Annotated in this window: 44 protein-coding genes and 2 pseudogenes (2 of these 46 only partly in view); 32 read left to right on the top strand and 14 right to left on the bottom strand. The window is 60.0% G+C overall.

Going from position 1 to position 57,671, the window contains the following annotated elements:
• The 5 genes from AC1L34_RS11175 to AC1L34_RS11155 form a co-directional block, all read right to left on the bottom strand.
• Nucleotides 1-2,211: the 5' portion of an LCP family protein gene (locus AC1L34_RS11175; protein ID WP_424321855.1), read on the bottom strand. It extends 3 nt beyond the left edge of the window; only the first 2,211 of its 2,214 coding nucleotides appear in the window; its start codon is at nucleotides 2,209-2,211; the stop codon falls past the left edge of the window.
• Nucleotides 2,212-2,352: 141 nt separating this feature from the next.
• Nucleotides 2,353-3,438: a tRNA dihydrouridine synthase DusB gene (gene dusB, locus AC1L34_RS11170; protein ID WP_424293605.1), complete on the bottom strand. Its 1,086-nt coding sequence runs from the start codon at nucleotides 3,436-3,438 to the stop codon at nucleotides 2,353-2,355.
• Nucleotides 3,439-3,569: 131 nt separating this feature from the next.
• Complete coding sequence (locus AC1L34_RS11165; RefSeq protein WP_424324264.1) at nucleotides 3,570-4,562, bottom strand: acyl-ACP desaturase; 993 nt, start codon at nucleotides 4,560-4,562, stop codon at nucleotides 3,570-3,572.
• A 367-nt stretch (nucleotides 4,563-4,929) separates the two neighbouring features.
• Nucleotides 4,930-6,672, bottom strand: a complete 1,743-nt coding sequence (locus AC1L34_RS11160) for an FAD-binding dehydrogenase (RefSeq protein WP_480035331.1) — start codon at nucleotides 6,670-6,672, stop codon at nucleotides 4,930-4,932.
• A gap of 225 nt (nucleotides 6,673-6,897) precedes the next feature.
• Nucleotides 6,898-7,413 carry a nuclear transport factor 2 family protein gene (locus AC1L34_RS11155; protein WP_424323306.1) on the bottom strand — a complete coding sequence of 172 codons (516 nt, stop codon included), beginning with the start codon at nucleotides 7,411-7,413 and terminating at the stop codon, nucleotides 6,898-6,900.
• A gap of 175 nt (nucleotides 7,414-7,588) precedes the next feature.
• Here AC1L34_RS11155 and AC1L34_RS11150 point away from each other — a divergent pair, with 175 nt between their 5' ends.
• The 4 genes from AC1L34_RS11150 (at nucleotide 7,589) to AC1L34_RS11135 (ending at nucleotide 12,836) form a co-directional block, all read left to right on the top strand.
• Nucleotides 7,589-9,328 (top strand): serine/threonine-protein kinase, encoded by a 1,740-nt coding sequence (locus AC1L34_RS11150; protein WP_480034788.1) that lies wholly within the window; start codon nucleotides 7,589-7,591, stop codon nucleotides 9,326-9,328.
• Nucleotides 9,328-10,143: a hypothetical protein gene (locus AC1L34_RS11145; RefSeq protein WP_480034787.1), complete on the top strand. Its 816-nt coding sequence runs from the start codon at nucleotides 9,328-9,330 to the stop codon at nucleotides 10,141-10,143. The genes AC1L34_RS11150 and AC1L34_RS11145 overlap by 1 nt, the downstream gene beginning before the upstream one ends.
• Nucleotides 10,144-10,254: 111 nt before the next feature.
• Nucleotides 10,255-12,036, top strand: a complete 1,782-nt coding sequence (locus tag AC1L34_RS11140; RefSeq protein WP_480035330.1) for a serine/threonine-protein kinase — start codon at nucleotides 10,255-10,257, stop codon at nucleotides 12,034-12,036.
• 20 nt (nucleotides 12,037-12,056) lie between these two features.
• Nucleotides 12,057-12,836 (top strand): hypothetical protein, encoded by a 780-nt coding sequence (locus AC1L34_RS11135; RefSeq protein ID WP_424294787.1) that lies wholly within the window; start codon nucleotides 12,057-12,059, stop codon nucleotides 12,834-12,836.
• Nucleotides 12,837-12,870: 34 nt separating this feature from the next.
• On the opposite strand, the gene AC1L34_RS11130 is transcribed toward AC1L34_RS11135, so the two are convergent.
• On the bottom strand, nucleotides 12,871-13,764 hold the full coding sequence (locus AC1L34_RS11130) for a MinD/ParA family ATP-binding protein (RefSeq protein ID WP_424294784.1): 894 nt from the start codon (nucleotides 13,762-13,764) through the stop codon (nucleotides 12,871-12,873).
• Between the two features lie 478 nt (nucleotides 13,765-14,242).
• On the opposite strand from AC1L34_RS11130, the gene AC1L34_RS11125 reads away from it, so the two are divergent.
• The 10 genes from AC1L34_RS11125 (at nucleotide 14,243) to AC1L34_RS11080 (ending at nucleotide 30,265) form a co-directional block, all read left to right on the top strand.
• Nucleotides 14,243-14,923, top strand: a complete 681-nt coding sequence (locus AC1L34_RS11125) for a lysozyme family protein (RefSeq protein ID WP_424321928.1) — start codon at nucleotides 14,243-14,245, stop codon at nucleotides 14,921-14,923.
• Nucleotides 14,924-14,996: 73 nt separating this feature from the next.
• Entirely contained in the window at nucleotides 14,997-16,646 is a 1,650-nt protein-coding gene (locus tag AC1L34_RS11120; protein ID WP_480034786.1) for a DUF4185 domain-containing protein, read from the top strand.
• A 66-nt stretch (nucleotides 16,647-16,712) separates the two neighbouring features.
• Entirely contained in the window at nucleotides 16,713-17,414 is a 702-nt protein-coding gene (locus tag AC1L34_RS11115; RefSeq protein ID WP_480034785.1) for a hypothetical protein, read from the top strand.
• Nucleotides 17,347-18,987: a TPR repeat domain-containing protein gene (locus AC1L34_RS11110; RefSeq protein WP_480034784.1), complete on the top strand. Its 1,641-nt coding sequence runs from the start codon at nucleotides 17,347-17,349 to the stop codon at nucleotides 18,985-18,987. The genes AC1L34_RS11115 and AC1L34_RS11110 overlap by 68 nt, the downstream gene beginning before the upstream one ends.
• Nucleotides 18,988-19,479: 492 nt before the next feature.
• Complete coding sequence (locus AC1L34_RS11105; protein ID WP_424294899.1) at nucleotides 19,480-19,872, top strand: hypothetical protein; 393 nt, start codon at nucleotides 19,480-19,482, stop codon at nucleotides 19,870-19,872.
• Nucleotides 19,873-20,112: 240 nt separating this feature from the next.
• Nucleotides 20,113-22,215, top strand: coding sequence for a TPR repeat domain-containing protein (locus AC1L34_RS11100; protein WP_480034783.1), 2,103 nt, complete (start codon nucleotides 20,113-20,115; stop codon nucleotides 22,213-22,215).
• 2,005 nt (nucleotides 22,216-24,220) lie between these two features.
• Nucleotides 24,221-25,708, top strand: a complete 1,488-nt coding sequence (locus AC1L34_RS11095; RefSeq protein WP_480034782.1) for a DUF4185 domain-containing protein — start codon at nucleotides 24,221-24,223, stop codon at nucleotides 25,706-25,708.
• Between the two features lie 810 nt (nucleotides 25,709-26,518).
• Nucleotides 26,519-27,832 (top strand): ISL3 family transposase, encoded by a 1,314-nt coding sequence (locus AC1L34_RS11090; RefSeq protein WP_480034709.1) that lies wholly within the window; start codon nucleotides 26,519-26,521, stop codon nucleotides 27,830-27,832.
• A 400-nt stretch (nucleotides 27,833-28,232) separates the two neighbouring features.
• On the top strand, nucleotides 28,233-29,705 hold the full coding sequence (locus AC1L34_RS11085; RefSeq protein ID WP_424322579.1) for an alpha/beta hydrolase: 1,473 nt from the start codon (nucleotides 28,233-28,235) through the stop codon (nucleotides 29,703-29,705).
• Nucleotides 29,706-29,803: 98 nt separating this feature from the next.
• Complete coding sequence (locus tag AC1L34_RS11080; RefSeq protein ID WP_480034781.1) at nucleotides 29,804-30,265, top strand: LppA family lipoprotein; 462 nt, start codon at nucleotides 29,804-29,806, stop codon at nucleotides 30,263-30,265.
• Here the strand turns inward: AC1L34_RS11080 and AC1L34_RS11075 are convergent.
• Nucleotides 30,262-31,077: a hypothetical protein gene (locus AC1L34_RS11075; protein ID WP_480034780.1), complete on the bottom strand. Its 816-nt coding sequence runs from the start codon at nucleotides 31,075-31,077 to the stop codon at nucleotides 30,262-30,264. The two genes, AC1L34_RS11080 and AC1L34_RS11075, sit on opposite strands and share 4 nt — an antisense overlap.
• A 21-nt stretch (nucleotides 31,078-31,098) precedes the next feature.
• On the opposite strand from AC1L34_RS11075, the gene AC1L34_RS11070 reads away from it, so the two are divergent.
• The 13 genes and pseudogenes from AC1L34_RS11070 to AC1L34_RS11010 all read left to right on the top strand — a co-directional run bounded on the left by AC1L34_RS11070 (nucleotide 31,099) and on the right by AC1L34_RS11010 (nucleotide 46,080).
• Nucleotides 31,099-31,314, top strand: coding sequence for a hypothetical protein (locus AC1L34_RS11070; RefSeq protein WP_480034779.1), 216 nt, complete (start codon nucleotides 31,099-31,101; stop codon nucleotides 31,312-31,314).
• A 76-nt stretch (nucleotides 31,315-31,390) separates the two neighbouring features.
• A complete protein-coding gene (locus AC1L34_RS11065) occupies nucleotides 31,391-31,738 on the top strand; it encodes a hypothetical protein (protein ID WP_480034778.1) in 348 nt (115 codons plus the stop codon).
• Nucleotides 31,738-32,937, top strand: a complete 1,200-nt coding sequence (locus AC1L34_RS11060; protein ID WP_480034777.1) for a hypothetical protein — start codon at nucleotides 31,738-31,740, stop codon at nucleotides 32,935-32,937. Before AC1L34_RS11065 ends, AC1L34_RS11060 begins: the two co-directional genes overlap by 1 nt.
• Before the next feature lie 60 nt (nucleotides 32,938-32,997).
• On the top strand, nucleotides 32,998-34,326 hold the full coding sequence (gene eccD, locus AC1L34_RS11055; protein ID WP_424293535.1) for a type VII secretion integral membrane protein EccD: 1,329 nt from the start codon (nucleotides 32,998-33,000) through the stop codon (nucleotides 34,324-34,326).
• A gap of 114 nt (nucleotides 34,327-34,440) precedes the next feature.
• Nucleotides 34,441-34,767, top strand: a complete 327-nt coding sequence (locus AC1L34_RS11050; protein ID WP_424293536.1) for a hypothetical protein — start codon at nucleotides 34,441-34,443, stop codon at nucleotides 34,765-34,767.
• 56 nt (nucleotides 34,768-34,823) lie between these two features.
• Nucleotides 34,824-35,117, top strand: a complete 294-nt coding sequence (locus tag AC1L34_RS11045; RefSeq protein ID WP_424293537.1) for a WXG100 family type VII secretion target — start codon at nucleotides 34,824-34,826, stop codon at nucleotides 35,115-35,117.
• 254 nt (nucleotides 35,118-35,371) lie between these two features.
• A complete protein-coding gene (gene eccCa / locus AC1L34_RS11040) occupies nucleotides 35,372-39,292 on the top strand; it encodes a type VII secretion protein EccCa (protein ID WP_480034776.1) in 3,921 nt (1,306 codons plus the stop codon).
• Entirely contained in the window at nucleotides 39,292-40,143 is an 852-nt protein-coding gene (locus AC1L34_RS11035) for a TPR repeat domain-containing protein (RefSeq protein WP_480034775.1), read from the top strand. The genes eccCa and AC1L34_RS11035 overlap by 1 nt, the downstream gene beginning before the upstream one ends.
• A 56-nt stretch (nucleotides 40,144-40,199) precedes the next feature.
• Nucleotides 40,200-40,835 carry a hypothetical protein gene (locus AC1L34_RS11030; RefSeq protein ID WP_424322576.1) on the top strand — a complete coding sequence of 212 codons (636 nt, stop codon included), beginning with the start codon at nucleotides 40,200-40,202 and terminating at the stop codon, nucleotides 40,833-40,835.
• A 283-nt stretch (nucleotides 40,836-41,118) separates the two neighbouring features.
• The gene (locus tag AC1L34_RS11025; protein ID WP_424322575.1) at nucleotides 41,119-41,640 is read left to right on the top strand and encodes a hypothetical protein; all 522 of its coding nucleotides are present in this window, start codon (nucleotides 41,119-41,121) and stop codon (nucleotides 41,638-41,640) included.
• A gap of 572 nt (nucleotides 41,641-42,212) precedes the next feature.
• Nucleotides 42,213-43,238 (top strand): annotated as a pseudogene (locus tag AC1L34_RS11020) (IS630 family transposase); the annotation flags it as partial.
• The gene (locus AC1L34_RS11015) at nucleotides 43,215-43,682 is read left to right on the top strand and encodes a hypothetical protein (protein ID WP_424324217.1); all 468 of its coding nucleotides are present in this window, start codon (nucleotides 43,215-43,217) and stop codon (nucleotides 43,680-43,682) included. The pseudogene AC1L34_RS11020 and the gene AC1L34_RS11015, both read left to right, overlap by 24 nt.
• 124 nt (nucleotides 43,683-43,806) lie before the next feature.
• Nucleotides 43,807-46,080: a TPR repeat domain-containing protein gene (locus AC1L34_RS11010; RefSeq protein WP_424322574.1), complete on the top strand. Its 2,274-nt coding sequence runs from the start codon at nucleotides 43,807-43,809 to the stop codon at nucleotides 46,078-46,080.
• A gap of 4 nt (nucleotides 46,081-46,084) precedes the next feature.
• Here AC1L34_RS11010 and AC1L34_RS11005 read toward each other — a convergent pair whose 3' ends face one another.
• On the bottom strand, nucleotides 46,085-46,366 hold the full coding sequence (locus AC1L34_RS11005) for a hypothetical protein (protein ID WP_424294703.1): 282 nt from the start codon (nucleotides 46,364-46,366) through the stop codon (nucleotides 46,085-46,087).
• 46 nt (nucleotides 46,367-46,412) lie between these two features.
• Here AC1L34_RS11005 and AC1L34_RS11000 point away from each other — a divergent pair, with 46 nt between their 5' ends.
• The 4 genes from AC1L34_RS11000 (at nucleotide 46,413) to AC1L34_RS10985 (ending at nucleotide 50,187) form a co-directional block, all read left to right on the top strand.
• The gene (locus AC1L34_RS11000) at nucleotides 46,413-46,883 is read left to right on the top strand and encodes a hypothetical protein (RefSeq protein WP_480034774.1); all 471 of its coding nucleotides are present in this window, start codon (nucleotides 46,413-46,415) and stop codon (nucleotides 46,881-46,883) included.
• Between the two features lie 434 nt (nucleotides 46,884-47,317).
• Entirely contained in the window at nucleotides 47,318-48,709 is a 1,392-nt protein-coding gene (locus tag AC1L34_RS10995) for an IS1380 family transposase (protein ID WP_480034773.1), read from the top strand.
• A 382-nt stretch (nucleotides 48,710-49,091) separates the two neighbouring features.
• Entirely contained in the window at nucleotides 49,092-49,409 is a 318-nt protein-coding gene (locus AC1L34_RS10990; protein ID WP_424324214.1) for a hypothetical protein, read from the top strand.
• Between the two features lie 214 nt (nucleotides 49,410-49,623).
• Nucleotides 49,624-50,187: a hypothetical protein gene (locus tag AC1L34_RS10985; protein WP_480034772.1), complete on the top strand. Its 564-nt coding sequence runs from the start codon at nucleotides 49,624-49,626 to the stop codon at nucleotides 50,185-50,187.
• A gap of 62 nt (nucleotides 50,188-50,249) precedes the next feature.
• On the opposite strand, the gene AC1L34_RS10980 is transcribed toward AC1L34_RS10985, so the two are convergent.
• The 5 genes and pseudogenes from AC1L34_RS10980 to AC1L34_RS10960 all read right to left on the bottom strand — a co-directional run.
• The gene (locus AC1L34_RS10980) at nucleotides 50,250-50,999 is read right to left on the bottom strand and encodes a hypothetical protein (protein ID WP_424293812.1); all 750 of its coding nucleotides are present in this window, start codon (nucleotides 50,997-50,999) and stop codon (nucleotides 50,250-50,252) included.
• 14 nt (nucleotides 51,000-51,013) lie between these two features.
• Nucleotides 51,014-52,237 carry a hypothetical protein gene (locus AC1L34_RS10975; protein WP_424322572.1) on the bottom strand — a complete coding sequence of 408 codons (1,224 nt, stop codon included), beginning with the start codon at nucleotides 52,235-52,237 and terminating at the stop codon, nucleotides 51,014-51,016.
• 134 nt (nucleotides 52,238-52,371) lie between these two features.
• The gene (locus AC1L34_RS10970) at nucleotides 52,372-53,061 is read right to left on the bottom strand and encodes a DUF8176 domain-containing protein (protein ID WP_424322571.1); all 690 of its coding nucleotides are present in this window, start codon (nucleotides 53,059-53,061) and stop codon (nucleotides 52,372-52,374) included.
• Between the two features lie 194 nt (nucleotides 53,062-53,255).
• Entirely contained in the window at nucleotides 53,256-54,662 is a 1,407-nt protein-coding gene (locus AC1L34_RS10965) for a MinD/ParA family ATP-binding protein (protein ID WP_424324944.1), read from the bottom strand.
• Nucleotides 54,663-54,782: 120 nt separating this feature from the next.
• Nucleotides 54,783-55,796: pseudogene (locus AC1L34_RS10960) on the bottom strand (MinD/ParA family ATP-binding protein); the annotation flags it as partial.
• An 879-nt stretch (nucleotides 55,797-56,675) separates the two neighbouring features.
• On the opposite strand from AC1L34_RS10960, the gene AC1L34_RS10955 reads away from it, so the two are divergent.
• On the top strand, nucleotides 56,676-57,329 hold the full coding sequence (locus AC1L34_RS10955; protein ID WP_424324945.1) for a hypothetical protein: 654 nt from the start codon (nucleotides 56,676-56,678) through the stop codon (nucleotides 57,327-57,329).
• A gap of 27 nt (nucleotides 57,330-57,356) precedes the next feature.
• On the opposite strand, the gene AC1L34_RS10950 is transcribed toward AC1L34_RS10955, so the two are convergent.
• A protein-coding gene (locus AC1L34_RS10950; protein WP_424296068.1) for a hypothetical protein crosses the window boundary here: on the bottom strand, nucleotides 57,357-57,671 show its 3' portion. 207 nt of this gene lie beyond the right edge of the window; 315 of the gene's 522 nt are visible here — the last part of the coding sequence; the start codon falls outside the window, past its right edge; the stop codon is at nucleotides 57,357-57,359.

Raw genomic sequence — 57,671 nt, 5'->3', positions numbered from 1 at the left:
CGTGCAGGTGGTATCGCCAGCGTTGGTGACCGACAAGTCGTTCGGAAGGTCGCTGTTGCCGACGTGGGCAGGCAGTTCACTGACAGTCAAGGTGGATCCGACCGCAGGTGCGGACGCTATCGATTCAATTCCGGCGAAGTCCGCTCCAAGGATCACTTCGACGCCCGCCTTCACGGAACTGTCGGCCTGGATCTTTGCGCCCGGGAACATCTTTGCGATAGTCGCGGCCGAATCCTTCGCTCCCGTGCCATACCGCACGACAGTCGACGTCTGCTTCTCCGACGAATCGGCGACACCACCCACATTGACGCCCTGGCGAAGGAGTTCTTCCATCACATTGGTCGCGAGGCCCGACTGGTCGGTGCCGTTGAGGACGCGGACGCTGACATTGGACGTGTCTTGTGCGGTCAGTTCCTTCTTGACCGGTGCCTGCGGCGAGGGTGCCTTCGTGGTGCTCTCCGGCTTGGACTTCTTCTCGCCGGGCAGGGGCTTGTCGTCGATGATGGCGTTGAAGATCGCGTCGATATCTTCCATGCGCGGAATCTCGTTGTTCTCACCGTCGGTCGTGGTGCCAGCCGTCGGAACGGTGAGGAACGTGACGCGTCCGGCTTCCATGCCCTGCATCGATTCGGCGAGCTGAATGAGCGAGTCGGTATCAACATTGTCGACGTAGCTGTTCTTGATGAACGTCTGGACGATCTTGTTCAGCTTCGACGGATTCGACAGCACGTCGCTCGACAGCGACGACCGCAGCAGCGACGACATGAACAACTGTTGGCGTTTGATACGACCGTAGTCGCCGTTGCCTTCGGCCGAGATATGGCGTGCACGAACGTACTTGAGAGCCTGTCCCGCGGTCAGCTTCTTGGTGCCTGCCTTGCGGAGGATGGTGCCGAGTTCGTAGTCGTAAAGGGGAACGGTGGAGCAGACAGTGACACCGCCGAGGGTGCGGACCACTTGCTCAAAGCCGGAGAAGTCCATGGCGATGAAGTGGTTGATGTTGAGGCCACTGATCTGTGTCAGCGTCTTCACCAGGCAGTTGGGGCCACCGTCGGCGTACACGCCGTTCAGCTTCACTCCGCTCGCAGCCTCGAGTGTGCCGGAGTACGACGCTGTGGTGTTGTCCCAGCTTTGGCATTCGGGCCGGTCGACGGCCAGGTCACGCGGCCAAGAAACGGCAACGACGCGACTGCGGTCGGCCGGGATATTCACCAGGAGGACGGTGTCGGAGCGGGCGCCCTCCACGGACGACGCGTCACCGGCACCAACCTTGGAGTTCTTGCCTGCACGGGAATCGGTGCCGACGATGAGGTACGTCTCGTCGCCGTTCTGATCCTGCGGTTTACGGATATTGGAACTGTTGGGGTCGAGGGCGTTGACGACGTTCCAGCCGCCATTCCACCCGCGCTTCAAGTTCCAGACGTAGCCGGTACCGACGAGCGACAGCAGGCACGCCAAGCCCAACAAAATACGACCACCGTTTGTGGCCGCCTTCCGGGTGCGCTGCTTGGCGGTCAGGCTGCGTCGACCGCCGCCGATCTTCTCGAACGCGGCGGTGAGGTCGGGCGTGGGTTCCAGGGGACGCCGACGTTTGCGTGGTTCGTCGACGGCCTCGGGTTCGGCGTCCTCGTCCATCGCCGCGGGACTGCGCGTCACCCGTGTTTCCGGTGCCGGGGCCTGACGTTGTCCGCGCGATTCCTCAGACAGTCGGGCTGCGGTCGCCGTGTCGGACAGGTCGACTGCGGGATCGTCGGTCACTGCCGGAATCATCTGCGTTACTTCGGCAGACGCTGGCGGCTGCACTGGCGGCACGGGCGGCGGTGTGGGTCGACGCCGCGGCGGTTGCGGGCGGGACCCGGCGCGCTGGCTCGGTGCCGCGTAGCGGTCCGCCGATTCGGGGGTGGCGGTGTCGTCGACGCCCATCTGCTCCATGAGCTGACGGACCGTCAGCCGTCCGCGGGGGCGCACATAGCCTTCGCGGGCGGCTGGTTCACGCAAGCCTTCGGCACGCTGGCCTGGTCCGCCGGGAGCGGGGACATTGCGGCGAGGGTCGGTCGGTCCGGCGCTCCGGGGCGCGGGCGGGGTGCTGCCGGGAGTGCCGAAGCGGGTGCGGAAGTCGTACGTCCCGGACTCCCGTGCACGACGAGGTCGCCGGGGCTGGGCCGGCTGGTCGTCGGGCGACTCGGGAGAGTCGGGGCGGTCAGAACTCACAGCACTACTTTCTCTTCTGGCATCGGGGAGCGCCGGTCGCCGCAGCGACCATTAGCAACAGTGTCCTGGGAACAACGGCGTTTGGCACATATTAATCGGCGTGCCTGAGAACTTCCTACGCCTCGGGACACGATGGCGCGGTTAGCCGCCCGCTGCCAAGGTCTCGGAGTCTTCGGGTACCACGTCCTCTTCGGGGTCGTCCAACCATCCCTCGGGCAGTGCCACCGCCGCTGGCGAGCCCTGCCGTCCGCGGGGACCGTGCCCATCGGCGGGGAACGGCGTGTCCTTCGGTAGGGCGTCGACAAGTTCGTGCAGGTCGTCGAGCGTTTTGACCAGCGCGAGCGACGATCGCAAGTCCGACCCCGCAGGGAACCCGCGCAGATACCACGCGACGTGCTTGCGGATTTCGCGCATGCCCTTCATTTCGCCGTGGTGGGCGGCGAGGAGTTCGCCGTGACGAATCATGATCTGGGCAACTTCACCGAGGTTCGGGGGTGTGGGGCATTCCACTCCGCGCAGGCGGGCCGACAGCTCGGCGAACAGCCACGGGCGCCCGAGGCAGCCGCGGCCGATGACGACCCCGTCGCACCCGGTCTGCTCCATCATGCGGACGGCGTCGTCGGCTTCAAAAATGTCACCGTTGCCGAGGACCGGGACGGACGTGACGTGTTCTTTGAGCCGGGCGATCTCGTCCCATACGGCAGTTCCGGAGTACCGCTGCGACGCGGTTCGCGCATGCAGGGCCACCGCCTGGGCGCCCTCTTCGGCGGCAATACGACCGGCGTCAAGGTGCGTGTGGTGGTCGTCGTCGATCCCGATGCGGAACTTCACGGTCACCGGAATATCGGTGCCCTCGGTGGCGCGCACGGCGGCGGCGACGATGTTGCGGAACAGGCGACGCTTATAGGGGATCGCCGAGCCGCCGCCCTTTTTCGTGACCTTGGGGACTGGGCAACCGAAGTTGATGTCGATGTGGTCGGCGAGGTTCTCGTCGACGATCATCTTGGCTGCTTGATAGGTGTATTCGGGGTCGACGGTGTAGAGCTGCATGGACCGCGGCGTCTCTGTCGGATCGAACGTTGTCATGTGCATCGTCACCGGATGCCGTTCGACGAGGGCCCGCGCCGTCACCATTTCGCACACGTACAGGCCGGAGACGGTGCCGGTGCGCGCCAGTTCGAGTTCGCGGCACAGCACGCGGAAAGCGACGTTGGTGACGCCAGCCATCGGTGCCAATACGACGGGGCTACCGAGTTCGATCTTGCCGATCCGCAGTGGTTTGCGATCAGCGAGTTCAGACACGACTCCGGCGCCTTCGGTGGTGATTGAAGGCGCCGGGGCGGTTGGTGTTGAGGTGGTCAGGACGCTTGCTTCTCTCGCTTAGCTGCCTCGCGGGCGAGCGCACGATCGCGCATTTCCTCGAAGCGCGTCGCGTCCTTGTCGAGCTGCTCGAGGAACGCAGCCAGCTCGTCGCGAGTGCGTTCACCGTCCGAACCAAAGTCGTTGCGTTCGAAGACGTTCCACTTACGCAGGACGGGCGCGATGACCTCGTCGAGGTGCTGGCGGAGGTCGTAGATGCCGTGCTTGGCCATCAGCACACCGTGGCGACGGAAGTTCGGCATGCCCGCGCCCGGCATCTGGAAGTTCGTCACGATGTCAGTCACTGCGCGCAGCGTCTGGTCGGGCGAAATGTCCATGCCCGCACCGCAGATGTTGCGGTAGAAGATCATGTGAAGGTTCTCGTCGGCGGCGATGCGCTGCAGCATGCGGTCGGCGACCGGGTCGTTGCACGCCTTGCCGGTGTTGCGGTGGCTCACGCGCGTCGCGAGTTCCTGGAAGGTCACGTACGCGACCGAATGCAGGAGACCGATCTCTTCGCCGCTGGCGCGCATCTCGTCGGCGCGGTCGGCGGCGGCGAGGATGGGGTCGTAGCCGTTGGTCATGTGGATCATGCGGGCTTCTTCAAGCGCCACGGGATCGACGCCGCGGGTGACGACCAGGTAGTCGCGCATGGCGATACCGTGACGGTCTTCCTCAGCGGTCCAACGACCAACCCAGTGGCCCCAAGCGGAGTCCATCGAGAAGTTCTCGGCGATCACCCGGTGGTACGAGGGCAGGTTGTCCTCGGTCAGCAGGTTGGTGATCATCGCGGCCTTGGCGACCTCGTCAAGGGGCGACTGCTCGGGGTCGTAGTCGGTGCCACCGAGTGCTGCGTAGTTTTTGCCTTCGTCCCACGGAACGTAGTCGTGGGGGTTCCAATCGCGGGCCGTCTTGAGGTGACGATTGACGTTGGCCTCAGCGGTCGGCTCCAACTCTGTGAGGAGTTCGAGTTGTGTGAGTTGACGTGCCATCGGGGTTCCTCTGGTCGGGGGTGATTCGTTTCGGGCGGCGGTCGTGCCTTCTCGGCGACACACCCGACATGCGTACTTAGGTTCCAGGCTACGTCACGTAGGCAATGGTCCCAAGTTAGTTGTCCCACGTTTCATCGCCCAGAAACGACGTTTCGTTACCCGCTGCACGTCCGATATTACGGTCCCGTAGGTTTCCGTCACGTATTTCACGGGCGCCGTCGTCGTTCATGAAAGTCGTGCCGCCCCACCCCGTACGCCCCCTGTGCGGGCCCTGCCCTTCGTTCTCGCATGATGCGTCGATTCCCGCACTATGTCAGACATAGTGCGGGAATCGACGCATCATGCGAGAACGGCCAGGGGGCGGGGGTTAGACCAGTCGGCGGGCGGCGCGGCCGGCTTGGCGGCCGCTGAAGAGGCAGCCGCCGAGGAAGGTGCCCTCCAGGGCACGGTAGCCGTGGACGCCGCCGCCGCCGAAGCCCGAGGCCTCGCCGACCGCCATCAGTCCGTTAATCGGCTTGCCGTTCTCGTCCAAGACGCGGCCCGACAGGTCGGTCTGCAAACCGCCCAGCGATTTACGGGTCAGGATGTTCATCTTGATCGCGACCAGCGGTCCCGCCGCGGGATCCAAGATGCGGTGCATCGGCTGGGTCCGGACCAGATTGTCGCCGATGTAGGCCAACGACCGACGGATCGCCTTGATGCCGTCGTCCGTCGAGCGGGGGTTCATCGACTCAGCATCGCGATGCTTGATCTGACGCTTCAGTGCAGCCGCATCGAGATGATTGGTGCCGACGAGCTTGTTCATTTTGGCCGTCAACTCTTCGACGCTGTTCGCCGTCACAAAGTCGGGGCCGCGGTCGAGGAATGCCTGCACCGGCTTCGGCACGTCGTCGATCACGCGGTTGGCCAGATATGCCGCCAAGTTCTTGCTCGTCAGCTCCGGATTTTGCTCGGAGCCCGACAGAATGAATTCCTTCTCGATGATTCGCTTGTTCAGCACAAACCACGAGTACTCAAACCCCGACTTCTGAATCAGCTCCAACGTGCCGAGGGTGTCCATGCTGGGAATGCCAGGGGTGGGGAAGCGACGACCGGCGCCGTCGAACCACATCGACGACGGTGCCGCCAACACGCGGATGCCGTGACCGGGCCAGATCGGCGAGTGGTTGCGGAGGCCTTCGGTGTAATGCCACATGCGGTCGCGGTTCACATGGCGGGCACCTGCGGCTTCGGCGATCCCCAGCATCCGACCGTCGACGTGCGCGGGCACACCGGTCACCATGTGCTCCGGCGGATTGCCGAGACGGGCGGGCCAGTTGCGTCGAACAAGTTCGTGGTTGCCGCCGATGCCGCCCGATGCCACGATCACCAGCGGTGCGTGGAACTCGAAGTCGCCGACCACGGTGCGCGACGACGCCTTACCGCGCGGCTGCGAGGTCGCGGCGAGAACGCTGCCGCGGATCCCGACCACGTCGTCGCCGGAGGTGAGGAGTTCGTCTACGCGGTGCCGGAACTCAAAGCGCACCAGGCCTGCGCGCTGGGCGGCCTTAATACGTCGGACAAATGGCTCGACGACACCGGGGCCGGTGCCGAGGGTGGTGTGGAAACGGGGCACGGAGTTGCCCACACCGCCGGGGGTGCCGTCGCCACGCTCGGCCCAGCCGACCACCGGAACCCACAGCATGCCCATTCCTGCGAGCCATGAGCGCTTTTCCCGGTGTGCAAAATCGAGGTAGTGCTCGGCCCACTGTCGGGCCCAATAGTCTTCGCCACCAACGCTATTGGGATTACGGTCGAATCCCGCGGTGGCGAACCAGTCGCGGCGAGCGCGTTCGGGACTGTCGTGGATGCCAGCCAGCCGTTGCTCGGGGCTGTCGATAAAGAACAGCCCGCCGAGACTCCAATGCGCCTGCCCACCGAGGTTGGCACCGGACTCCTGATCAACGATCAGGACTTTCTTCTTCCGGTCGGTCAACTCGCATGCCGCAACCAAGCCGGAAAGGCCGTGCCCAACGATGATGACGTCGGCATCTTGTTTGGGCCCTGCTGACGCGATTCCGCTTCCGGGCGCGACGAGGGTGGTCGCCAGCGCTGCACCGCCTGCGGCCATCACCTGTCGGCGCGTGAGGGACGGATTCAGCGAGGGATGCACGGGTGGCCTTCCGGATTGGCGTCAAACACTTCGGGATCGCGCGATGACCCTATGCGAGAGGGTCGAGTCTCAACGGGATTTGGCCAATCACGGCACGATTACGGGCTTGCACACCCTCATTCCGGCGCAGCGCGTTGAATTTGCTACCTATAGGGTCGCAAAATCAACGCGCTGCGACTGCTCCTACGACTTCCGCGCGAACATGGCGCCGAAAGTGTCCATCCACTTCTTGGCGGGTTCGTCGAGGGTGCCGTGTTCGGCGGCGCGTTCGCACCAGCGACGGGTCATCAGGCCGAACTCCATCGGGTTGTAGACGTCTTCCTCGCAACTCCAGAGGCCGTCGCCCGCGTAGGTGAGGATGGTGATGTTGGTGGCGGTAAAGACGGAGCCATCACCGGGGTCGCGCATGGGGTTGTCGACTTCGCAGATCACGCGGCCGGTCTCGGGGTCGACGACGTGCCACAGCGACGGGTACTCCACCATGTGGCTGCCGGGGAACGCGTTCATCGTCTTGTTGATCCAGGCGCGAATCTCCTCCCGCCCGCTGAACTGTCCGTAGGCGTGCTCAATGTAGGTGGCGTCAACGGTGAATTGGTCGGCCCAGCGATCCCAATCCTTACTGATGGCGATTTCGGCAACCGTCTTCTGGAACTGGGCAAATGCGTCATTGAGTTCGGCGGCGGAGAACTTTGGGGTCATGGATGCCGATGGTAAGGGGGATTCGGACAAGTCGGAGGCAATCGGGCCGCGACGGCACGCCTTGGTCGACGACGTGGTGTCATTCGAAAAGGCTAGTGCGGTGCGTCCCAACTCGGCTACTCCTGGGTAGCATTCGACTCCGAACTAAGCAGCTATCTGGGTGAATGGTGAGGGCATGTTCCAAATCGGGGACGACATCGCGGGTTACCGCGTCGAGCGAGTGCTCGGGGCTGGCGGCATGGGCGAGGTCTATCAGGCCGCCCATCCGCGCTTGCCGCGCAGCGACGCCATCAAGGTGCTGCGCTCGGCGCATGCCGAGGACCCGGTTGTTCGGCAGCGTTTTGAACGCGAAGCCGACCTCCTTGCGCCGATTGTCCACCCCAACCTGGTCCGCATCTACGACCGCGGAGCGTTCGACGACATCCTGTGGATCGCGATGGAACTGGTCGCCGGTACTGACGCGGCCAAGATGTCGCAGTCGTCGGCCGGTGGTATGGATCCGCGCCTCGTCGTGAACATCGTCAACGGTGTTGCCGCCGGCCTCGACGTGGCCCACCGGCACGGCGTCCTGCACCGCGATGTGAAGCCCGCGAACATTTTGGTGACGCCCGGATCGGATCCGATCGTTCCGGATGCGATCAAGGTGACCGATTTCGGGATCGCGCGGACCCTCGGCGAGGCGGGAGCCGACCTCACCAGCACCGGGACCGCCGTTGGGACGCTGCGCTATTCGGCACCCGAGCAGATTGAAGGACGCGAGGTGGACGGTCGAACCGACATCTATGCGTTGGCGGCCACCACTTTTGAGCTCCTCACGGGTACCGCGCCCTACGAGTCGGACACCTTGCAAGGGCTGATGAGCGCGCACCTCTTCTCCGAACCGCCGCGTGCTTCCGAGCGCGAGCGGCGTCTGCCACCGGCCGTCGACGCGGTATTGGCTGCGGGGCTGTCGAAAGATCCTGCGGCGCGACCCCAGACGGCGACGGCGTTCGCCTATTCCCTGTATTCGGCGTTCACCAGCGGTGCGCCGATGCTGCCTGCCGCGCAAACCTTTGCGAATACCCCCGGCGCTCCCGTGTCTCATCCAGTACACCCTGCGCCGGTACCGGCACACCGCTGGTATCAGAAACTGCCCGCGCTCGTGTCAATCGCCACGGTTGCCGGGCTCGCGCTCGGCGTAGGTGGCGGTTACCTGTGGTCGTCGTCGATGGGGCTCGATGCCCCGTCCGGCGTCCAGGCCACCGCGACGCCGCAGGGTGTTGACCTGACTTGGGACGCGGTGCCCGGTGCCACGAACTACGTCCTTAAGCAAGACGATGAGGTGGTCCAAACGGTCGACGACACGTCGCTGACTTTGACAGAGATCTTCCCCGGGGAGCACACGTTCTCGGTCGCCGCGCAAAACCTGGCAGATAGGCAGTCCGATTTCAGCGACGCGGTGTCGGTGACCGCCGTGCAGAACTGGGGTTTGATGCGGGACGTCGCGAAGGCTTTTCCCGATTTGCTGCCCTCCACACCGGTTAGCACCGACGGGTTCGACGGCTTGACGTGCACCGCCCAGGGGCCAGTCCCGGACGCCGGTTACCCTGCGGCGATCATCAACTGCAAGAAGAAGACCAGCGCAGATTCATCGGAATACGAGGTCCGCATTTTGCGGTATGCGAGTCCGGCCGCTGCGAGTAGCGACACCTACCACCGGGTCAATAACCGCACCTCGAAAAAGGACGACAAGGTGAGGTCGGCCCAAGGTAGCGAGGGGGCGATAACGACCGGTGTCGCTGACAACGGGACAGCGCGGTCGCTGTGGGAGTTCAAGTTCACCGATCCGCGTGCCGCCATCCTGGTCGAGGTGGTGTACCCGGATTCGCGGGACACCAAGAAGGCCCGCGACCTAATCGGAAAGTTGCCATTCTGATGACCTATACGCAACAAGCGACGACATCCGGCACGCCCAGGCAGCGTCGCACTTACTTCATCGCGGGTGCGGTTGCCCTCGCCGTCCTATTGGCATCGATGCTGATCATCAGGTTTGGTGTGGAAGGTACCCGCCCCGTCGACCGCCCGTCGGGGCTCACGTCCACGGTCGAGGGCACGAAGGTCCAGTTGTCATGGAACGGGGTCAGCGGTGCCGATTGGTATCAGGTGATCCGAGATAAGGGCACCGTCGTCTACGTTGGTTCCGCCACTACCGCCACCGATTCGACTGCACCGCAAGGCAAGCGCAGCTACGTAATTCGAGCCGAACGCAACGGAGTGTGGTCGGAACCGAGCGCGGCAACTGAGGTGACAGTTGATGCCAGTTGGGGCGTGTACCAGCCCTTTGTCGATACGGTTCCGAAGTTGCTGCCGAAGTCCCCAGACGGCCAGGGCTGGGAAGGCGCGTACTGTGAGTGGGCAATCGCGCCCACTACGGCTGAGGTCGGACCGGAACCGATGGGCAGTGGAAAGGTGCGGACCCGCGCACGTATCAACTGCAACGGAAGCTCGGCAGTTTATGTCGTCAGTTGGCTCGTATCTGCGGATGCGACGGACGAATTCTTCAAAACAAAGGCGTCCGATTCTGGAGGCGATGAGATCACCTGGAAGCACGGCACCGGTATTTTTGATCCGAAACAGAACGCGGCCTTCCTCCGTACCGATCTGGTGAAGAACTCGTGGATCGCGGTCAGCGTTCCCGGCGGTACCAAAGAACAGATGATCGAGGCGGCGAACAAGATCCCGCTCGAATAGTCCGAACCGTCTCGGCGTCGTCATTCGAACGACGTGGTGCGATGCCCTCGATACAGGACTGTGCCGGTAGCATTCGGCGCGATCAGCAGTAATTCGGTGAACGGCGGAGAGATGTTCCAAATCGGCGACCAGATCGCGGGCTACCGTGTCGAGCAGGTCCTCGGAGCTGGCGGCATGGGCGAGGTCTACAAGGCTACTCATCCGCGTCTACCGCGAAGCGATGCCATCAAGGTGCTGCGTTCGGCGCACGCCGAAGACCCAGTGGTGAGGCAGCGTTTCGAACGCGAAGCCGATCTTCTGGCGCCGATTGCCCACCCCAACCTGGTCCGGGTCTACGACCGCGGTGTGTTCGGTGACGTGCTGTGGATTGCCATGGAATTGGTGCCCGGCGCGGACGCGTCGAAGATGTCGAAGGCTTCTCCGGCCGGCATGGATCCGCGGCTAGTGGTCAACATCGTTAACGGCGTAGCAGCGGGACTAGATGTGGCGCACCGGCACGGAGTGCTGCATCGCGACATTAAGCCGGCCAACATTCTGGTGACCCCCGGTGCGGACCCGGTGATGCCTGACGCAGTTAAAGTCACCGACTTTGGTATCGCGCAGGCGCTCGGCGAGGCCGGTGCCGGAGCAGGCTTGACCCACACCGGGACAACGGTTGGCACCATGCGGTATTGCTCGCCGGAACAGATTGACGGGCGTCGGGTTGACGGTCGTGCCGACATCTATTCGCTGGCCGCGACAGCCTTCGAGCTCCTGACCGGTAGCGCCCCCTTCGATTCGGGCAGCCTGCAGGGTTTGATGACGGCTCACCTGTTCGCCGAACCGCCGCGCGCATCGGAGCGGACCAGGTCATTACCGCCGTCCGTCGACGATGTGCTGCGAGCAGGCTTGGCGAAGGATCCGGCGGGGCGGCCACCGACGGCATCGGCTTTTGCGCAGGCGCTCCAGGCGGCGTTCACCGGCGGCAGAGTGAATCTCCCGACGAGCGGCCACATGTTTGCGAATACCACAGGTGCGCCGGTGCCTGGCCCACAGCACGCGAATCTGCAGGCCCGGCCTGCACCAGCCTCGCCGCAGACACCGACTAAACCAGCGGTGAAGCGCCGCGGGCAGGCCGCCGTCGCGGTGCTCGTCGTCATGGCGCTGGGCGCCCTAGTCGGAGTGTTCATGCGCGGTGGAGGCACTCTTCAAACGCCAGATCGTCCGGAGGCCCGGGCCACGGCGACGGGAATCGACTTAACCTGGCGCGCTGTGCCGGGTGCAAAGAGCTACGTGGTCAAACAGAATGACCAAGTCGTTCATGTGGGTAGTGGAACTTCAGTGCAGCTAAATCCTTGGCCGGGCACCTATCGGTACAGCGTTTCTGCTCGGAGTCAGTCCGGGACGAACTCGGATTTTTCTAACGCCACCGAGGATGTTGTTTTTGGTCAGAAGTGGCGCGGGCTGGAAGACATCATTGAGCTGTACCCAGATTTGCTCCCTAGTACGCCGGTAAGCACTGACGGATATCAGAAGATCGTTTGCCAGGGATTGGGTCCGCTGGCGACCGCCGAAAACCGTCGATCAATCTTCTGCAACAAGCCGAACGGTGACGACTGGGTGAAGGACTACGACTACCAGATTGCCATCTATAGCTACGCTGATGAGAAATCGGCACTCGTCGGTGCGGGTAGAGAGCGATTTGCTGGCGTGGCCAACCACGAATTAATCTCGACCGCTCAAGGCGATCGCGTCGGCGTCGACTTTGGGCTTGCTGCCACTGGCGGGGCCCAAGCTGTGATGAGCTACTTCAAGGATGGCGAACGGAGAGGTTCAACCTACTTGGTGGTTGCTGTGCCTAACGGAAAGAGCGGCGACGACGCACTCGACATTCTCCGAAAGTTGCCGATCTGATGGCGCCGGAGGGTTCTGCAGTGTTGAAGTCCTGGTGGGTCCGCAGCATCGTCGGGCTCAGTATTCTTGGGGTTGTCGCCGCCGGCCTGGGCTACTGGTTGGCTGGCAGTTTCCACACGGTTAGTGCACCCGAGGGCCTGCAGGCCAAGGCCTCGGTAGGTGTCGTGGAGATCAGTTGGAATTCGGTTGAGGGTGCCGATCAGTACATGCTGGTACGTGACGACGGCGAGGTAATCTACGCTGGCGACGAGACACGGTATTCCGACTTCTCCGCAAAGTTTGGCGAGCGCCGGTATGTCGTCATATCTACCGTTGATGGCCGGGAATCGCCTGCCAGCGCCGAGACCGTGGTCAAGGTTGATTCAGGCTGGGGAGATTGGGGAATTTATGCGGCCGAATTCCCAAAACTCCTGCCGCGAACGCCGAAGCAAGTCGGCTGGCAACAGAGCACATGTCAGTGGATGATCCGACCCGACAGGGCTGAATTGGGATCGGGTCCACAGGGATCCGGACACCCGGTTGGGCGTGCTCGGATCGCATGTATGTCGCCTGATTCGGTGGCACTTCAAGTGGTGTGGGTGGCATCAGCAGAGGAAGTGGACGAGTTTTTCGGGCGAGCGTCTGCTTTCGACGGTGCAGAGGCGATCAGCTGGCGATATGGCACCGGTTACGTTCGTATCCAAGCTGGGGAGATTTATATCCGCGCAGATGATCGCAACGATGTCTTTTTCGCGATCGGGAAGTCGGGAGCAACGAAGTCGGAGCTCATCAGGCTCGCCAACTCGATGGACCTGGACTAAGTCCGTATCGGTGCCGCGAACACGGGCGTGTTGCTTATGGTTGCGGTCCGGCCATTCCACTGAATGGGTTTGGGGCGTCGAACCGGGGAGGTCGGACAGCGAACGGTTCGACAACGGTGGCGGCGAGTTCAAGGAATGCCGATCGAGTCGCTGGTTGCATGTTGTCTAGATCGACGTATCCGCCGATGGCGAGGTGATTGTCGTAGGGGATGACCTGCACGGCACGGGTGCGGCCCAGGAAATAGTTGCGAAGCATCTCAACATCGACGGGCGCGTTCTTGCTCTGTGATGCTGCGATCACCACGATCGCTTCGCGGGCGAGTTGTTCGTATCCGTGGGCACCGAGCCAAGCGAGCGTGTCGACTGCACTTTGGGCACCGTCCAATGCCGGTGAAGTCACCAAGACGAGCGCCGTCGCGGACTTGAGGACTCCGGACATCGCCGAGTGAACCAGTCCGGTTCCGCAGTCGGTCAGGATCATGTTGTAGTGGTACTCGAGGATCTCGAGTGCCTTCAGGTACTCATCCTCGTTGAACGCTTCGGAGATCGCCGGGTCGCGTTCGGAGGCAAGGACTTCGAGTCGACTCGTGGCTTGACTCGTGTGTTTGCGTACATCGACGTATCGCCGGGTATTTGGTTCGTTCAGCAAGTCTCGGACCGTCGAAATCGTCTGGGACGGGATGCGCCCGGCCAGCGTGCCCAAGTCGGGGTTGGCATCGACGGCGATGACGCGATCGCCGCGCAACGACGCCAGCACGGACCCCAAACCAATCGTGACCGTCGTTTTGCCGACCCCGCCTTTGAGCGAGAGGACGGCGAGACGGAAGTCGGGGCCGATGGGCTGCCTTACCCGTTCGGCGAGGGCGGCGATGTCTTGTTGGTTCCTTGTGCCACCGAAAGTGATGAAGCCACCGGCGATGCTGCGCATTGACGATCGCCAGGTGCGATGCCCGGAGCGGGGACCCGCGGCCGGAGCCTGCGGCAGTTGCGGCTCGGGCCTCCGCTGTGGGGAACTTCCCGGTGTCGCGTTTTGATTTGGTGGCAACGGTGCGGACGGAGGTTGCTCGGATCCGATGCTGTCGGCACCGGTGCCAGCGCTGTCGGAAGAGGCAGGCCACATCCACGATGGCGGTTGGTTGCTTGACGAAGGATTCAACGATCCGTACCTCTCAGATTCTCACCCGGCGTGCCCGAGTACCTCGTCTTCCGATGGTCGGCGTGGATGGACCGGCACGCAAAGCCGTCGTCGGTTCGGTAGTCGACGCGCGACAGGCGAGGTGACTGCCCGCGCACCGTACCCCAGTCGATGTCGGCCAGATAGTCGACGTATGCCGTTCAAAGTGATTATGTGCACTTTGCCCTATCCGGTTTCGATGCTTAAAAGAACTTAAGCTACCCTCCGGTACGTGATCAACAGTAATGTTCGGGGGCGGTCGTGGTTGCGGCTGGTTGGGGTGGTCGTACTGGCGCTTGTGTTGGCGTCGTGTTCGGATCGCCTGGAGAAGGACGGAAGCGATTCGGCAGAGTCGGTTCCGTCTGCGCAGTTGCAGGCATGGTCTGAGCTACATAGTGATCCCTACGGCATTGGTCAGCGCGCCCTGCAGTCGTATGCGTATGCGGCGGCGGCCATGGCGAAGGCACAGCCGGAATGCGGTCTCGGATGGGCCACGCTCGCGGGAATCGGCTCGGTTTCGAGCGATCATGGCGAGGCAAGCGGATCCACCGTCGGTGTCGACGGCATGGTGACTCCGGAGATGCGGAACTTGCGTCAGTCGCGAGAGACGGGCGCGAAGGTCGTCTCGGATACTGACGCCGGCCACTACGACGGTTCGTCCGTGATTGATGCCCGGATGGGGCCGATGCAGATCTTGCCGTCGCAGTGGGAGCAGTTTGCGACCGACGCTGACAACGACGGCAAGCCGAACCCGGACAGCTTTGACGACTCGACGTTGACTGCTGCCCGACTGCTGTGCGGGGTCGGCGATCTGCGCAAGTCAGAGAATTGGTCTGCTGCGGTTGGGCAGTTCAATTCGATGCCCGGCTTTGTTGAGAAGGTCCACGCGGCTGCGCTTCGATACGGTCGCTAGTCGAATATTCGCCCGTTCGGTTGAGGGATTCTCCCGTCTTGTTTGACTTCTATCTGGTCAGGAACTGAGTGCTATGTCTGGTGTTTCTTTTCGTCCGTTGGCGATGACTGCTGTCGCGGTCGTTGCGGTGTTGGGGTTGGCGGGTTGTTCGTCGGCGGGATCGAATGCGTCCGAGCAGAATGTTGATCTGAATGCTCAGGCTGAGTTGACTGTTCCGAATGTGGAGTCGGCGAGCATGATCGTGCCGCCGGCACCTCCGGTGCCGGCTCTGCCAGTCAAGAATGCCGCCAACGAGCAGAATGCCGGTGATGGGCCGGGTGAGGGTGCGCCGCAAGCGCCGGGTGGGCCCGACTTGTACCCGGAGCCTGCTCTGGGTTCGGTGGGCGAGCCTGAGCAGCGGGGCAACGGCCAGCCGATCACCAAGGGCGGCGTGACGAATGCGTTTGTCGCGAAGCTGACCGGTTCGCAGTCGGTAGATCACACCGATACGAAGTGGGGTGTCGCCGGTACCGGTAATGCTGTGAGCTGGGCGAATGGCATTGGTCAGGTCATCACCGCGTTCGGTGACACTTTTGGTCGTCCGCGCCCGAAGGGGGAGTCGTCGGATCAGCCGCCGTTGGTTTCGGGCGCTGGGTTGAATTTGCCGGTGTTCCCGAAGGGCGTGCCGTTCCCGGCTCTGCCGTACGTGAACCTGGTTCAGGGTGGTCAGCAGGGTTCGGGCTTCGCCGGTGACACCGGTACGCAGGCCCCGACCGGCTTCGACTGGCGAAACAACACCTTGGCCTACAGCAGTGGCAAGGATTTGCGGAACTTCTCGTTCGACAGCTTCTTGACGGGTTCCAACAGCAAGGAAGCCCGCGAGATCTTGGGCTCCAAGCGTGTCAACGGTGTTGAGATCACGACCCTCCCAACCTCGGGCGTGTCGATTGGTGGACGCCAGTACATGACGTACGCGTCGATTCAGCGCTACGGTCCTGCTCCGGGCTCGTGGACGTCGAACTACGCTGGCATTGCTGTTTCTGAAGACAACGGTGCGACGTGGCGTAAGTCGAAGAACGCGTACTGGTCGAACAGTGGTGCTGGTCGCAACTTCCAGATGCCGGCGTTGGCTAAGTACGGCGACACCATCTACATGTACGGCACTGCTCAGGGCCGTGTTGGTGGCGTCTATGTCGCGAAGGTGAAGGCGTCCAAGATTTTGGATCGGTCGTCGTACTCGTACTGGACCAACAGTGGTTGGGTCCGCGGCTTGAAGGCGGCTCCCGCACCGATCGTTTCCGGTGGTGTTGGTGAGGTGTCGGTGCAGTACAACTCGTCGCTGCGTCAGTGGCTGATGATTTCGACCGACGTGTTCCATAACGGCATTGTGCTGCGTCAGGCAAACAACCCGATGGGCCCGTGGACCGATGCACGCGTGATCGCTTCGGGCAAGAACTACCCGTCGATTTACGGTGCGAACATTCACCCGTCGAGCACCGGTAATGATTTGTTCTTCACGATGTCGCAGTGGTCGAGTTACAACGTGTACTTGATGCATACGACGGTGACGCGTCAGGGCGTTCCGGGTCCTCGCCCGGGTAGCCCCGCCATCCCGTTGCCTGGGGGTCAGGGCTTGCCCGCAGGACCTGCACCGGACCTGCCGGCACCGACGTTCGATCTCCGCCTGCCGGACTCGATGGGCGGCGGCACACCGAACCCGAAGGCACCGAACAAGCCGAGCTAGGGCTGGTGCGGTGTCAGGACGTGTGGTTGCGTTCTTGTCCGAATTTTGAGAAGTGGGGAGCGTCTAATGACAAGTCCGGATACGACACCGAAGAAGGTCGTGCCTCCTCCGACTGTGGTGGCACCGGGGGCAGATGCGACGCCTACGCCTGCCGATCAACTCCCACAGTCCACGCAGCCTGATCCGAAAACAACCGTCGATTCAAACCCAACGACGACTCAGGAGCCCGAGAAGGCCCCGACCGGTCATTTCGGGAGCGGCGATATCCCGCTCATCGTTAAAAAGAAGGAACCGGCGTCGGAAACGATTCCGGAGGACGACCTCAAAACAGGCAACATACCCGCCAATGTCGATACACAAGCGATTGTCACAGAGGATCTTAATGTCTTAAATGGCCAGTCACCTGACGGCAAAGGGGTTGCGACGCCTGAGCAGATTGACGCGGTAAACCGGCGTGTCAACAGGTACGCGGACCTGCCCGACAAGACGCCAAATCTCGCTGATGCGGGACTCGATGCCAATGTTGACCGAACTCAGTACGATTACGCGACGCTTCTTCTCCAAGGTTTGGCGGGCAAGAGCGGGAATGGCGTCGACAATACGCGGAAGATCTTGGATAAGAATCCGAATCTGAAATTACCGGTATCCAAAATGATGCAGTGGACAACTGATGAAAACATCGTCAGTACGGTCACTCCCAATGTGGGTAAAGAAGCCCAACGTCGTGGCGGCGCACAATCTCCCCCCGGATTTTCAGGCGTCTCTTGATAACCTTACTATCGACGTCGAACCTCAGGGTGGGAAGCCAGAAACGGCGCTTCGAAAAGATAACTATGATCGCAACGTCTGGATTGCCGATCTCGCAGCGATGTCAACAAGGGGGTCTCTCGAGAACCCCCGCCGTTATATGACGGGAACTCGTCTCAATGACCTCGTTCTTGACGCAGGTCGGCGATATCTCGATCTCCAGCGTGATGCGCAAGCGGGCTCGTGGAGAAGTCCTGGATTTGCGGTTGAGATCGACAAGTCTTCGGACTTCCGCAAACAACCACCATTCATGCCTGAACAGAGGGTCGCAGCGCCCAATGGGAAGATGATGAATATTTTCTATCCCGACCACATGAAGACGACTCTCGCGGAGCCGTTTATCGATGCGGTGGCGTTGGATAAATCGGCCGTCCGAAAAGCATTTGAAAATAAGGAAACGGGCGTCGACTTCGTTAAGGATCTAAATACGCATAATTGGAATGATGACGGTTTAGCGATCGGCAAGCTGTATTCATTCGACGACGCCGATTTCGATGTCGATAATAGCAAGAACCCGTTGGATGTTGCGCGTGCTGACCGTGCGGCAAGAATTATGAGTATCACCGCCAATATCGCAACTTCCGATCAGGGATTCCCGCTGTTTACTAATTTGGTTGGCGTTAACGGTCCGCCAACTTTGGGGAAGGCTAATCCGTATCTGGCAAGAGCGCTGTCGAAGTCTTTTGCCCCGTATATCGACGATATGATGGATGCGCCACCGCCTCGAGGGAATCGTCATCGGGGCTGGACTGCATTTGTGAACGATGACAAGCGGACGGTGCGACTCTTCGATATCCTGAATACGGATAAAGAGGCGGGCGAGCGGATGCAATCTGCTGTCATGCAGAAGCAGCAAGAGTGGAACCAATATTACGGCAATGATATGGCGGCTGGTAAACCTGGATCCCTGTGGCTACAAAAGTCGGGACACTTGGCTGGATTATTTGACAATGGAATGAACGCGGCGATTGACCGCGAATTTAATGATGCTACTAAGGCTGCCGCTGAAGTTGCTCAGCGTAAGACCAACGCGGCCACGAATTTCGTAGAGGCCTTGAGTTTTGGGGTCGATTTCATACCGGGTTCAAAGTTGGTCACAAAGATTGGCACGACTGCATTTAATACCCTGAAGACGACCGGCAGCATGAAGATGGCGGGCGAGGACAAATCCATACTCGAGAAGATGCTCATAAGTGGCCCCGTCGAGGCGAATCGCCGAACTGCGGATAAGGCCAAGATGGCCTCGGATGTAATGCAGTACCAGATTTTGAGCGCGAGCGGCGACCTGCGAAAGAAGCTTAAGGGGCAAGATCTGGCGACGTATGCCCCCTATCTGGACAAGCAGACCGGTAAAATACTCCCGTACGATCGGCTGGTCGCGAAAGTTGCGCAGCAGGAGAAAGTCTCGGCGAAAAATGCAGGAGACCTCACGAGTTCGGTCATAGTCAATATGACCGGAAAATCGGGTATCGAGTTCCATGATATACATTTGTACTCTGAGAGGTATGATGATGCCCTCGCGATCGGCGAATAGTAGGAGCCTAGATAGTTGATGCCCGTTGAAAGCGTTGAATCGCGCCGAAATTTATTCGGTCTCCGTCGTAATGCTCGAAATCTAGTTTTGATGCTTACACTACTCGTTGGCGTGTCGGCATGTTCGTCCGGTCCAGAGCAAAGCCATGCTCCGACGTCGGCCGTTGTGAAACCGCCTGCGATTTTCAGTCCTTTTGTATGGTCGGCGGGCCAGGGAGTGGACTTGATGGCCCGACATGGTGAGTTGACGCGAGCGACCATTGAAGCTGCAATGTTGTATATGGCGCGGCCGAGAGACGATCTGTTTCCCGGGTATTTTGCGGCGCGTGATCGATCTACGGTGCCGGTGCCGAAGGATGTGGAGCCTTTCCTTTGGTGGGGTGGGGGCCGTCCTTACGACCCATATTTGTCAGCGCACGAAACGCGTTTTGCGCACATCGTTTCAACAGGAATGCGGGGAAAGTTCCTTACCTCTCGGGTATGTAGCTTCGCTGTGAATACACCTGACTATGACGACTCGGTTGAACCCGAATTGGCGAGTGGTTCATCGATTAGGGATCCGGCAAATGTTATTGAGATTCTTTTCGAGCGTCTTGGGGAGAATGAAGGGCTCCCGGGAATTCCAGACAAAGGTCAGAAAGTTGCTGCGGGAACGGATATTCGCGTGCCGTCTTGGGATGTGTTCAGTGGCTGGAGCATAGGCGTGATTTACCCGATGAAAATTGTGCTTCCTGGGCCGGGTGTTTTGCAATTTATCGATGAGTGTCGTTCTTGGCAATTGCGGATGCAGAAGCAGTTGAATCTTCCGGACGATTATTTTACTGCTCGATTGCCTCGAGGTGATCAGTTCCCTCGGTGGATTGGTCCGCCTGGGCTCAGGAACTAGTATCTTTTCCAGATTTCGATTCGTGGGGAGCGAATAATGGCGGATCCGCCAACAACAAAAGTAACCGTGCCACCTGTGGCGGACAAGCCGGCGCCGACCGCTGCGCCAGCCCCGACAACGCCGGTGTCGACGACAACTCTCACAGATCCTGAGCCCAACCCGAAACCTGCTGCTGGGGACCCTCAAAACCCACCCCCGGAGACTGCACCGGATGGGACTCCGGGAGCCTGGCATATCCCGATGAAGATTGTCGCAAAGCCGAACACCGAGATCTCGGCTTTTGTCGACAAGGACGGGGACGGGGTCGACGATAAAACAGGGAAGCCCGTAGATAACGATTCCGAGCCTGGTATCACTGAAGTCGCCAAATTAACGCCTGAGGATCAGGCCAAGATCGACAAAGATGCGACAGTCAATGGTCCTCCAAATGCACCCCAGCTCCCAGAAAAACCTGCAGATTCCGATACAAACAAGCAGTATCAAGAAGATTTGGCTAAGTATGGCAATAAGAAACTCGAATACGATAACGCAAAGCGTAGCTATGATGCGGCATCGGCGCGGATTCAAGCAGCAATGCAGCTTGCTGAAGAACAAAAGCAAGCGCTAGACCGTGGCGAGATTGTTACCTTAGATTCCAAAAAGGCAAGGTATATCACAGCCTTCTTGAAGGAGGCTGCGGGCAATGGGGACAATTCCGATCAACTGATCGACTTCACAGAGAAGAATCCCGAATTAAAGGCGAGCATCAGTGCGGGCCTTTACTTGGTGACCAGCGAGCAGGTTAGGCAGGGTAAGAAAGGCCCGGTCGGTAGCATTGATAATCCCCCGAAGGGGGTCCGGAATACCCTCACGAAGCCGGTCAGCATCGAGGACTGGGAGCGGACGAATCCGAATCAGGTCGGCGGGATTGGGCCGTTCCCCGGCAAGTCCTGGGGTTCAGACATCCCTGATATTCGCCGCTATAAGGATCTGGCAAACTTACTAGGGGCGAGTGATCGGCGATACAGAACCAGTTCTGCGATTGACGAGCAACTTACATATCGAGCAGGTGAGATCGCAAGTGCGATGAACGATGTTCGAGAGGCTGGAGCTATCTTGGGCTCAAGGCATCTCGACGATGATCGAACTGAGGGCCTCTTCAGTGATACCTTAAATGAGATGCTCGCGGTCTCGGGTGACGACGAGCAGGCGACTGTGAAAGCCCTGTCGCAACCCAATTCGAGAAAAAACATAATTGACCCTTTGCTCACGCATGACTGGGCTGGGAAAGACCTCATTAATGGCCAGGTGAACACTCAATTTGGTGTAAACAAGGTCTTTTCGTCAATCGAGAAGAATCCGCGCGACCCAACCGTTCAAGCGGCGGCTAACAATGTTGCACATGCGCTATCCAACAACTCATTGCTCAACCATCGATTTGGCCGCGACTCCAAAACAAAGCAACTCGGTGATGCTTCACCGGGATTGGTTCGGACGTTGGCTCAGTCGCTGAGTCCGTACTATGCAGATCTTGCAGGTTACGAAATTGCTGATTCTGCTGGCAAAGAAATCTATCCTGGTGTAGAGGGTCTTACTGGAAAGAATCAATTTACGGACTTGCTTTCAGTGCTTGCGACAGACGTGGAGGCCGGATCGACGGTGACCCAGCACGTGCGAAGTCAAGCTGACTACATTGTGGAACAGTTTGGTCGGGGAGCCGTCGGCGCTGATGCGATCAGGATCGCGGGTGCGATGGATAATTCCTTGATGAATGCCGTGGATAAAGTTATCTCAAGTGATATCGATAAACAGCGGTATCGAGCGAGCATCAAAGCCGCAAAGGAATCCGCTAATTTTGATGGTGGGCGGTCATTTGTGCTTGGGGCGGTTGGTGAGATTCCGGCAGTGGGGAGTCCTGCTGCGTCGATCCTGGGCGTAGGGTCCGAGTACTTTAAGTTGGGTTCGCTGGGCGTCCTAGACCTTTCGCAAGTTGAGTCGAGTAAAGCAGTACTAACCCAGATGATGCCGACGAAAGATAAGAGTACGTACATAACCGACAAGACGACTGATGCATTCTTTGCAGAAAATCCTGAACTGGAACGCCAGTTTTATAGGCATAACCCACGATATGCAAAGGGTGCTCCAGGGTGGGAGAAGAATAGGCAGACTGGGAATTTCGATGGAGCGCGAAAGAAGTTCTTGGAAAAGCACGGAATTCCAGCCAAGGAGGCGATAACGCTTTACGACGGCCGGTACGGTCTCGACTATGAGGAAGATACCGAAATCACCCGGTATAGTGAGGAGTCTTGGAGGGAGGGTCAAGAGGAGCGGCGTCGGAAAGGAAAGCGGAACGGTGATAACTGACTTCGGTGTTGTCGGGTTGCGGACTTTGAAGTTGGCGTTGGTGTCGATGGTCCTTCTGCTCTTGGCAACTGGATGTGCAGCACAGCCTCATGCTGCCGATGAGGGGGCAACCACGCAAGCTTCAAGTGACTGGCCTGTGCCGTACTTTAACTGGGATCAACGGGGATCTGTCGTGGATCTGTCGTCCCAGGTTGGAGCGGTGGTGCGGGCGTCTATGGAGTCGTACTATCTCTTGGGTTCTGCGGAGAATAAGGCGACAGCTTTGGCTTCTGTTTATCCCGGATTTGAGGCGGCGGTAAGAGATGGTGAGACTGATATTGATTGGTTTCCCACTGCGCGATACCGATTTGAAGGAGTTATCGCACTCTCGGTGCAGAGGGTCGAACAATCGAGTAATGGTCTCTCGAGCTATCTTGTGTGCAGCGATACACGGTATGTGAGTTTCAACTCGGAACCGCTTCCGGCTCCTAGTCCTAGTGTGATGGAGTTTGCGGTCAAGGTGTGGCCGGGGCAGTTTGAGGCGCGTTCAACAACAGGGCCACGCAGGCGGCCTTCGACGAACATCTTTGGTGATTGGACCGTCGAGTCCATCGCAATGCCCTCGGGGCGGGATGATCTGAGGAATCGCTGCGAGGCTTGGGCCTCTGCTGTTGATCTGACCGGAATTGAGAACAGCAAACGCGTTATTCCGGGATGGCCGCTTGCAGATTCATTCCGTTAGTTTGGGCTTGATAGTAGGACTTGGTCCCTCTTTTCGCCAGCGTCTGCCTCATGAGCCATGACAAGTCCTGACGTTTACGTTATCTCCGCCACTCTGGATGTTGATGCGCAACTTGCGTCACCAAGGGCGTTGTGACGAATTCGTTTGTTTGTCGTAAAGCTGACCGGTTCGCAGTGGGTGGACCACACCGACACCAAGCAATTACGTACGGTTGCATCGAAGTACCGAGCGATAAATCTCAGGCGGCTGTAATTCCTACGCTGCTGCGGCTGAGATGTCCATGCGACCGGCCACCGGTAAGGTGCACTGATGATCGCAATCATTCCAAGACTCATGGAGAGGCTCGGGCTTATGAGTAGGGGTTCGATATGACGCGAGCAGTAAGGCTGCGAGGGTGCGTTGGACTGGGCGCTTTGTGTGTTGCGGTATGTCTGGTCGGTTGCGGTTCGTCCGGCAGCGGAGAATCGCCAGTGGAGTCGACTCCTTCGCATGCGATAACGGAGGATCAGGTCCCATGGGTTAGTAACTGGTCTGCGGAGAATGGGATAGAACTGCAGGATCGATCTGGTGAGTTGATTCGGGCTGTTACTGAAGCCAGCACTCTCGCGCTGCGAGTCGGACTGCAGAGTGCTAGTCAGGTCTTCCTCGGTGCCGATCAACTCGTTGCTTCGGGTGAATCCAATGAGGCGGTCAACCAGCTTGATCCTCAGGTCTATCTTGAGGAACTTCCGCGCGCAGGGACGGCGGCTTGGTTGGGGGAAATTTCCTTTTACAATCACATTGCGTATCGTCATCGCGACGATGGGGCCTTAGTTGCTGGAGTTTGTCAGTATTCAAGCTCGACTAAGCGAGACATGAATTCGATGGTCGATCCCGTTGCCGTCAGCGAGCTGAGCATCGAGTTGTGGCGTGGCGGAGCGGCTGATACCACTCCTACTGGAGAGGCGGACCGGGGACAGAAGTTCGCTGGGCGGGGACTTTTTCCTGCTTGGCCAGTTTTCGGATCGTGGGCTGCAAAGCGGGTGTCGAAGATACGGAATTATGCCGATCTTTCGCCTACGTGTGTCCGGTGGTTTAAAGAGCGATATCCGAATGCGGAAGTAAGTGGTGTACCCGGGAGGTTGTCTGCACCTGAAATTCGCCCGGTCAAGCAGGCTTCTCAATTCCCTAGATGGATTGACCCCATTGTTAATCGGTCCTGACGATGTTCGGCGCGGAAAGTATTGCATTGGTAAGTCGCCAATTGCGGCTGAGTTGACTGTTCCGAATGTGGAGTCGGCGAGCATGATCGTGCCGCCGGCACCTCCGGTGCCGGCTCTGCCAGTCAAGAATGCCGCCAACGAGCAGAATGCCGGTGATGGGCCGGGTGAGGGTGCGCCGCAAGCGCCGGGTGGGCCCGACTTGTACCCGGAGCCTGCTCTGGGTTCGGTGGGCGAGCCTGAGCAGCGGGGCAACGGCCAGCCGATCACCAAGGGCGGCGTGACGAATGCGTTTGTCGCGAAGCTGACCGGTTCGCAGTCGGTGGACCATACCGATACGAAGTGGGGTGTCGCCGGTACCGGTAATGCTGTGAGCTGGGCGAATGGCATTGGTCAGGTCATCACCGCGTTCGGTGACACGTTTGGTCGTCCGCGCCCGAAGGGGGAGTCGTCGGATCAGCCGCCGTTGGTTTCGGGCGCTGGGTTGAATTTGCCGGTGTTCCCGAAGGGCGTTCCGTTCCCGGCTCTGCCGTACGTGAACCTGGTTCAGGGTGGTCAGCAGGGTTCGGGCTTCGCCGGTGACACCGGTACGCAGGCCCCGACCGGCTTCGACTGGCGAAACAACACCTTGGCCTACAGCAGTGGCAAGGATTTGCCGAACTTCTCGTTCGACAGCTTCTTGACGGGTTCCAACAGCAAGGAAGCCCGCGAGATCTTGGGCTCCAAGCGTGTCAACGGTGTTGAGATCACGACCCTCCCGACGTCGGGTGTGTCGATTGGTGGACGTCAGTACATGACGTATGCGTCGATTCAGCGCTACGGTCCTGCTCCGGGTTCGTGGACGTCGAATTACGCCGGTATCGCTGTTTCTGATGACAATGGTGCGACGTGGCGTAAGTCGAAGAACGCGTACTGGTCGAACAGTGGTGCTGGTCGTAACTTCCAGATGCCGGCGTTGGCTAAGTACGGCGACACCATCTACATGTACGGCACTGCTCAGGGCCGTGTTGGTGGCGTCTATGTCGCGAAGGTGAAGGCGTCCAAGATTTTGGATCGGTCGTCGTACTCGTACTGGACCAACAGTGGTTGGGTCCGTGGCTTGAAGGCGGCTCCCGCACCGATCGTTTCCGGTGGTGTTGGTGAGGTGTCGGTGCAGTACAACTCGTCGCTGCGTCAGTGGCTGATGATTTCGACCGACGTGTTCCATAACGGCATTGTGCTGCGTCAGGCAAACAACCCGATGGGTCCGTGGACCGATGCACGCGTGATCGCTTCGGGTAAGAACTACCCGTCGATTTACGGTGCGAACATTCACCCGTCGAGCACCGGTAATGATTTGTTCTTCACGATGTCGCAGTGGTCGAGTTACAACGTGTACTTGATGCATACGACGGTGACGCGTCAGGGCGTTCCGGGTCCTCGCCCGGGTAGCCCCGCCATCCCGTTGCCGGGTGGTCAGGGCTTGCCTGGCGGACCTGCACCGGACCTGCCGGCTCCGACGTTCGATCTCCGCCTGCCGGACTCGATGGGCGGCGGCACACCGAACCCGAAGGCACCGAACAAGCCGAGCTAGGATCGGGGCCGCCTGCTCGTTTGCCTCGAGGGAGCAGTTCCCTCGATGGATTGGTTCTAGTCGGCCAGAGTAGATGAAACGGAGTCGTGGTCGATTGTTATCGAATGGTGCCTTGTGTCGTCGTACCCGCCTTTCGGTGTTTAGGAAGCGAACATTGATTACTGACTTCAGTGGTGTCGGGTTTCGGGCTCTGAAGGCGGCGTTGGTTTCGACGGTTCTTCTGCTCTTGGCGACTGGATGTGCACCACAGCCTCATGCTGCCGATGAAGGGGCTACCTCGCAAGCTTCAAATGACTGGCCTGTGCCGTACTTTAACTGGGATCAACGGGGATCGGTCGTGGACCTGTCTTCCCAGGCTGGGGCTGTGGTGCGGGCGTCTATGGAGTCGTACTATCTTTTGGGTTCTGCGGAGAATGAGTCGAGAGCTTTAGCTTCCGTTTATCCCGGATTTGAGGCGGCGGTAAGAGATGGTGAGACTGACATTGATTGGTTTCCCATTGCGGCATATCGCTATGAAGGAGTTATTGCACTCTCGGTGCAGGGGGTTGAACAATTGAGTGAGGGTGTCTCGAGCTATCTTGTGTGCATCGATACAAGGTATGTGAGTTTCAACTCCGGACCTCTTACGGCTCCTAGGCCTAATGCGCGGGCATTTACAGTCAAGCTGTTGCCGGGGCAGTTTGAGGGCTCTTCGAATCTAAGAGTGCGTAGGGGCGCTTTGTGACGTGGCGGGCTGACCACAAGATGTAGGCGGGCCCTGTGGTGTGAAATGGAAGTTCCTCAACAGCCACACACACCAATCAGGACCCAATGAGCGAGCATACTTGCGATGTTGCCGACACGATCTGCCGAACCGTCGAACTCGGCCTCACGATCACCGACGCCGCCGTCGACCGCCACAACGACACCCACATCTTTGCTCGAGTTCTCGACCCCGATCCGCACTGTCCCGATTGCAACATTGCAGGTCAACTACGCGATCACGCCGACCGAGTCCTCACCGACATTCCCACCGCCGGGTACCCAGTGCGACTGCACATCGCCGTGCCGCGCTACCTGTGCAGCACCAGCGAGTGCCGGCGAACAATCTTTCGGGCCAACATCGAGCACATCGCCGCCCCGCGGGCAGTGGTCACCGCCAGGACCACACGGTGGATCCTGCAACGCATCGCGACCGACAAGATGAGCGTTGCCGCGGTCGCCAAGAATCTCTCCCTCGCCTGGAAAGTGGTCAACAGGATTGCCCTGCAAGCCTGCCGAGACCTGGCCTACGGCAGCACCCACCTCGCCAACGTCCGATACCTCGGGATCGACGAGCACAAGTGGAAACACGTTCGCGGACAAGGGGACCCAAGCTTCGTGACGGTGTTGATAGATCTGACACCGGTGATCGACGGAACAGGCCCGGCACGCCTGCTGGACATGATCGCTGGCCGGGAGAAGAAGTCGGTCAAGGCCTGGATCGCCGCCCGTGATCAGGCCTTCCAGGACCGCATCCAGATTGTTGCGATGGATGGGTTCACCGGCTACAAAACCGCCACGTCCGAACAGCTCCCGAAGGCTCGGGTGGTGATGGATCCGTTTCATGTGGTGCACCTAGCCGGAGCGAAACTGGACTTGTGCCGGCAACGGATCCAGCAACTGACCTGCGGTCACCGCGGACGCAAAAGCGATCCGCTCTATCGGATCCGGCGGATCCTGCACACCCGAACCACCCTGCTCACTGACAAGCAGAAGATTCGCCTCTTTGAGTCGTTGACCAGCCATGATGACCACGTAGCGGTCGAGGTGACCCATCAGGTCTATCAACAATTGATAGCGGCCTACGAGCATCGCGAGCGTCGTGAGGGAAAGAAGCTTATGTACAAAACGCTCAAACGAATCCACCAGGGCGTGCCCTCCGCGTTGGCTGAACTGGCGCAGTTGGGTCGTAGTCTCTGGGCCCGCCGAGCCGAAATCCTGGCCTACTTCGACACCGGCGTCTCCAACGGACCCGTCGAAGCCGTCAATGGCCGCCTTGAACACCTCCGCGGCATCGCCCAAGGATTCCGCAACCTCGAGCACTACATCTTGCGGTCACTTCTACATTCAGGTCAGTTCGAAGAACGGATCAACGCACTCTGAAATCCGAAGAGCCAGTTTGAGGCGCGTTCAACAACAGGGTCTGGGAGGCGACCTTCGACGAACATCTTTGGCGATTGGACTGTCGAGTCCATCGCAACGCTCTCTGGGCGGAACGATCTGAGGAATCGTTGCAAGGCTTGGGCCTCGGATGTTGATCTGACCGGAATCGAGAACAGTAAACGCGTGATTCCTGGATGGCCGCTGGCAGATGCATTCCAATAGGCTGGCCATAGTTAGATGACAGGACTTGGTCGATCCGGCGCGTCCGATCTGAGCCGAGTGCCAACGCGTCTGGCGGTCTGGCTCCTGAGAGCCGTTCCCGTGCAGTAGATTCCACATCGGATTCGTCCGCCGGACGTCGCCTCGTCATTCAGTTCACTATTACTCCGGGGAGTAACCATTGGCTGGTCCGGAGCAGCAGAAGACTCTGCCGCCAACAACGCAGGCGTCGCCGACCACCACGGCACCTGCTCCGACGTCCATTTCGCCGACGACGGATCGCGAGCCACCAAGTGCAAACCCCGCGAAGCCTGGCGACCCGCGGAACCAGCCAACCGCACCTCCCGAGCGTGCACCGAACGGGACGCCAGGTTTTGGGGATATCCCGATGTGCGCGATCCCGGAGCAGAAGCCGACACTCGTTGGAAACCCGAAGCCGGAGAAGCCGACAGTCGACGTCACCGCGTCGGAACCGCCGGCCGAGCTGTCGGGAGAACCTGACGCGGTCGCGAATTGGTGGAAGCAACTGCCCAGCGAAGAGCGGGACAAGATCGTGAAGGAGCGGCCCGAGTGGGTCGGCAACGTCGACGGCGTCGCAGCCACGGACCGTGATCGTGCCAACCGGGCACAGATTCCCATCGAACGAGCCAGGCTGGAAAACGAACGCGACCAGCTTCAACAGAATCTCGACGACAACTTATTCGGCGGAACATTCACCAACGACGATGCGAAGAAGTGGTACGTCGAGGAGAAGTTGAACGACCTCGACACCATCGAGAGCGTCTTCGCCAAGGGCACTCCGGACGCACCCCGCTTGCTGTTGCTATTGGATATGAAGTCGGGCGAACGCGGCCACGCGGCCGTCGCCGTCGGTAACCCCGACACCGCAGACCACGTCTCGGTGACTACCCCAGGCTTGGGCACGACCATCAACAATGCACTTGACGGCGGCCGCCGGTATGACGGGATGGCTGGCGAAGCTGAGATGCTGCGGACGGAGACCGGTCGGCAACTCGATTTGGCCGACCGCGGGTATGAAACAGTGGCGACAATCGCGTGGCTTGGGTATGACGCACCGAACGCGACTGGGCCGGGGAATCTCGATGCCGTGAGGGGCGGCGTCGATGTGGGAAGCGCCAGCAAGGCCAATGCGACGGCACCAATTCTGGCGAGATTCTTCAACGGGCTCGATGCGGCTTCCGTCAAAGAGGATCCACACATCGTCGCCTATGGGCATTCGTACGGGTCGCTGGTCACTGCCGAGGCACTGCGGAAGACCGGTGGTTCGGTGGACGAGGCAGTCTTCTACGGGTCGCCGGGACTCGGCGGTGACCCGGTTAACCTGCACCCCTACCAACCGAGTGACTTCAATCTGACGCGCGGACAAATGTATCTGCTGGAGAACGGCGGAGACCCAGTCGCCGACTTTGGCCGCTTCGGCGCCGACCCATCCATGTTTGGTGACTTCACCCGAATGTCCACCCATGCGGGGACCGACAAAACCAACGTTCCACGTATCGGCGGTACCGGGCACTCTGACTACCTGCGACCTGGCTATGGTTCAGATGGTCAGACACCCGAACTCCGGATGGCCGCATACAACATGGCGGCCGTCCTCGGGGCCCTGTCCAGCAACGTTATCGAGGGAGACTAGTTTTGCGCCGAGTTGCAACGATCGTCACAGTCGGCTTCCTGGCTTGGGTCATGGCAGCCTGCTCGATGTTCACACCGAGTTCAACCGAAGGATCGGACATGACAAGCAACGACTCCTGGCGTCAGCTCGATCATCCCGAGACGGCCGAAGCGCTGCTGGTCCGACTCAAGGGAACGGTGGAAGAGATCGGCCGGATCGTTGCCAGCCATGCGCCCGCGATGGCTCCGTTTCGCTGGTCGACCACGGCGGGTCGGCAAGGCGGCTTGGCTGGCTGTGGGGACTTGTCGAAGGACAAAGAATTCAATGGGGCTTTCCCGTCTACGGGTGCGTACCTGTCCGACAGTCCGATTCCGGACAGCGCTTGGCCTGCAGCACTGACCGAGGTCACTGAGCTACTGGCACGTGATTACGGTGCGGTCTCGGATTTGGTGCCGCAGAATTCACCGGGCAAACACGATGTGAGGTTCGCCAGTCCCGATGGTTTCGCGTTCGCTTTTGGATCCCAGGTGGCAACGTCGATCGACGGTTCGGGACCATGCCGTCGCAAAGCCGAGGTTTAGTCCCGCGGCGCGTAGGCGGCGCGGCCAGCAACAATCGCTGCTCGGGTAACGGATAGATCCCCGGAGTCGAAGTCGATGCCAACAGCATTGATCGGGAGATTCCACGTCCCGTCCGGATTAACCCTGATGCCAAGACCCATGGTGGGAGTGTGGATTCCATAGTTCACAGCAACGCCCTCGCCGACGTCGCTAAACGGGTGAGCGACGGTGAGAGTCCCCGCCCTCAGGTAGGGCGTTAACGGATTGGCGACCGAAAAGAGCCACGGGGGAGGGGTAGGTGAGGAGGTGACCGCAACAACCAACGACGCTGCAGACAGCGCCGGAGCCATGAGCGTGTCAGCGATGGGCGGCGCGACATCCATCACGAGCCCGCGGTGGCGCCGCTTAAGTGCATTGAGTGCGGGCGAGAACTCAGCGGGCGCAATGTGTCCGGCATAAGCCTGCAAGGACACCAATGGCGTGCCGGTCGCGGTTGCAGTGTCGACATAACCATCAACGGCACGACGCTCGCGAAGAGAATCGGCATCGGCGGCGAGGCGCGCGAGATGCCCGCCGGTGCTGCCACCGAGTAGTTGAGTGAGCGTCCGCAGCGGAGAGGGGTCAACGGCGACCACCGGTTCGGTGAGCAAACGGGTGCCAGCGAGCGCAATCAGCGCGGCGACGACCGAAGTTGGGGCATTCTCGTCGAGTGGAACCACCGCGACGTGACGGGGTCGCCACGTGGACCGGTCCGTTTCACGTTCCAATTGGACAGCGGCGCGAACGGTGGGGGAGAGTACCGAAAGCGGGCCCGCATGGGATGACGAACTCATGCAGACGATCTTAGGGGAGACATGGCGGGAGACCAGCAACGCCGCATCGTGATCCAGACTCACGTGCTCCGAGCGGCGGCAGCCGAGCGGGCAGCACGACACGGCAGCGGCGAAGCACGTTCGGCAGCACCGTTCGTGAAGCTACTGCTGATCGCGGTAGCGATTGCGTTCGTCATCCTTACCGGCGTAATCGTCGCCAATATGATCGTGGATCTTCTGTCATCTGGTCGACGGTAGTCAGGATTCTCGCCTAAACCGGCCATAGTAGAGTTTCGTCCGGATACTGGCATCGCTGATCAGGGGAAGGTGGGGCATGGCCGACGTTCGAGTAAACGAACTCGACCTGGAAACGCTGTCGCATTCGTTAGACGAGGCGATGCAGTTCGCCGTCGACGTGATCGGGTGCCTGTCCCAAAGTGGCGATCACGGAAGCCGACAAGGCCTCGCAATTATCGAAGCGATCGGACAGTTGGATATGGCACTCCTGCCCGCTTTGGTGAACGTCATTCAGAGCATCAACAGCCACAGTGCCAGTGCCCTCGAACTGGCAAAGATTGTGTCGACGACGGAGTCCGGTGTGGTCAGCAACGTGCGCGCGGCGCACGGACGCGCCGAGTCGGAGCTCGGAGCGGCAGACCAGGTGACGGGAGTTCGGCTCTAATGCCAGTCCCACCACCCGAGCCCTTCGTGCCCTTCCGCTATTCGATCGACGGGCAACCCGCATCAATCGGGGCGTCGCACGCAGAATGGACCCGTGCGGCCCAGCACCTGCACCAATTGGCCGCTGACATGATGACCAGTGTCAACAGCGTCCGGTTCGAAGGACCGGAGGCACAGCTGTGGCGCGAGAGAGTCCAGTTGAAGGCCGAAGCGCTCACCGAAGCTGCGACGGGAATCCAAACCGCAGGCGAAGGCCTCGGAGACTGGGGTCGAGCGCTCGCTGCGGCTCAGCAGCGGATGCTTCCAGTCGAAGCCGCAGCGCAATTGGCCCACACCAATGTAGTTAGAGCGTTCACTCGCGTGAACACCGCCGAATCAGTTTTTGCCGCAGCAGAAGTAGGGTTGGCGGCGGCGGAGGCGGAACTTTCCGCAGCCACAGCCGCGGCGGCGGCTTCGCTTGGCACAGGTACCGCCGCAGTGGCCGCTGCGTCGGCGCACGTCGCGCAAGCCACAGCCGAGTTCACTCGGGCAGCCACCGAAGTCGGTGCCGCCCTCGCCGACCACGCTGGATGGTTCGGAAAATGGAATGCCGCGAACACCGAAGCCGATGCGATCCAAGGAGAATTGGGAGCCGACGCAGCCACGGCGTCGAGCACGGTGCAACGTGGTAACGCGCGCGAGGCCAACGTCCAAGGACTGCTGACCCAATCAAATCCCGGCCAACACCAAGCACAGAGTGCATTTAGCCAAGCGCAGTCGACCGCAGGACAAGTCCAAAGTGCGGTCAGCGAGGTTCAGAATGCGGTGAGTTCGGCGACGCAATCGACCGGCGGGCCGGACTCGGGCAGCAACCAGAATGACTCGGCAGGAGATGACGAGTCCGCAGGGGCTGACGACCAACCGTCGAGCCAGCAGTCGCAACCCGATGCAACGACAGACACGTCGAGTGATCAAAACCAAGGTGGCGTGGGCGCGGGAGCGGCCGGTGCCGCTGGCGGGGCCGCCGCTGGGGCCAAGGCTGGCAAGGACAAGCAGAAGTCCTCGAAGGTGGGAGAGCCAGAACCCGCGGACGAAGACGATGAAGACCAGCCCGAGATGCAAGACGACCAGGAAGATGATGATTCGATCCTGGACAACCTTTCGATCGGGGAACTTGGAGAGCTCCTGGCGGAACAACTCGTCGGATCGGTTCTGAAATGATGAGCCAGTTAGGCCTCCGGAATGTCTACCTCAGGCATCACAAGCTAGGGAACAAGTCGTTTGAGTAAGAGCTTCGTCCGGGTCACCGTCGCTAGCGAGAAACTACAGGTCGACGCCAGCTTGCCGATGGACGCGCCGGTCATCGACCAGCTTCCCGTGCTGATGAACATGGTTGAAGCGCTGCCCCAGGACCTCGACGAATTGGGTGGGTGGTCGCTGTCAACGCTGGCGCGTGGCCCGATTGATCTCGAATTGGATCCCGCTGCTCTCGGCATCCGGGACGGGGAAGTCCTTCATCTGGCCAGGACAGCAGAGGCGGCGGAGCAGCCGTTCATCGACGACGTGCTCCATCGGATTGGCATCGCGAGCGAGAACGACTTCGCGCTCTGGCGTGGACCGGTCAGGGACCGAGCCGTGAGCCTGATCAGCGGCGTCGGGCTGGCGATCTCGGCCGTCGCGCTGGCGGTAATCGCCTCCGGGATCGGCACCGCTGCCGTGGTAGCGGCCATCGGTATCGGTGCGGTTGCGGCAGGTTGGGCCCTTCGTGACCGATCAGGCGCGGAGATCAGCTGGGCAGTCGTCCCAGCGCTTGCGAGTGCCGGAGCACTGCTTGCGCGCAACGCTGCGCCGGATAACACAGTGTTGTGGGCGCTGATTGGTGCGGCGCTCGGCGTCGGGATCGTCGGCCTGCTGTCACTGTCCCTGCCGAAAGTCGCTGGCGTCATTGGGTTGACTGTTGCCGTCGTCCTCGCCGTCGTCGCCGGTGCGATAGCCCTGGGGGCGAGCGGCGTCGCGATCGCAGCGTGGGGGCTCATCCCGCTGTTGCTGATTCTCGGTTTCGGGCCCAAACTCGCCATGATGTCTAGCGGCATCGTCGCGCTCGTGCGGAAGTCGGAAGAGGGAAACCAGGTACCGCGCAGCGAGATGAGCGATGCCCTCGCAGCGCTTCAGAGTCGGACCGACGTCGTTGTATCGACCGCCGCGATCCTCATCACGTGTGTGTGCGCGTACCTTGCAGTCGCTGGCGTATGGGTCCAGGGGATGTTGACGCTAGTCGTGGCTGTCGTGCTTGTTCTGCACAGCCGGTCGTATTCGCATGCCCGGCATGTGGTGCCGCTGCTGGGTGCCGCAATGGTGGCCGGTGTCGCGGGGATGGTCGCGCTCCCAGGATGGTTTGGCATCGGTGGTGTGGCCGGCGCGGCAATGTCGGCTGTGTTCGTCACCGCGGTGCTGGTCGGGATTGCGTTAGCCAATGTGGCGACTTTGGACGCCGTCGCCGCGGCCCGACTAACGCGTGGCCTGAACGCGATTGAGTACCCCGTTGTGCTGGCGATCATTCCGCTCGTATTCCTGGCTCAGGGTGTCTACCAACTGTTTTGGCCGTCGTAGCTCATCGAAATGACCCTGATACGACATCGTACATTGGTCTCATGTATCGTCCCGATAACCGACAAATGCCATGCGCTTGTGTGGCTCGGGAAGCCACGAGGGGATAGCAGAAGCATGTCAAATACTCGGTTTAACGAGGCCGCGTTCCAGAAGCACGCGCAGGAGCTTGTCGAATCAGGCGGCAACCTCACGCAGATCAGCGGCCAGTTTGTTCAGACGATCGAGCAGGTCGCCAACGCGTGGCAGGGTGCAGGTGCCAATGTTTGGACGCAGTTCGCGGGCCGCGCATCGGAAGCCCAGGAGCAGATGAAGACGTCGTTGACGACCTTCGTTTCGAAGGTCGAAGGCGTCGCGACCGCAACCACGGCAGGACAGGTCGAGCAGACTGATGCCGTGGCGCGCCACCAAGCAACGTCCGGTGTCGACGAAGTTCACTTCTAAACCTTCAGCTTCACTGTGTCCTGCGTGGGCACGCAACAAACACTTAGGGGAAAACCATGTCGGGTGAATATCAGTTCAACGAGGGCCAGATCGAGTCGATGCTGCAGGACCTCAAAGGTCAGGTCGCGCGGTTCGATTCTGAGCTTGAGACCTTCCAGGGCTCGCGCAACACCTTGAAGAGCATGTGGGAAGGTGACGAGGCGGAGCAGTACGAAGCACTGTTTAGCCGCTTCCAGGCCGGCGCGACGGTCGTGCGTAACATCCTCGCCGAGGTCCACAATGCGCTCGGTTCGGCTGGCGAGGCCAACAGTGCCATGCGTACTCAGATGCGTAGCGCAATCGACGTTTAAGACGCCGCACTCTGATCTAGGCCCAGGACTTGCCCAGGTATTGGGTGTCCTGGGCTTAGGTCATTCTGGCGCGGACTTCACTCGTTTCGCCTCGAGGGCTGTCCGCGCTCATGCAGTAACAGGAGACAAGATTGGCTGCGAAGGTATTTCATCGTCCAGCGCGCATCCGGGTGGACCCACTGCCCAAAGAGGCGCTAGTAATCCCGGCTCCGCCTGTACTTGAGTCTTCTTCCGGCGCCCAAGAAGGCGCTGCGATGCGTCTGATCATGCCGCTGGTGTCGGGCGGCGGGATGATGCTGATGATGATGTCGTCGGGCAACGTCATTCGAATGATCGCCGGGGCCGGATTCGTCGTCGTCGGACTGATGATGGGCATTAGCATGTTCATTCGTTCGAAGACGGGTCCGCGCAAACGCATGGAGGAGGCCCGCAAGTCGTTCCTCACCTTCTTAGAACGCGTCGGGTTGGAAATCGATGAAGAAGCGCAACTGCAGGAACGTACGCAGCGGCACTTTCATCCGCAGCCATCCGACCTTCCCATCATCATCGACAACCCGGCTCGCCTGTACGAACGTCGGCCAGCTGATCCCGATTTTGCGGTGGTCCGGATCGGCAGCGGAGCGGGACCATTGGCTCGCGTGGCTCGCTTTGACAAGCCCAGCGATCCGGCGGCGCAAATCGACGAGGTCGCTGGTGCGTACGTCGGGCGGCTAAAGACTCGTGTTGAACGGATTCCGGGCTTACCGGTGACGATTCCGTTGCGTGGGACCGTATCTGTGGTCGCTGGGAAAGCGGCAGGACGGGCGCTTGTCCGAGCGGCTCTCACGCAGTACATCACCTGGCATGCCCCCGAAGATGCGGTCATTCATATCTGCGCTGGAACAGACCGGGACGCTCATCAGTGGCTCCTGCATGCCCCGCATATTCAGGATTCAACAGGATTCGACGGCCCGGTGTACCGGAGGCGCTTTACATCCGACCAAGCGCGTCTATCGGCCATGCTCAACGCACAAATCGCTGCACGATCGGCAGAGGTGATGAAGCGCGGCCGCGCGCCATCGGCGACGCCGCATATTGTGATCGTCGTTGACCTCGACGATTGCGGTGGACAGCAGCCGCTGGCGTTGATGCCGCCGGGGATCTCACCGGCGCAGATTGGCGTGTGCGTACTGACGCTGACGACGAATCGGTTGAACGAACCCAGTGAGATCACCACCAGGGTCACCGTCACCGATGACCTCCTGGTTGATGTCGTCGATCCGCATGCTGATGACGCCAGTCCGCACGGCGTGCTGCAGAACGCGGCGGCACGGCAAAAGCTATTCATCAATGGGGCCTCGAGGGGTGTCCTCGATGGTGTCTCGGAGAATTTCGCGCGGACCATTGCGCGGCAGCTGTCACCAATTCGGCTCGCGCCGGAAACGATGGCTGAGGCGCCGCTGGAGTCGACGGTCACGATCGAAGACCTGTTGGGCATCGAGGATATCGGCACGTTTGACCCTCATCAACTTTGGGCCAAACGATCGATTGATGACTTCCTGCGGGTTCCGTTCGGCATCGACACGGCCGGAGCCCGAGTCCATCTGGACCTGAAAGAATCCGCGCTCGGCGGGCATGGGCCGCACGGTCTGTGCATCGGTGCGACGGGTTCGGGCAAGTCGGAGGTCCTTCGGACCATGGTTCTGGCTTTGGCGCTGTTCCATCCGCCGGAGCGCCTCGCGTTTGTGCTCGTCGACTACAAGGGTGGTGCTGCGTTCGCCGGCCTCGACATCCTTCCGCATACGGCGGCGATGGTCGACAACCTCGGCGACCAGGAAGGCCTCGTCGACCGCTTGCATGATGCTGTCTCCGGTGAGATGCAGCGGCGCCAGCGGGTGTTGCAAGATGCCGGTGCCAAGAACATTTACGACTACAACGATCGACGCGACGCCGGTGCCGACCTCGAACCGCTGCCCAACCTAGCGGTGATCATTGACGAATTCGGTGAGATCCTCGAGCAGAAGCGCGAGTTCCTCGATCTCTTTGTGCAGATCGGCCGTATTGGACGATCGATCGGTGTGCATTTGCTGTTGGCGTCGCAGCGATTGGAAGAGGGCCGCCTGCGCGGACTTGAGTCGCACCTGTCGTATCGGTTGGGTCTACGAACCTTTTCCGCGCTGGAATCCAAGGTCGTTATTGGTACAGCAGATGCGCATGAACTGCCTGCGTTGCCGGGTTCGGGCTACCTGAAGGTGGATCCGGACGTCTATTCGCGCTTTAAAGCGGCATACGTTTCGGGTCGCTATGAACCAAGTACCGAACGGGTGAGCGTCGACTTGCCGCCGATCCCGATGCCGTACTGGATTCAGAACTACACGGAAGATTGGCTCGACCGACAGAAGAGCAACTACGCCGAGTTCGCGAAGGCCCAGGCAGCAGCATCGAGGGCGGAGACGCCCTTCGACAAGATCGCTCTCGAAGTAGCGGCTGAGCGGATGTCGGACGCGGGCACCAAGGTTGTCCAGTTGTGGCTACCGCCGTTGAGTAGCCGTCTCAAGGTCGACGAGGAGGATCTCGGATCGATGCACGACGTCGAGCATCGGGGCATCCAGCTTGCCGACGAATCACTGTATGGGGCTTTGCGTTTCCCAATTGGCATTGTGGACGACCCCGCACGACAGTGGCAGGGTTTGATGTACCTTGAGGCAGCCTCGGCGAACGCCATGATCATCGGTGCGCCGCAGACTGGCAAGACCACCACGGCGCGGGCGATCGTGCTCGGCTCTGCGCTGACTCACACGCCGAAGGAAGTCAGTTGGCATGTGGTCGACGCGGCGAGCACCACCCTGGGAGATCTGGAAGAACTCCCGCATGTTGGTGGCGTCGCAACGCGTTTTGACCCGAACAAGATTGCCCGCGCGGTGGCTGAGACGGTTCAGGAACTGTCGCGCCGCGAGGAGATCTTTGGCCGGTACCGGATTGGTTCGATGAATCAGTTGCGGCAGATGGTGCGGGACGGAGCGATTCCGGAGATCGCGGCCGCTGACCACTTCCTGTTGATTGACGGGTGGGCATCGTTCGCTGCTGACTTCGACGCGCTGGTTCCTGCTGTCACGGATATCGCCGTTCGTGGACTTGGCTATGGCCTGCATGTGATTGTGACTGCGAACCGATTGGCCGATATGCGCATGGCGTTGCAATCGAACTTGGCGACAACGATTGAGCATCGGCTGAACAATCCAGTGGATTCGAATCTGGATCGGCAGCTGCAGCAACGTATTTCGCAGAAGATGCAAGGCCGGGTGGTGACGCCGGACAAGAAGCTTGCGCAGATCTACGATGCGACGGGGGCTCAGTTCTCCGAGCTCGCAGGGTCGATCCGATCGCACTGGGCTGGGCCCAAGGCTCCGCCGATCCGGATGTTGCCAGATTACATCAGTCACAAGGACCTTGTGGCGATGGACTCCGGGACCGCCCCAGTGTTGTTGGGGCTTGATGAGGCGACACTGTCGCCACTGGGCATCGACATCTTCGGCGAGGATCCGCACCTAATTATCTTTGGCGACACGGAAGCGGGAAAGACGAACCTGCTCAAGGCTGCCCTTGGTGAGATTGTGCGGCGACGTGATGTGCTGAGCAACGATCTTGTGGTGGTCGATCCGCGGCGGTCGTTGCTGGACTTTGTCCCGGCGCCACCGCAGCGTCGATATGTTACGACCCAGGAGCATGCCTCGGAAGTATTCGTGGCGCTCGACAAGCATTTGCGTGCCCGACTTCCCGGTCCTGACGTGACTCCCGCGCAGCTCCGGGAGCGTAGTTGGTGGAAGGGGCCGGAGATGGTGGTCGTGATCGATGACTACGACGTCATCGTCCCCTCGGGAACGGCACTGAATCCGTTTGCGCCGTTGGTTCCCCTCTTGCCGCATGCCAGGGATATTGGCTTGCACATAATCGTGGCGCGCAAGTCGAGTGGTGCTGCGCGCGCGATCTTCGACTCGTTCATCTCGGGTTTGCGGGATAACGGTGCGGCTGCGGTGCTGTTGTCGGGTGATCGTGCTGAAGGTCAAATCTACACAAAGGTCTACTTCCAGGACGAGCCTGCCGGCCGCGGTCGGGTTATCCGACGAGGGACAAATCCTGTTCGGGTGCAGTTTGCTGCGTGGCCAGCCGACGAGTCATCTCGGCCGGTGGAGTGATGATGACGAATCCTCATGTGAAATCGAACGGTAAGCCGACCGAACTTTCGGAGATGCCTCCAGCCTTCCGGCACATTGCAAAACCCATCCCGGCGACATATGGAGTCTCGTCGACGGGACATCAGACGATTGACGTGCCAGATATGGATGAGTACGCGCGTCTTGCGAGGATGTTGGATTCGGCGGATGATCGCTACAAAAATGGATCCTATGCTAACAGGCTTCTTTTTGAGCGCGGTCTGGAGATAAAGTCGGTCTATAACAAGTTTAATCACGGCAAGAACAACATTCTTACCGTTAGGAGTCCGACTGACTACGATGATGCACAGAAGTTGCTCATCAATGCCGGAGCTAAGGATCGCGAGTCCTCGCTCGCTTTAATTCGTGATGATCCGACTGGCAAAAAGGTAATCGAAAAACTACTCGACGGCACAGATGCTTCAAACGCCGGTTCGACCGTAAATGAGCGGATCAAGGAACTTCAGGGACAGATTTCCGCAGCTAAACCGGGGGACGCTGAGGGAAGGAAGCGCCTAGAAAATCTGCGGAACGAGCTGAATAACCTGTCCGGTTTGGTTGCTGGGGATCCGACGCTCGGGGAGTCGCGAATCCCAGGGAGCGATCCGCAAGGCGTCTATAGGATAATGGGTTATCTCGACGATAAACCAGAAGACACGACGACCAAGCTGGCGGCCAAGAATGTCGCGAAATACTTAGCAACCCTCTCTCCTAAGAATCAAACAGGGGATAAGGTGCATTCATCCGTGTTTGAAGATTCAGTGCTCCTTCAGACGTTGGCCGCCTCGATGAAGCCTCACTATGCCGCCTGGCGGGAGATGACGAAACGCTAAATCTTGAGAATCAGGGAACGCTTTCGGCGTTCATCACTACTCTGTATCGCGATCCGATGGCTGCGGCTACGGCGACATGGGCAATCAAGGATGAGCAAGACAGACTAACGAAGCGATATGGTAAAGAGATTGCCCGTGGTGAAATAGGCAGGGATCCCGATACGATCGGCGTGCTGCAAACTGCTATGGTTAAAGGGTTCGAAACCGCAAAGAATGATGGGGAGTGGGTTAAGGACTACACTGCATCTATCGAACTCAATCGGCAGATGGCAAAGTTTGATGCCGCTAGCGGCGCAGTAAACGGTGCGGTGGGTGCCATTCCTGTGGTCGGGCCTGTCATCGCAATTGGACCCCTGAGGATCACGCCACTAGCGAAGGCGTCTGTTTTTGATGAAAATCAATCGCTCGACCTCAATTCGGACGACGAAAATCAGATCCTGGCCTTGATTGAAACGGGCGACAACGATGTATATCGTCTGCCCAAATTAATTGATGGAATGGTTCAGCAGAAACCTAGTATTAAAGATACTGACTTGTATAAGGCTTGGGAATCTGAAACTCGTGAGGATGAAAAAGAAGACTTAGCGCGGAAACTTGTTGCGGCGTACGAGCGAAATCAAACGCCATTTTCTGTGAGAGTTGACCAAGGTAAAGTTGCAGGCGATCTTGGTAAGAAAAAGAAAAAGTCATGATGTCACGTCCAGACGGACCGGTGAGGTACAAGCTTTGGCAAGGAGCATGCACATGGTTTTGAATAGATATCTAAGGCTGCTGTCTGCGCTTCCTGGCGCAGTCGTTTTGGTGTCTGGATGTGCGAGTGCTCCGAACCAATCAGTTCCGGTTTCGGCATCGACATCGGCGTCGCGTTGGTTGTCGCCAGCGGCTGATGGTGTGGCGTTCGAGTGGGTTCCCACGGATGCTCTTGATTTGAAGTCGCCGATGGGGACGTATGTGCGGGCTGCAATAGAATCCCGGATGATCATTGCGATGACCACTGATCGGAACGATGCGACTCCGGGCTTTGTGGAATCGGTAAAAGGGAACGCCCTCGACTGGATGCGAGATCGGGAAGGTGGGACCAAGACGGAGTCGTGGATTGGCACGGAAGCGCTGCGCATTCTGGATGTTCGGCGTACGGGCGACACCCTCGCAATTGATTATTGCGACAATGTGAGCGGCATGTATAAGCCAGATTCCCTGTCGAAGCCGACGAAGTGGGTTCGGGTAACGTCGTCACCGAACCCATATTCGTATCAGATTACAGTCAACATGTTCGGTAAAGATCTGCCGCCGGCAAACCAGCATGGCCCCGCAGATCGTGCGCAGCAAAATGTTTTCGGATCGTGGACAACTCTCGATCTCGATTCCCGTGATCTGACGGCTCCTTCATGCAAGGAGGGCTGGGATGGGAAGTTCAGTCGACTTCCTGCGACTTTGCCGTTGACGACTGCCCCAACCCGCACTACGTATCCCGGATGGCCTGCTGGCAATCAATAGCAGTTGTGTTCTGGGTGGATCCGTTCGTCAGATACCTTAGGAGTGCGTCGGATTGTGGCCATCTATGATGGATGGTATTTCTGAATATGATGTCGCAAGGTGTCGTACTGCGGAATCCGGATGGGCCTAGTGATGGTGAGTCAATGAATAGAAGCCTTGTAGCTTTAATTTCCTTTGCTGGCGCAGTTGCTTTGTTGGCTGGATGTGCGAGTTCTCCAGATCAATCGGTTCCGGTTGCTCCGTCGACGACGCCATCGGCGTCGCGTTGGTTGTCGCCGGCGGCCGATGGTATGGCGTTCGAGTGGGTTCCCACGGATGCTCTTGATTTGAAGTCGCCGATGGGGACGTATGTGCGGGCTGCAATAGAATCCAGCATGATCATTGCGATGACCACTGATCGGAGTGATACGACTCCGGGTTTTGTGGACTCTGTAAGAGGGAAAGCCTTCGATTGGATCCGAGATCTGGAAGGCAGGACTAAGACGGAGTCGTGGATTGGCACGGAAGCGCTGCGCATTCTAGTGCCGCGTGTCGTTAATTAGTTTATGGTTGTCGGGCTGGGATAATTGGTTATGGCGAATTCTCCTGCCCCGGCACTGAAGCTGCGTGATGGTGATGCCGATGAGCTTGATCGGTTGTTGAGGTCGACTTCGACGCCGGCAGGGCTGGTGCGTCGGGCGCGGATTGTGATTCTGGCTGCCGAGGGGTTGGCTAACGCGCGGATCAGTGAGGTCGTCGGGACGTCGGTGCCGACGGTGCTCAAGTGGCGGTCCCGTTATCTTCATGACGGAATTGATGGCTTGCTGGACGCCGAAAGGCCCGGTCGGCCTCGGCATCTTGATCATGCGGAAGTTGTGTCGGCGACCTTGATGCCACCGCCGAAGAAGTACGGGGTCACCCACTGGTCGTCGCGACTGCTGGCTGGGCACCTCGGAATCGGGAACGCCACGGTCGCGCGCGCCTGGCGTGAGTACGGCGTGCAGCCGTGGCGGTCGGGGACGTTCAAGTTCTCCACCGACCCGGAACTGGTCGCCAAGGTCGCCGATGTCGTCGGCTTGTACCTGGAGCCGCCGGAGAATGCGATCGTGTTGTGCGTGGACGAGAAGTCGCAGATCCAGGCCTTGGACCGCACCGCACCGCTGCTCCCGATGCAGCCTGGGCAGATCGAACGCCGTACCCACGACGACAAACGTCACGGCACCACCACCTTGTTCGCAGCCTTGGAGATCGCGACCGGGCAGGTGACCGTGGAAGTTAAACCACGCCACCGCCATCAGGAGTTCTTGTCGTTCCTGCGGCAGATCGACCGCACCTACCCAGGGCGGGAGTTGCACCTGGTGATGGACAACTACGCCACCCACAAGAAGGTCGAAGTCCGCACCTGGCTCGACGAGCACCCGAATATCCACGTCCACTTCACCCCAACCTCCGGATCGTGGCTCAACCTCGTCGAAGTGTGGTTCGGCATCATTGACCGCCAAGCAATCCGGCGCGGCGTCTTCACTTCAGTCAAGGACCTCAATGCGAAGATCTGAGCATTCATCAATGGCTGGAATGAGCGCAAGCATCCCTTCGTGTGGACAAAGACCGCCGAAGATAAATACCTGCGCGCCCGCTTGCCGGGACCGGACGTGACCCCGGCACAGCTGCGTGAGCGGAGCTGGTGGAAGGGCCTGGAGATGGTTGTAGTTATCGACGACTACGACGTTTTGGTGCCGTCCGGAACGGCGCTGAATCCATTTTCGCCGTTGGTCCCACTTTTGCCACACGCACGCGACATTGGTTTGCACATCATCGTCGCCCGTAAGTCGAGCGGTGCTGCACGAGCCATCTTCGAATCGTTTATCTCCGGTTTGCGGGATAACGGTGCTGCGGCAGTGTTGTTGTCGGGTGATCGTGCTGAAGGTCAGATCTACACAAAGGTCTATTTCCAGGAAGAGCCTGCGGGTCGCGGTCGGGTTATCCGACGAGGGACGAATCCTGTTCGAGTGCAGTTTGCTTCGTGGCCGGCCGATGAGTCAGCACGGCCGGGGGAGGAGTAGTGGTCGGAGTGGTGCATGCATAGAAACTCGGAGAGCACGGATCTTTATCTTGACGAGAGTGTGGAATTTTACCGTACTGACGTTCTGGTAGATTTAATAACGATCTTTTGTTTGGGAGGAAATTGTGGTTGATACGGCACCGAAGCAGCCGGATGTAATTGTTCAGGGGCCGGGTGCACCTCAACCGTTTCAGTCGACAACGATCGAACCGGCAGTTACGACCACCAAAGACAATCCTGCGGCGGGAGAGAATCCAACAACTGGGGACAACCCGCCCCCATCAGGTGACCAGCCTCCCAAAACAGGTCCTTATTCAAGCGTTATTCCTGCAATCGCAGGTCCGAAGATTCTAGCGGTCAAGAATTCTGGTGACGGCAAGACGCCTGGCGAAGATACGCCTGACCCGGACCCTACAAAGGGTGGGCTCGTCGCCACGGACGCTACAGATGGCACTAGTGCCGCAGATGCAGATGTCGAGATTCTAAATTCGGTGCCACCTGAAGCTCCCACCAAGCCGCCGGTGCGCGACGGTGAAGGTGCAGCTCCGGGAGCGTACAATCCGGTTCAGGCTGAGAAGGAAGCTCGAGGAAAGAGTCCTGAAGACTGGGCTAAGTATGACGCGGACATGGAGAAGTTTCGCCAGCGCGAAGAAGCGAAGACGCGATTCAAGGCGAATTTTAGCCTAACCGAACAGCAAAAAACTGATCTCAGCGAGGGGAAAGACGTTGACATTCCGGAGGGGCAGAAGCGCTACATTCTAGATGCTTGGAAGAAGCTGGCGGGAACAACTGGAGACTCGTCAAAACTTGCGGGATTCATTGAAGAGAATCCAGATCTCGAAGCCTATTTGGGTGCATCAGGGCACATGGCGACAAACCCTCATGTGAAATCGAACGGTAAGCCGATCGATCTCTCCGAGATGCCGCCAGCATTCCGTCATATTGCTAAGCCAATTAGTCCAAAATACGACTTCATGACTGGGCAACCCCTTCGAACGATCGACGTCCCTGACATGGACGAGTATACGCGTCTTGCAAAGATGTTGGATTCAGCGGACGATCGCTACAAGAACGGGTCGTACGCTAATCGCCTTCTCCTTGAGCGTGGACTCGAAATCAAGTCGGTCTATGCGGAATTTGATCACGGCAAGAACGGGCTTCTAATGGTGCGGAGTCCATCGGACTATGATGACGCACAAAAGCTCCTCATCAATGCGGGCGCTAAGGATCGGGAGTCCTCGCTCGCGCTACTTCGCGATAATCCAGCCGCGGTTGGACAGTTGATGGACGGCACGGATGGTTCGAATGCGGGTTTGACAGTAAATGAGCGAATTAAGGAGCTTCAGGCTCAGATATCTGCCGCGAAACCGAAGGATCCGACTGCTAAGAAGCAGATTGAGAACCTGCAGACGGAGTTGAATAATCTATCGGACATGGTTGCGGGGGATCCGTCACTTGGAGACTCGCGAATCCCAGGTAACAATCCACAGGGGGTCTACCGGATACTCGCCTATCTGGATGATAAGCCGAACGATAAAACTACAAAGCTTGCGGCCAAGAATGTTGCAAAATATCTAGCTACGCTATCTCCTAAGAATCAAGAGGGAGAGAATAAGGTCCATTCGTCAGTATTTGAGGATTCAGTGCTTCTTCAAACTCTAGCTGTTTCGATGAAGCCGCACTACGCAGGCCTTGCGGGGGATGATGAAACGCTAACCCTGCAGAACATGGGAACTTTATCGTCGTTTATGACGACTCTGTATCGTGATCCGATGGCTGGGGCCACAGCAACCTGGGCGATTAAAGATGTGCAAGACGGCCTCGCGAAACGCTACGGCAAGCAGATTGCGCGCGGAGAAGTTGCAACAGACCCTGATACGATCGGCGCCCTTCAAGCGGCCATGGTTAAGGGGTTTGAGACAGCAAAGGACGAGGGGGAATGGGTCGAAGGCTACTCGAAGTCGATCGAACTTAATCGACAAATGGCAAATTTTGACGCTGCCAGCGGGGCTGTTAACGGGCTGTTTGGTGCGATTCCGGGTTGGGGTCCGGTATTCGCAATTGGGACACTAGGAATTACGCCGCTCGCCAAGGCGTCAGTCTTCAAAGAAAATAGTTCGATCGACCTGACTTCAGTCGATGAGAACCAGGTTCTTAGCTTTATTGAAACGGGGGACAATGATGTTTTTCGTCTTCCAAAGGTGATCGAAGGGATGGTTAAGCAAAATCCGAAGATCGCAGATACTGACGACTACAAACTCTGGAAGATCACTAAGGCGAAGTCTGAAAAAGCTAACCTTGCCCGCAAATTGGTCGCGAAGTACGATCGTAACGAAACGTCCTTCTCTGACAGGGTTGACCAGGGTAAGGGTAACGGTGATTTTGCGCCACCTGAGTGACCGGTTAGCGATCATCTAGAATCGGTGTCAACCTATCGTATAGGAATTGAGTGATGTTTAGTAAGAATTTAAAGGCTGTCTCCCTTCTTTCTTGTATACTAGCTTTGGCCTCTGGGTGTGGAACTGCCGCAGGCCCTCCTATTCCTGCGTCAGAAACGTCGACGTCTGCATCGTATTCTTTGCCGCCTGCCGCTGATGGTGTTGCATTTGAGTGGGTCCCGACTGAGGCTCTTGATTTAATGTCGTCTACGGGGACTTTTGCTAGGGCTGCGATCGAGTCCATCATGATCGTTACGATAACTTCGGATAGAACTGATGCGACTCCAGGTTTTGTGGACGCATCACGCGGGACCTTTGACGACTGGATAAAGAGTACGCAGGGTGGTCCTACGACGGATTCGTGGATCGGGACGTTGGGTTTGCAGATTTTGGATGTTAAGCGTGTGCATAACACTCTCGAAATCGACTATTGTCGCAATTTTGCCGGGCTGTACGAGCCGGATGCTCTGCCGAAGCCGACCCGGTGGGAACGAGTTGCGTCATCACCGGACACGCCCGCTAATCGGATTATCGTCGAGTTGTCAGGGGACAACGAGCCGCCAGCCAACCAGCGAGGTTCTTCGGAGCGTGCGCAGCAGGATATGTTCGGATCGTGGAAGATTGTGGATTATCTTTTGTTTAATACTCTCGATGTGTGCGGTGATGTTTGGGGTGGCAAGTTCGATGGGCTTCCGGCGACGTTGCCTTTGACTTCTGTTCCGCTGCGCACCACATTTCCGGGGTGGCCAGCGGATAATCGGTGAGCCTGGTGATCCTATTTGAAGGGCGACTAGGTGTTGTGAGGTCCGAAGGCTTGCTCAATTGATACGGCGCTGCGGTATGGAGGCGATATGCAGAGCTTAAGGCAGCGTTCTTGGTCGCAGGGGTCGGTGGCGATCCTTACGGTGGTACTTTCGGCGACGGCGTGCACTCCGGGTGTCGATGGTCCGGTGGATTCGGCAACGGAAAGTTCGCGAGCCCAGTCGAGTGACGAAGGCTTGGACATTCCTGAGGTCGGATTCGTATGGGGGGAGTCGCCCCAGATCTCCTTACGATCGCCCGAAGGTACGTTCCTTAGCCTCGGGCTTTCATCGCTGAATTCGCCTGACCTGCCGTTTTCATGAAGAAAGGTGCTCTGAGCTGCAATAATTGTTGTTGCGAAACGACAATCACAAGCAGGGCAAGGAGCACCTTTCTGGTGAAGAACTCTACCGTGTTTTACCCGCAGATTCAGGCCACCGCCGACGGCGGCGGCATCATCACCCACGGCGGCACCGTCCTGGCCACCCGTACCGCCGAACTCTCCGGCCTCACCGACGCGCTACGGACCGCGCTCGCGCCGTGGCGCAAACCCCTCGCGACCCACGATCCAGCGAAGATCCTCCTCGATTTGGCCACGAGCCTGATCGTCGGCGGTGACTGCCTGGCCGACATCAGCATGGTCCGCGGTCGTCCCGACGTGTTCGGTCTGGTGGCCTCCGATCCGACGGTCTCACGCCTGATCGCCACCCTGGCCGCCGATCCCGAGCGGGCTGTGAACGCGATCCGGGCCGCTCGCGCCGCCGCCCGCCAGCGGGTGTGGTCCCTGGCCGCCGATCAGGCTCCCGATCATGGTCGGTCGGCGAAGAAGCCGCTGATCATTGACATCGATGCGACGTTGGTGACCGCCCACTCGGAGAAGGAGCAGGCGAAGCCAACCTATAAGCGGGGCTTCGGTTTTCATCCGTTGATGGCGTTCATCGACCACGGGCCAGACGGGACCGGGGAGGCCGCTGCGGCGATCCTGCGGCCCGGCAACGCCGGTTCCAACACCGCCGCCGACCACATCACGTTGACGCAGAAGATCCTTCAGCAGGTTCCCGGCATCGGGTCTCGGCTCGGTAAGTCGATCCTGATACGCACCGACTCGGCCGGCGGCACCCACGACTTCATCGATTTCCTCGCCCGCCGACGCCTGTCGTATTCGGTCGGGTTTCCGTTGAACGAGACGATCGGTGACCTCATCGACCGGTTGCCGAAGAAGGCGTGGACCCCGGCCTACGACCCGGACGGTGAACCCCGCAAGAATGCTGACGTTGCCGAACTGACCGGAGTCCTGGACCTCTCGGGGTGGCCGGCCGGGATGCGGGTCATCGTCCGCCGTGAGAAGCCGCATCCGGGCGCCCAGCTGCGGATCACCGACCGCAATGGGTGGCGCCTGATCGCGTTCGCCACCAACACCACCGGCGGCCAGCTCGCCGATCTCGAGGTCCGGCATCGGCGGAGGGCCCGCTGCGAAGACCGTATCAGGATCGCGAAAGACACTGGCCTGACGAACTTTCCACTCAAAGGGTTCGCGCAGAATCAGATCTGGCTCGCCGTGGTCGAGGTGGCGTGCGATCTGCTCGCCTGGACCCAGATGCTGGCTTTGGCCGGTACCGCAGCGCGCCTGTGGGAACCCAAGAAGCTGCGCATGCGACTGTTTGCGACCGCGGCCCGCCTGACTCGTCACGCCCGCCGACTCCGGCTTCGGTACGACCGGCATCATCCGTGGAGTGGTCTGCTCGCTGCCGGCCTCGAGCGGCTGGCCGCCTACCCGGCACCCGGCTGACTCGGTAGCCGAGCCCTGACCTTACGAGATGAAAGAACCTGCTCTTCCGGTGATGTGGAACCCGGACGTATCCGACGATCGGCGGCCTTGTCGTACCCGACAGGCACAATCAGCTCACAACCATCAATCCGAAACCGCACAGGCCAGGACGTCACCCCGATGAAATTTCGAGGTTAGGGCCATGACGGAATCGCTTACTCTGTTGAGTAAGACTGAAGACCCTGGTGTTGTTTACCCTGGGATGGCAGGCGCCATTGATACGGGCGCTGGTTCGGATAATTCGCGAGTTAGTAGTTTGTTGTCTCGCGAGAATGGGAATGGTGTGAAACTAAAAGGCGCCGTATTCCTAGTTTACCTTTGCCTCGATACGAGGGGCTTGGCGGTGGCTGACGAAGAGACTCCACCAGGGAAATTTCGCCCTGCCGGAAGTGACCGGATCGGCTACGAACTGAAGTTTACCGCCGGGGGTGAAGCGCCGCCGGCTTTTCAATCAGGTCCAAATTTTCGGCCGAGCAAATCTGTGTTTGGGGAATGGAAGTTGACGATGTGGAGTGCAATTAGCCGCGCCGAGCCCAGGGCTATTGCCGCCTTGAATGCGTGTTACGAGTGGCCGCTGCCGGAGAGCGATAATCAACTCCCCGAAGGCGTGTTGGTTGATCCGCAGAAGGTGACGGTTCGGTCTAATCCTGGTTGGAGCTAGTCCCGGTTGGCCGGAGAAGGAGTGGTAAGGGTTGAAGAGACGGCTGTGTTCGATCGTTGCGCTTGCTGCTGTCGGTGCTTTGACATCGGGATGTGCGAGTACTTCGGATCAACCGGTTCCGGCGTCGGCAACATCGACATCTGCGTCGTATTCGTTGCCGCCAGCAGCTGATGGTGTTGCGTTCGAGTGGGTCCAGACTGAGGCCCTTGATTTAATGTCGCCGACGGGTACGTATGTCAGGGCTGCAATCGAGTCCATCAATATCGTTTCGATGACGACGGATAAGGCCGATGCGACTCCAGGTTTTGTGGATGCAGCGCGAGGCAACTTTGCCGACTGGATAAAGAGCACGCAAGGTGGTCCCACAGCCGATTCGTGGATCGGCACGTTGGGTCTGCGGGTCTTGGACGTTAAGCGCGTGAATAACATTCTTGAGATCGATTACTGTCGAAACTACGCTGGGCTATACGAACCGGACGCTGCGGCGAGCCCGACGCAGTGGGAACAAGTGGCATCCTTGCCGGACGCGAACGCTAATCGGGTTACCGTCGAGTTGTCTGGGAACGATGAACCGCCAGCCAACCAGGATGGTCTCGCAGAGCATGCGCAACAGGATGTGTTCGGATCGTGGAAAATCGTCGATCTTGTTATATCGAATACTTCGGATGTGTGCGGTGATGTTTGGGGTGGCAAGTTCGATGGGCTTCCGGCAACTTTGCCCTTGACTTCCGTTCCGCTGCGGACCACATATCCGGGGTGGCCGGCGGATAATCGATGAGGCTGGGAACTCGTAGACTCTAGGGGAGTCCGAAAGGCAGGACGCCGCATGCGTGACTTGGGTTAGTTCGACAGCCCGCTGACCCGTCCGCCGGTAATTGTTGCCAGTAGATTCGCGATTTGCTTGGCGTGATCAGGACCGTAGGCGTTGATGTCGAAACTCAACTGCACAGTCCAAGGATCCAAGGCCTCGGTGTCGCGGGAGAGCCAACCAGGTTCAATACCGTCGACGAGACTGCCCGTACGGGCCGCAGCCATCCAGGCTTCGCGGCACGACGGGTCGGCCGGGGACCTCGGTTGCGGTGCCGCATTCTCGACAACCAACTCCTGGACCACCTGATCCTCGACGACAGGATCCTCGATCTCCGAAACCTCGTCTGACGAAACCTCGACGGCCTGATCCTCGACGGCGAGGACATCGACCATCGAGTCTTCGACCACCGAACCTTCGACGGCAGGCTCGATGATTTGCAACGGCTCCTCGTGCATCTGCGTGCATGAGTCATGCTCGGCACCGAAGTCAGCCGGCCTGGAGCCCGTATGCCCGCAACGGGTGCATGTCAGAGTCACCGCCGCCGGTCCCTCATGGGCGGCCACGTGCTGCGGGAGCCGCGGATCCTGCCGATTAACGAGCCCTAGGATGTCCTCGCCGCCGGAAAGTGCCGCGTCAACCTCCCACGGAGTCAGGTACCAGCTGGCAGGAGGAAGCCCCCGGTCGCGAACAATCGCCTGTGAGGCGGTGACGCGTCCGGGGGTGTAGGTCAGCTTCCACTGGGGCTCGGCAGCCCAATCTGAGTCGAGTTCGGGGTTCATAGAGTTAGAGATGTTTATGCCGACTGCTTGCGGTGCGATCCGACATACGCCGGAGCCGGTGCTTCCTGCGCGGCCTGCTGCTGGGCCTCCTGCGGCCAGCCAACCTGCAGTCCCTTAATGGCGTCAGCCGCGCGATCCGTCGCGTCGACGACACCGTCGTTGATCGCTGCCGGAGCGTTGGGGCCGAGCAATGCGAGCGGTCCCTGAGCCTGCTCGGCCGTCCAACCCAGCTTGGTGGTACCGACCGTCATCTTGACGTCGCCACGCTCGGTGACAACGTATTCCACCGACGGCAACCCAGCGCGGGCCGCGTCGTCTTTGGCGAGGCGAAGCTCGAACTGGTTGATCCCCGAATCCTGCTCGGTTCCGTCCTGCGGAGCGTTCTTCGGGAGACCGTCCGGACGCTTAATGTTGTTGCCCTTATCGCCAGTACCGAGTGCCCAGCCGGCCGCGCCACCGATCAAGCCCGCGACGATCGCGGTACCGACACCGGCGACGACACCGGCACTAACAGCGATGCCAGCACCGATCGCCGCGCCACCAGCAATGGAAACCACGTTGAGCGGGAAGGGGCCCGCCCACGGAACAACGCCGCCAGCAACGGCGCCGAGCGGCACCGTGACCATCCCGACGGCGAGAGTTGTCGCGGTAAATGCAACGGCACCGCCGATGGCACCCGCGCCAGCGGCACCCATCACGATCGCTGCAGCCTGACGCGAGGCCTCGTCTTCCTCAGCCATACCCATCGCGACCAGGCCATTGGCAATCTGCTGCTCGCTGTAGGCGGCCCAACCATTGGCCCAGTCGATGTAGCCTTCCTTGTTCGGGAAGTTCGGCACATCCTTGTTAGCCATCTCGAAGTTGCCGATACGCAACGTCTGCGGCTTCGGCGCAACACGCTTCACCGTCGGCGCATTCGGGTTGGGTGCGTGAATACCAAGTGGATTGGGGTTGTATGCGCCCTCGTACGACGGCGCGGGATACGTCCATTCACTCTGCGGAGCAGACGGTGCCGCAGGGAGGCCGAGGGGACCCGGAGTCGATGGCACGGGCTCGGGAGCCGGGGCCGGAGGCTGCGGAGCAGGCGTGAGACCACCCTGCTGCGGACTGCCTTGGTCGCCAAACCCGGGCTGCTGAGGTGCCGGATTCTCGTCGCCGCCGCCAATGCCGCCCTGCTGGGGAGCGGCAAATACCTCGCCGCTGCCCGCGACCGCGCCAAACGCCATGGAAGTTGCCACGAGTGCGGCAACACCAGCGTGAGTCAGCGCCCGGCTCTGAGGCCGGGTGGTGGAGGTCGAGTTCATATCTAGGGGTTCCTCTGTGCTTTGTGAATGATGATGGTTATATCGGCCCACTAATGCGGGCAAAGTTGTTAGCCGACGGCCGTGTTCGACACGATCAGCCACCTGCCGTTCTCACTGGTGGTCTGGATCATTTGGTGGAAGACGGTTCGTTGCCCGCCAGGCCCCGGAGCGATCTGCGCGAGGTCTACCTTGTGCAAACCATTCCCCAGATCGGTGATGGTCAGACAATGCGTCGTCCCCTTGGGCAGGTCGTCGATCGCCATCTGCAAATTCGCAATCGACGGAATAACGGCTCGTCGCGCGGCCGGCACCACGAACTCGCTGACCGCTTGTGCATCCCGTTTGACGTAGTAGGCGTAGTTGAAGGCCTTGATGACGTCGATTCCGCTGCCCGATCCGCCAGCATCGCTGCCAGTGGTTACATTGCCAACGGTCCGCGCCGGACACGCGGCGTCCGTGGAACCGCGATCCGCCGGTGCGGGCGCAGGTGCGGACGCGGTGGGAGACGCGGAGCTATCATCGCCGCCACCAGCGAAGGCGGTGTACGCGCCAATGGCAATGACTCCCAGGATCACGATGCAGGCGGCCGCGATGATGGCGAACCGCCGACTCTTACGCGTGGTGGTGGGTGCGAACGCGTCCGAGGGGAGGAGTTCGTACGTCGAGGTCGATTCGGGACGGGTACTGGTCCCGTCCGCGTCGTACGTGTTGTCGTAGCCATAGTCGACCGTGCTGTAGTCAACACCGCCCGTGACCACGGGAATCTGCTGCGTATCGTCGTCATCACGAGAGAAGCCGTCGTCTGTCCCCGGCTCATGTGGGTCGTTGATGATCGATTTCCTCCTCCCGCGCTTCGGCACGATCCATCAGTTCGCGTGTCCGTATTGCCAACATTGACAGGGTCTGCGTATTTTTTGCTGGCAGACCCGAATCTTATCGAGGTGCCACGTCGCTACATCTGTGGCCCCTGCGGTGGCATCATTCCGCCGAATGGCCCGGCAAACGCGGTGGGCGGCAACTGGATCACAAATGGCTCGATCAGAGTGGCGGCAAGCTCAAGGAACGCGGAACGGGTCGCCGGTTGCATCTGGTCGAGGTCGATGAAGCTGCCTACCGCAAGGTGCTCGTCGTACGGAATGATCTGCACGGCACGTGTGCGGCCCAGGAAGTAGTCCCGCAGCATATTGACGTCAACGGGAGCGTTCTTGCCCTTCGACGCAGCGATGACGACGACGGTCTCGCGAGCAATCTGCTCGTATCCGTGGGCGACTAGCCAATCGAGCGTCGCGACCGCACTCTGCGCGCCGTCCAACGCAGGAGATGTGACCAAGACAAGCGAAGTCGCCGACTTCATGACTCCTGCCATCGCGGAGTGCACGAGACCGGTACCGCAGTCGGTGATGATCATGTTGTAGTGGTTCTCGAGGATCTCGATAACCCGCAGGTATTCGTCCTCGCTGAACGCTTCGGAGATCGCCGGATCCCGCTCGGAGGCGAGGACTTCGAGGCGCGACGGGGCTTGGCTGGTGTGCTTCCGCACGTCCATGTACCGCTCAAGGTGCGGGTCCTGGAGGAGGTCGCGGACAGTCGACGCCGTCTGTGCCGGAATACGACGCGACAAGGTGCCGAGGTCAGGGTTGGCGTCAACGGCAATGACGCGGTCGCCTCGCAGCGATGCGAGAACCGACCCGAGTCCGACGGTGACGGTCGTCTTACCGACACCGCCCTTCAGCGACAGCACGGCGACACGGAAGTCGTTGCGGATTGGCTGACGAACGCGGTTCGCGAGTTGAGCGACCTCTTCCTTCTTCCGCGTACCGCCAAAGTTGACGAACCGACTGCGGATCGACTGGCGCCAACCAGGTCGAGGCCCACCTACGCCCGGGGCGGCAGGGTTCGGCCCGTAGCCGGGCTGCGGGGCACCCTGTGGCGGGACGCCCGGCTGCTGGTGCTGCTGCGAGGGCATCGGGACCGGGCCGTATCCGTGCGCTGGTGTTCCCACGGGTGGCGTGAAACCCTGCTGCGATTCAGGAAAGTACCCGTACATCGCGTCTGGCAAGGGCTGCGGGGGGTGGGGTTGCCCGTACTGGGGCTGAGGCTGTTCTTGCGGTGGGTATGGCTGTCCGTACTGATCGTGCTGGAACTGCGGTTGTCCATACGGGCCTGCCTGTGCCTGCGGCTGGGGTTCAGGGTGAAATGCTGACACCTCGGGGGCCAGCATCTCGCCTGAGGCATGCGTACCGCCGGACTGTGCGTCCATGCTCTGAGTTGGCGATGCAACCTGGTTGTCGACGTTGTCGTGCTGGTCCCCGCCCGGCGAATCAGCGGCGGCGAAGTCGGCGATAGGAGAATCAGGCACGGGGTCCGCCTGTTCGGTTGCCATCCATGACGGTGGGTTACCGGAGTTCTCATTCATCGTTCGGGCCTTTCGTGGGGATCAGTACCGAGTCATCGACTATCGGTGGCAGGACTACGGAACTTAATCGGAGTGGACAGTCTGGGAGAAGCCGCCGGCGATAGTCGCGGCAAGTTCCATGAACGCTGTCCGGGTCTTCTTGTGCATGAGGTCTAACTCGACCTCCGCGCCCTCGGCGAGATGAGCGTCGAACGGGATTACGTGAACCGCCCGAGTTCGATTGCGGAAGTGCTGGGCCAACTGATCGACATCAACAGACGCGGACCCGCTCCTTGATGAACAGACCACGACCACTGCGGACTTCGCGAGTTCGTCATAGCCATGCGACGACAGCCATTCGAGCGTCGCCGTTGCGCTACGGGCACCGTCGATAGCGGGCGACGTCACCAAGACGAGCTGGTTGGAGTAACCGAGAACGCCGTTCATCGCCGAATGGCTAACGCCTGTGCCGCAGTCGGTGATGATGATGTTGTAGTGGCGGCGAAGGATTTCCATCACCCGCCGGTAGTCGGACTCACTGAACGCTTCAGCTCGTGCCGGATCGCGTTCGGATGAAAGGACTTCTAAGCGATTCTGCGCCTGGGAGGTATGTGCGCGGACGTCAGAGTAGCGAGTCACGGAGCGGTCGGCAATGAGATCGCGGACCGTCGACTGAGTCTGTTGCGGTACGCGCTGTGCGAGCGTACCCAGGTCGGGATTCGCGTCGATCGCAATCACGCGGTCACCACGGCTCGACGCGAGAGTGGCACCGATGCCGATGGACGTCGTCGTCTTACCGACGCCGCCCTTGAGGGAGAGCACCGCAATGCGGTAGTCGCCGCGGATGGGTTGTTGTACCGCTCGGACGAGTTCGGCGTACTTGATGTCAGCGGGAGAGTCCCCCAGATTCACCGAACCTCCGGAGGCGCGGTACACGGCACGTCGCCACCCTTTGGCCGGTGGGTGCTTGGCACGTCGAAGGAGCGCGATCTCATCGACTTGCCCGGGAGTGTTCTGAGCAGACGTGGCCACGTGCGTTGACCGCGCTTGCGGCGGCTGTTGAACGTTGATGGGAGCAAACACGGTCGGAGCCTCGGGCTCGTCGTCACCCATATCGAGCCACGACGGATTCTGCTGTGGTTGATTCATCCCCGATTATTCCTGCCTGTCACCGTGATTCGCGGTTGCACACGGGGCAGCTACGAACTCGGTGAAATCTCCCGTCAATCAGATCGGGAGACCCCGCGATGGCACTGCCCCGGCGTGCATCTGCGTATTCGGGCGAAATTTACCACGGCCCGAACGGGTCGGCCTAAATGCGTCAATTCGGTGACCGACGACGGCGCGACCACTATGCCGTTGGCGAATAGGCACCCAAGAGACTCATGCCGATGTTGTCGGTTCGCAAGGGGGAACTCGAGACTGGATCGCCCGCTTCGATTAGTGGGCTTTCGCCCAAGGCTATCGCGACATATCCGTCCCAGACCACCAGGTCGCTGGCTATCGGCTGCGATTCGGAGACCTGCGCACCGCCTGTCTGCGCCTGGGCCAGGCGCGGCAGGTCCTCACCAGCAGGTCCATGTGCGTACTGAGTCAGGCTGCTGCTAACGAGACCCTTGCCGGGCGTGGTGCCGCTTGCCGCCGTGCCGAGGCGAGTTCATTTCCCGCAGTCGAGGCTCCGAAATGGTCCAGATCGCCCACCTGGCCCCACTGTTCGCTGACGAAGACTAACGATTCTCGATTTGCGTGGCGACATGCCGCGGGCAGCGGCATGTCGCCACGCAAATCAAAGCGCAGACCTGTGGCGGACGGATGACGGCAAATCGGTCCAACCGTAGGCGCATTCACTAGCGTTACCTTCGGCGTTGGCCGGAGGCCAGAGACGATTGCAACAGTGTCGAGCAGGGGAGTTCGCCACGTGAGTTATCAGCACGGTGGGCAAGGATTACGGCCAGCCAAGTTACGGCCAGCCAAGTTATGGCCAGCAGGGGTGGTGATCCTGCCAAGATCCTTGCACTCGCTGTGGCCGGGTTGAGTCTGTTGACCGTGATCCTTGGGCTTTTCCATAACGGTTTTTTCTTGCTCTGGGGTGTCGCCATCGTGATGCTCGCACTGATCAGCGTGATGACTGACAAAGTTGACACGAAGACTATCGCCGCGATTGTCTCGGCCCTCGCCGTTGGTACGGCGGTGGGGAAGGTTTACAACGTCATCTATTCAGCGGTGAAATCTGACGAACTTCTTCCTGGCCAGAACTCCACCTGGGATTACGTCTACCTGGCATTGAACGTGGTCCTCGCTGTTGTTGCGGCGCTGTGGCTTCTCGCAGAGTTCCGTCGCCCGGAGGTGGCATCGGAGTCGGTGCCGACCAGCTTTGGTGTGGATTCGGCCGCGGTGAACGTTGCTCCGACGGCCATGCCGGCAACGCCGGTGGTTGCCCCGGCGACCGATTCGATGTCGCAGAGCTACGGTCAGGCTCACGGAACCGGGCAGTGCCACGGCCAAAGCTACGGGCAGTCGGCTGCCCGAGTCGGGTGCGGCACCCACCGTCGTCACACCCCGCACGACCGCCACGCCCAGCACGACCGCCACGCCCAGCACGACCGCCACGCCCACGTCGGCCGCCGGTAACCCCGGTGGCGCGACGACGTCGTCGAACTAGCGGCTACTCGCAGGAGTCGGGGGTTGCACGCACGGCGATGACGCCCGCAGGTCGACGCGGAGTTCGGCGTCGGCTGGCGGTGTGGTGACGGTGAGGCTGACTTGGAAGCCGCGGTTGTCGCGCATCACGATGTCGCGGGGGTCGTCGTTGGGGCGGGTTGTTGGGGCGGGCTGTTCGGTGAACCCTTTGGCGGACAGACCGAGTGCGGCTGTCCGCCATTGGTCGATTTGAGTGTCGGTGGGATCGTCGTACCAGCGCATCACTCGGTAGCGCCAGGGTGGCCCTTCAGGTAGCGCCGATGGAAACGAACT

The organism is Gordonia sp. 34D, from assembly GCF_056682775.1.
The sequence above is the reverse complement of the archived record's forward strand: the minus strand, read 5'-3'. Positions and strand labels throughout refer to the sequence as shown.

Excerpts from the sequence above, each read along its gene's own strand:
- dusB (WP_424293605.1), bottom strand. The coding sequence starts at position 3,438 with ATGGCTGGCGTCACCAACGTCGCTTTCCGCGTGCTGTGCCGCGAACTC.
- AC1L34_RS11165 (WP_424324264.1), bottom strand. The coding sequence starts at position 4,562 with ATGGCACGTCAACTCACACAACTCGAACTCCTCACAGAGTTGGAGCCG.
- AC1L34_RS11160 (WP_480035331.1), bottom strand. The coding sequence starts at position 6,672 with ATGGCCGCAGGCGGTGCAGCGCTGGCGACCACCCTCGTCGCGCCCGGA.
- AC1L34_RS11155 (WP_424323306.1), bottom strand. The coding sequence starts at position 7,413 with ATGACCCCAAAGTTCTCCGCCGCCGAACTCAATGACGCATTTGCCCAG.
- AC1L34_RS11150 (WP_480034788.1), top strand. The coding sequence starts at position 7,589 with ATGTTCCAAATCGGGGACGACATCGCGGGTTACCGCGTCGAGCGAGTG.
- AC1L34_RS11145 (WP_480034787.1), top strand. The coding sequence starts at position 9,328 with ATGACCTATACGCAACAAGCGACGACATCCGGCACGCCCAGGCAGCGT.
- AC1L34_RS11140 (WP_480035330.1), top strand. The coding sequence starts at position 10,255 with ATGTTCCAAATCGGCGACCAGATCGCGGGCTACCGTGTCGAGCAGGTC.
- AC1L34_RS11130 (WP_424294784.1), bottom strand. The coding sequence starts at position 13,764 with ATGCGCAGCATCGCCGGTGGCTTCATCACTTTCGGTGGCACAAGGAAC.
- AC1L34_RS11120 (WP_480034786.1), top strand. The coding sequence starts at position 14,997 with ATGTCTGGTGTTTCTTTTCGTCCGTTGGCGATGACTGCTGTCGCGGTC.
- AC1L34_RS11115 (WP_480034785.1), top strand. The coding sequence starts at position 16,713 with ATGACAAGTCCGGATACGACACCGAAGAAGGTCGTGCCTCCTCCGACT.
- AC1L34_RS11110 (WP_480034784.1), top strand. The coding sequence starts at position 17,347 with ATGTGGGTAAAGAAGCCCAACGTCGTGGCGGCGCACAATCTCCCCCCG.
- AC1L34_RS11100 (WP_480034783.1), top strand. The coding sequence starts at position 20,113 with ATGAAGATTGTCGCAAAGCCGAACACCGAGATCTCGGCTTTTGTCGAC.
- AC1L34_RS11095 (WP_480034782.1), top strand. The coding sequence starts at position 24,221 with ATGATCGTGCCGCCGGCACCTCCGGTGCCGGCTCTGCCAGTCAAGAAT.
- AC1L34_RS11090 (WP_480034709.1), top strand. The coding sequence starts at position 26,519 with ATGAGCGAGCATACTTGCGATGTTGCCGACACGATCTGCCGAACCGTC.
- AC1L34_RS11080 (WP_480034781.1), top strand. The coding sequence starts at position 29,804 with ATGACAAGCAACGACTCCTGGCGTCAGCTCGATCATCCCGAGACGGCC.
- AC1L34_RS11075 (WP_480034780.1), bottom strand. The coding sequence starts at position 31,077 with ATGAGTTCGTCATCCCATGCGGGCCCGCTTTCGGTACTCTCCCCCACC.
- AC1L34_RS11070 (WP_480034779.1), top strand. The coding sequence starts at position 31,099 with ATGGCGGGAGACCAGCAACGCCGCATCGTGATCCAGACTCACGTGCTC.
- AC1L34_RS11065 (WP_480034778.1), top strand. The coding sequence starts at position 31,391 with ATGGCCGACGTTCGAGTAAACGAACTCGACCTGGAAACGCTGTCGCAT.
- AC1L34_RS11060 (WP_480034777.1), top strand. The coding sequence starts at position 31,738 with ATGCCAGTCCCACCACCCGAGCCCTTCGTGCCCTTCCGCTATTCGATC.
- AC1L34_RS11050 (WP_424293536.1), top strand. The coding sequence starts at position 34,441 with ATGTCAAATACTCGGTTTAACGAGGCCGCGTTCCAGAAGCACGCGCAG.
- AC1L34_RS11045 (WP_424293537.1), top strand. The coding sequence starts at position 34,824 with ATGTCGGGTGAATATCAGTTCAACGAGGGCCAGATCGAGTCGATGCTG.
- eccCa (WP_480034776.1), top strand. The coding sequence starts at position 35,372 with ATGCGTCTGATCATGCCGCTGGTGTCGGGCGGCGGGATGATGCTGATG.
- AC1L34_RS11035 (WP_480034775.1), top strand. The coding sequence starts at position 39,292 with ATGATGACGAATCCTCATGTGAAATCGAACGGTAAGCCGACCGAACTT.
- AC1L34_RS11030 (WP_424322576.1), top strand. The coding sequence starts at position 40,200 with ATGGCTGCGGCTACGGCGACATGGGCAATCAAGGATGAGCAAGACAGA.
- AC1L34_RS11025 (WP_424322575.1), top strand. The coding sequence starts at position 41,119 with ATGATCATTGCGATGACCACTGATCGGAACGATGCGACTCCGGGCTTT.
- AC1L34_RS11005 (WP_424294703.1), bottom strand. The coding sequence starts at position 46,366 with ATGATGGACTCGATCGCAGCCCTAGCAAAAGTCCCCGTAGACGACATT.
- AC1L34_RS10985 (WP_480034772.1), top strand. The coding sequence starts at position 49,624 with ATGTCGCCGACGGGTACGTATGTCAGGGCTGCAATCGAGTCCATCAAT.
- AC1L34_RS10980 (WP_424293812.1), bottom strand. The coding sequence starts at position 50,999 with ATGAACCCCGAACTCGACTCAGATTGGGCTGCCGAGCCCCAGTGGAAG.
- AC1L34_RS10955 (WP_424324945.1), top strand. The coding sequence starts at position 56,676 with ATGGCCAGCAGGGGTGGTGATCCTGCCAAGATCCTTGCACTCGCTGTG.